The sequence below is a fragment of the Microbacterium sp. NPDC055910 genome, from assembly GCF_042271185.1.
Lineage (GTDB): Bacteria > Actinomycetota > Actinomycetes > Actinomycetales > Microbacteriaceae > Microbacterium.
On record NZ_JBHJZS010000014.1, the window covers coordinates 1 to 56,333 of the forward strand.

Genomic DNA, 56,333 nt, shown 5'->3' on the forward strand with positions numbered 1-56,333 from the left:
CGCCGAGACCGTGGGTGAACCCCGCTGTTTCGGCGCGCCGTTGCAGTCTCGCGGGAGAAGCGGGGGTCAGGGAAGCGGGGCGAAGAGCGCCGGCCAGAGCACGACGGCGAGGGGGTAGCCGACGAAGGCGACGACGTCGATGACGGTGTGGGCGATGACGAGGGGCATGACGCGACCCCATCGGCGGTAGCACCAGCCGAACACGACGCCCATGACGAAGTTTCCGATGATCGCACCGAAGCCCTGATAGGCGTGGTAGCCGGCCCGCAGCGCCGCGGTCGAGAGGATGATCGTCCACCACCCCCACCCCAGGCGCCGGAGCCGGTCGAACAGGTAGGCGACGAAGATGACCTCTTCGGTCAGCCCTGCCCGCAGCGCCGCGAGCACGAGCAGCGGCACCGCCCACCACGCCGCGTCGAGCGGCGATGCCTGCACCTGCACCGTGATGCCGAGCGCGCGTCCGGCCGCATAGAGCCCGAGGCCGGGCACGCCGATGACGGCGGCGAGCAGGATGCCGCGACCGAGGTCGCCGCCGAAGCGCCGGAAGTCGAGCCCGATGCGCCGCAGCGCATTCGTCCCGGGTTCCCACAGCAGGAAGACGACGAGCGCCACGAGGCACAGACCGAAGAACACCGACAGCAGCTGGTAGACGGCGTCCCAGATCGCGGCGTCATCGCGTGGCGGGTTCAGCTGCGTCTGCTGATCGCCGATCGGGGTGGGCCGCAGGAGGGCCCGAACGAGCGAGATCACCGAGTAGACGGCCGACTGCCCGACCGTGACGGCGAGGACGAGCCCGATCTCCCATTTCGTACGCGTCCGCTGCGATCCTGGGGCGAGGATCTCGGCGGGGCGATGGGAGCGCATCTTGTCAAGAATGTCACACCGCGGTCACGCCGAGTTAAGGATCTGTAACGGTTTGCACAGGTGTTTTGCGCCGTCATCGGCGCGTGCTTACGGTGTCCGTGTCGTGTCCGGGTAGCACATACCGGGCACTCAACCTTGCACAGGAGGAAATGTGACTATCCAGATCCGGCGCTCTCGCGCCGTGGTGGTCGGGGGCGTGGTCGCGGTTGCGGCTCTCGCGCTCGCCGGCTGCACCACCGACGGCGGTGGCAACGATGAAGAGACTCCCGAGACGCAGGGTGGCACGATCACGATCGCGACCACCAACGCCTTCACGTCGTTCAACGGCGACACCCCCGAGGCGAACCTCGACACGAACGGCATGGTCGGTTACCTGACGGGCGTCAGCGGAGGCCTCGGCCTCGGCGGCTTCGTCCGTCTGGACCAGGACTACACCCTGATCAAGAACGAGGACTTCGGCACCTACGAGCAGGTCTCGGAAGACCCGCTGACGGTGCAGTACACCCTCAACGAGGGCCTCAAGTGGTCGGACGGCGAGGACATCACCGCCGACGACATGCTCGTGAACTGGGCGATCAACTCGGGTTACTTCAACGACGCCATCATCGACCCCGCGACGGGCGATGTCACCAACGGCGGCACCCAGTACTTCTCGCTCGCCGGCAGCACGGCGGGCCTGGACACGACGTCGTTCCCCGAGATCAGCGACGACAACCTCTCGATGACGATCACCTACGACACCCCGTACGTGGACTGGGAGCTGGTCAACCCGATCGGCAAGCCCGCGCACGTGCTCGCCGAGAAGGCCGGAGTGTCGCTCGAGGAGTTCATCTCGACGATCGAAGAGATGCCCGAGGGCGACGTCGACGCTCCCGTCGAGGCGAACCCCGTCCTGAAGGCGGCCGCCGACTTCTGGAACACCGGCTACGACGTCACGGCGATGCCGACCGACGAGAGCCTCCTCGTCGGCAGCGGACCGTTCATCGTGACCGACTTCGTCCCGGAGTCGAGCATCACGCTCGAGAAGAACCCGGAGTACACCGGTGACCTGTCGCCCTCGTACGACCAGCTCATCATGCGCTTCATCGGCGACTCGAACGCCCAGGTCACGGCCCTGCAGAACGGTGAGGTCAACGCGATCTACCCGCAGGCGTCGGCTGACACGCTGACGGCGCTGGACAACGCCGGTGCCACGATCCACGCGGGCGACCAGCTGTCGTACGACCACCTCGACCTGAACTTCACGGGTGTGTTCGCCGAGGCGAACGTGCGCGAGGCGTTCATGAAGACGATCCCGCGCCAGCAGATCCTCGAGTCGATCATCACCCCCGTCAACCCCGACGCCGGTGTGCTCAACTCGCAGATCTTCCTGCCGACGGATGCCGCCTACCCCGACGCCGTCGCCGCGAGCGGTTACGACGCCTATGACGAGCCGGACATCGAGGGCGCTCGCGAGCTGCTCGCCGGTGCGACCCCGACCGTCCGCATCCTCTACAACACGAACAACCCGAACCGTGTCGACAGCTTCCGCGCCATCCAGCAGTCGGCGCAGGAGGCGGGCTTCGTGATCGAGGACGCCGGTTCGCCCGACTGGAGCTCGCTCCTGGGCAGCGGCAGCTACGACGCGTCGATCTTCGGCTGGATCTCGCCGGGTGCCGGCAACGCGGCGCTCCCGCAGATCTTCAAGAACGGCGGCGGCGGCAACTACAACAACTACAACAACGCCGAGGTCAACGCCCTGGCCGACGAGAGCCAGGTCACGCTCGACCCCGAGCGCCTGACCGAGATCAAGATCGAGATCGACGCGCACACCGCGGCCGACTTCTTCGGTCTGCCGCTCTTCCAGCTGCCGGGTCTGTTCGCCGACAACGGCTCGGTCACCGGTATCGAGCACTTCGGCGGTCAGACGGGTATCGTCTGGAATGCGCAGGAGTGGACGCTCGCGGGCTGATGCCCCGGGCATGACACCCGTGTGACGGGCAGTGAGGCGCCGGAGTCTTCTACGGCTCCGGCGCCTCCTGCCTGTCGTTCGGGAATCAGTCCGTCGAGGCGCTCGCCTCGACCCGATCGAAGGAGACCGGATACCCCATGGTGGGATTCGTCCTCAGACGCATCGCCGTCTCGATCCTGGTACTGCTCGCGGCATCCTTCCTGATGTACGTGCTCGCGGCGAACTCCGGCAACCCGCTGCAGGACCTCGAGGGAAGCAACGCGCCGAACCGGGATCAGCTCATCGCGGCGCGGATCAACGCGCTCGACCTGGATGTGCCTCCCGTGCTGCGCTACTTCCTGTGGCTCGGCGGAGCGGCCCAGTGCCTCGTCCCGTTCGTCGGCACGTGCGACCTCGGCCTCACGATCTCCAACGCCGCCGTCACCGACATCCTGCCGCCGGCGATGGCCTCGACGCTGCAGCTCGTGACCGCTGCGTTCCTCATCGCCATCGTGCTCGGCGTCGCGGTCGGTATCGTCACCGCGCTTCGCCAGTACAGCGGCTTCGACTTCAGCGTCACCCTGCTGAGCTTCTTCCTGTATTCGCTGCCCTCGTTCCTCATCGCGGTGCTGTTGAAGGAATTCCTCGCGATCGGGTTCAACGACTTCCTGCAATCGGCCACGACCATCCCCGCCTGGGTGATCGCGCTCGTCGCGGTCGTCAGCGCCATCGTCTGGCAGGCGATGATCGGCGGCCCCGTTCGCCGGCGCCTCGTCGTCGCCGTCGCCTCGGGCGGCGTGACGGCGGCTCTTCTCATCTACTTCGACATCGTCGACTGGTTCCGCCAGCCCGGACTCGGCCCCGTCGGCCTCTTCCTCCTCATCGGGGGGACCGTCGTGCTGACCACGGCGCTGTTGGCGGGGCTCGAGAACCGCCGCGCCCTCATGATCGCCGCCCTCAACGGCGCGATCGCCTACGTCTGCTACTTCGCCCTGCAGGGCCTGTTCAACGTGTCGACGCTCGGCACCCTCATCATCCTCGGGCTCGTGGCGATCGCCGTCGGCATCGGATCGGGGCTCCTGCTGGGCGGACCCGACCGCGGGATGGCGGCGCGCATCGGAGGCATCGTCGCCTTCGTGTCGAGCGGCTTCGTCGTGCTCGACCGCTACATGCAGTCCTGGCCCGAGTACATGGCCAACCCGCGGATCAACAACCGCCCCATCGCCACCGTGGGCGCCAGCACCCCCGGCTTCAACGGCGACGTGTGGCTCACGGGCATCGACAGCTTCACCCACCTGCTGCTGCCGACCGTCGCCCTGCTGCTGATCTCGTTCGCCGGCTACACCCGGTACGCCCGCGCGGGCCTGCTCGAGGTGATGAACCAGGACTACATCCGCACGGCGCGCGCCAAGGGCCTGCCCGAGCGCACGGTCGTCATGCGGCACGCCCTGCGCAACATGCTCATCCCCATCGTGACGCTCATCGCAACCGACGTCGGCGCCCTGCTGGGCGGCGCGGTCATCACCGAACGCGTCTTCGCGATCAGCGGCATGGGCTCGCTCTTCGTCCTGGGCATCACGCGCGTGGACGTCAACCCCGTCATGGGGTACTTCCTCGTCATCGCGATCACCGCGATCGTCTTCAACTTCCTCGCCGACCTCGCCTACGCGGCGCTCGATCCTCGAGTGCGGGTGGCCGCATGATCGCCGAGAACCGCTCGTCCCGGGAGGTCGTCCGATGAGCCAGCAGATCATGCCCGAGCCGCCGACCCCGGCCGCGGCGCCCGACGACGAGAACACGGTCGGAGTGAGCCAGGGGCGGCTCATCCTGCGTCGCTTCTTCGCCAATCGCGTGTCGGTGGTGTCCGGCATCCTGTTCCTGCTGATCGCGATCTTCTCGATCTCGGCGATCGGCATCGGGCCGATCCCCGGCTGGTGGCACCACAACTACACGACGCTCAACACGCAGCAGAACGGCGGGGCACCGACCATCTCGCTCATCCCGCAGTGGCTCGGCGGTGCGGGCATCGCGCTGGGGGAGCACCCGTTCGGGCAGGACCGCATCGGCATCGACTACTTCGCGATGACGATGCGCGGCATCCAGAACTCGATCGTCGTGATGTTCGTCATCTCGATCGTCGGCACGGTCGTCGGCACCGTCATCGGGGCGATCGCCGGGTACTACCGCGGCATCGTCGACTCGATCCTCATGCGGGTCACCGATGTCTTCATCGTCATCCCCGTGCTCGTCATCGGCGCCGTCGTCGGACGCGCGACCGGTGGCCTGGGCGTCTGGCCGCTCGCGTTCTTCCTCGCGATGGTCTCGTGGATGACGATCGCGCGTCTCGTGCGGGGCGAATTCCTGACGCTGCGCGAACGCGAGTTCGTCGAAGCGGCACGCGTCGCCGGCGCCAGCGACGCCCGCATCATCTTCAAGCACATCCTGCCCAACGCGATCGGCGTCGTGATCGTGGCGGCGACGCTGCTGGCGGCGGCGGCGATCCTGCTCGAGACGGCGCTGAGCTACCTCGGCCTCGGCGTGCGTCCGCCGGACGTCTCGCTCGGCTTCATCATCTCGGACAACCAGTCCGCGTTCCAGACGCGTCCGTGGCTGTTCTGGTGGCCGGCGACGTTCATCGTCCTGCTCGCCCTGCTGATCAACTTCGTCGGCGACGGCCTGCGCGACGCCTTCGACCCGCGCCAGAAGCGCTTCTCGCTGCGGCGGACGAAGGAGCCGGTCGAGAGTCGGCGGGAGCGCACATGAGCGCGTCAGATCAGCAGCGCCGCGCACACGAGTCCCGCGACCCCGGCGACGATCGCCGCGACCGACAGCGTGCGCGGGCTCACGGCGACGGGCGTCTCACCGGCGACACCCGACTCGACGCGACCGGTGCGCAGACCCTCCTGCCAGCGCCTGCGCACGAGATCGGCGGCGCGGCCCGAGTCGGTCGTCGGCAGGTCCGACGGGCGGATGCCGGGGGCCGAGGCCGCTTCGGATCGCCGATGCGCGCGCGCGGCGCGGACTCCCGCCATGGCACCCGGCGCCGGTGCAGCGGTCGCGCTGATGCGACGACCGGGCGTGTGCACGAGGAGCGAGTAGCGCGTCTCGACGTGGATGACCGCGGCCCACGGCACGCGGTACTCCACGACGACGTTCGCGATCGTCACCCGGTCGTCATCGACCGCGACGAACGGCGCCCACAGCAGCGCCCATACGAGCACACCCGCGGATGCCGCACCCACGAGCAGTCCGGGTGCCGCCTCGCCCGCGGCCGGTACGACGAGGGCGGTCACCGCGAGGGCGGCCAGCGCCACCCAGATCGTGACGCTCAGCACTCGATTGAACATCGGACGGAAGACGAGCCGCGGCATCCGGTCATTCTGTCATCCCCGCACCCGGGTCGCCTCGGTCGCGGGACAGGGAGGATCTCTTCATGAGCACGACCGAGCAGCCGAACGGCGCCGCCCTCGAGATGACCGACGTCAGCGTCGACTTCGCCGTCGACGACGTCTGGGTGCCCGCGGCCAAGAACCTCACCTATGCGATCGAACGCGGCCAGGTCGTCGCCGTCGTGGGGGAGTCGGGGTCGGGCAAGAGCGCGAGCTCGATGGCCGTCCTCGACCTGCTGCCGCGCAACAGCCGCGTCCGGGGCAGCATCAAGGTGAACGGCCGCGAGATCGTGGGAATGGGTCCGCGCCAGCTGCGCCAGCTGCGGGGGCCGCAGGTCGCCGCCATCTTCCAGGAGCCCATGACGGCGCTCAACCCCGTCCTCACGGTCGGCTTCCAGGTCGTCGAGGCGATCCGGGCGCACACGTCGAAGAGTCCGTCCGAGGCGAGGGAACGCGCGATCGAGCTGCTCGGTCTGGTGGGACTGCCCGATCCCGAGAAGGCGTTCGCCTCGTACCCGCACCAGCTCTCGGGCGGCCAGCGCCAGCGCGCCATGATCGCGCAGGCGATCAGCCTCGATCCCGCTCTTCTCATCGCCGACGAGCCCACGACCGCGCTCGACGTGACGGTCCAGGCCGAGATCCTCGATCTGCTGCGGGATCTGCGCGACCGCCTGGACTCCGCGATCCTGCTCATCACGCACGACATGGGCGTCGTCGCCGACCTCGCCGACTGGATCGTCGTGATGAAGGACGGCGAGATCGTCGAGCAGGGCGACGTGCGGCAGGTGCTCGAGCACCCCCGCCATGCGTACACCCGCGCGCTCCTGGCCGCCGTGCCGCGCCTCGGCGAGGGCGCGGGCGGAGACGTCGTCGATGTGGTCGAGAGCCTCGCGCACGTCGTCGACGTGGTCGAGGCCGGCGCCGCGGGGAGCGAGCGCGCGGCCGACGTCGCCGTCGTCTCGGAGCCCGTGCTGGAGCTTTCCGGGGTGTCGATCGAGTACGGCAAGCGCGGGCGCGTGGCGGCGTTCCGCGCCGTCGACGACGTCTCGCTCGCGATCGGCGAGGGCGAGATCGTCGGTCTCGTCGGGGAATCCGGCTCGGGGAAGTCGACCATCGGGCGCGCCTCGATCGGCCTCCAGCCGATCGCCGAGGGCACGCTCGTCGTCGACGGCATCGACATCAGCTCGGGCTCGCGGAAGACGATCGCGTCGCTGCGCCGCAAGGTCGGCATCGTCTTCCAGGACCCGTCGTCATCCCTCAACCCGCGGTTGCCGATCGGCGAGAGCATCGGCGAGCCGATCCTGCTCGCTCGCGAAGCGAAGGGCGCGGCGCTCGACAAGCGCGTGGAGACCCTGCTCGACGAAGTGCACCTTCCGCGCAGCTACCGCAACCGCTACCCGCACGAGCTGTCGGGCGGGCAGAAGCAGCGCGTCGGGATCGCCCGTGCCCTCGCCCTGCAGCCGCGACTGCTCGTGGCCGACGAGCCGACGAGCGCCCTCGACGTGTCGGTGCAGGCGCACGTGCTCGAACTGCTGCTCCAGCTGCAGTCCGAGCACAAGTTCGCGTGCCTGTTCATCAGTCACGACCTCGCCGTCGTCGACGCGATGGCCGACCGGATCATCGTGCTTCACCACGGCAGGATCGCCGAGCAGGGCACGCGCGACCAGATCCTGCGTGATCCGAAGGAGCCGTACACGCAGCGGCTCATCGCCGCGATCCCCGTGCCCGATCCCGACGTGCAGGCCGCGCGTCGAACACTGCGGCACCAGCTGCTGCGGGCCGAGGGCGACGCGGTCTGACACTCCGCGGCGCGTACGTACGGGAGCCGCCCAGGCGTCTGCGATAAACTGGAACGTCGGACCCTCGAGTTTCGGCCTCTCCGCTTCCCAGACCTCGCAAGGATCCCTCTCATGGCGCGTGCCCTTCGTCCGGACCTCCGCAACGTGGCGATCGTCGCCCACGTCGACCACGGCAAGACCACGCTCGTCGACGCGATGCTGCGTCAGACGGGCTCGTTCGGCTCACACGAGCACCTCGAAGAGCGCGCGATGGACTCGAACGACCTCGAGCGCGAAAAGGGCATCACGATCCTCGCCAAGAACACGGCGATCACCTACAACGGGGCGCACTCCGACGTGCCCGTCACGATCAATGTCATCGACACTCCCGGTCACGCCGACTTCGGCGGCGAAGTCGAGCGCGGGCTGTCGATGGTCGACGGCGTCGTGCTGCTCGTCGACTCGAGCGAGGGCCCGCTCCCGCAGACGCGGTTCGTGCTGCGCAAGGCACTCGAGTCGAAGCTGCCGGTCATCCTCCTGGTCAACAAGACCGACCGCCCCGACGCGCGCATCGCCGAGGTCGAGGAGGAAGCGCACGACCTGCTGCTCGGCCTCGCCTCGGACCTCGTCGACGATGTGCCCGACCTCGACGTCGACGCGCTCCTGGATGTGCCCGTCGTCTACGCGTCCGGTCGCGCCGGCGCCGCCTCTCGCAACCGCCCGGCGAACGGCGAACTTCCGGACAACGCCGACCTCGAACCGCTCTTCGGCGCGATCCTCGAGCACGTGCCGTCTCCGTCCTACGACGATGAGGCGCCGTTGCAGGCGTGGGTGACGAACCTCGACTCGAACCCGTTCCTCGGCCGTCTCGCGCTGCTGCGCGTCTTCAACGGCACGCTGAAGAAAGGGCAGACGGTCGCGTGGGTGCGCCACGACGGATCCCAGGCCAACGCCCGCATCACGGAGCTGCTGAAGACCCGCGCGCTGGAGCGCTACCCTGCCGAATCCGCCGGCCCGGGCGACATCGTCGCGATCGCCGGCATCGAGGACATCACGATCGGCGAGACGATCGCCGACCCCGAGGACGTACGGCCGCTGCCGGCGATCTCGGTCGACGATCCGGCGATCTCGATGACGATCGGCACGAACACGTCGCCCCTCGTCGGCAAGGTCAAGGGTCACAAGCTCACGGCGCGCATGGTGAAGGACCGCCTGGACCGCGAGCTCATCGGCAACGTCTCGCTCAAGGTCGTCGACATCGGCCGTCCCGACGCCTGGGAGGTGCAGGGCCGCGGTGAGCTGGCCCTCGCGATCCTCGTCGAGAACATGCGCCGCGAGGGCTTCGAGCTGACGGTGGGCAAGCCCCAGGTCGTCACGCGCCGCGGCGACGACGGCAAGGTGAAGGAGCCGTTCGAGCACCTCACGATCGATGCCCCCGAGGAGTACCTCGGTTCGATCACGCAGCTGCTCGCGGCGCGCAAGGGACGCATGGAGACCATGACGAACCACGGCACCGGGTGGGTGCGGATGGAGTTCGTCGTACCGTCGCGCGGTCTCATCGGCTTCCGCACGGAGTTCATGTCGACAACGCGCGGCACGGGCATCGCCAACGCGATCTCGCACGGCTACGACGACTGGGCCGGGCACATCCAGGCCCGCCAGAACGGGTCGATCGTCGCCGACCGCTCGGGTGTCGCGACGCCGTTCGCGATGATGGCACTGCAGGAGCGGATGAGCTTCTTCGTCCAGCCCACCGAAGAGGTCTACGAGGGGATGGTCGTCGGCGAGAACTCCCGCGCCGACGACATGGACGTCAACATCACCAAAGAGAAGAAGCTCACCAACATGCGCTCCTCGACGGCGGACACGTTCGAATCGATGACACCGCCGCGCCAGCTCTCGCTCGAGGAGAGCCTCGAGTTCGCGCGCGACGACGAATGCGTCGAGGTCACCCCCGAGAAGGTGCGCATCCGCAAGGTGATCCTGGGCCAGACCGAGCGCGGCCGCGCGACGTCGCGCCTGAAGCGTCAGGACGCCAACGCCTGACCGCCTGATGGCACGCCGGGGCGGCGGGGGTCGGTAGGCTCATCGGGTGACGCTGGATCCCACCTTCGACGACGCGCACGAGCCCGGTGAGGCGCGTCGTGCGGCCCGCGAGGGACTCGGCGTCGCCCTCGCGACGAGCGCGTACGGCATCTCGTTCGGCGCGCTCGCGGTCGCCTCCGGACTGGACGTCTGGCAGACGTGCGTCCTGAGCCTGCTCATGTTCACGGGCGGGTCGCAGTTCGCCTTCGTCGGCGTCATCGGCGCCGGGGGACTCGCCGCCGCGCCCGCCGCGATCGCGTCGGCGTCGCTCCTCGGCATCCGCAACGTCGCGTACGGCATCCGGATGTCGCACGTCATCGGCGGCGGCGTCTTCAAGCGCGCCGCAGCCGCACACTTCACGATCGACGAGTCGACGGCCGTCTCGCTCGCCCAGCGCACACGGCACGCGCGCTCGATCGGCTTCTGGGTCACCGGCATCGGCATCTACGTCGGCTGGAACCTGTCGACGCTCGCCGGCGCCCTGCTGGGCGACGTGCTGGGGGATCCGAAAGCCTACGGACTGGATGCCGCGGCCGCGGCCGCCTTCCTCGCGTTGCTGTGGCCGCGCCTGCGGCGCCGGCAGCCGATCGCCGTCGGGATCGCCGCGGCCGTCGTCGCCACGATCCTCACCCCCGCGCTCATGCCCGGGCTGCCCGTGCTCGTCGCCGCTGTCGTGGCGGTCGTCGTCGGATGGTTCAACTGGCTGGGCGAGCCTGACACGGGCTCTGAGACCGGTCCTGCTCCGGGCGCAGGGGCCGGCGGGGACGTGCCGGAGAGGGACGGACTGCCATGACGATGTGGACCGCCGTGCTGGTCGCGGCCATCGTGTGCGTCGCGCTCAAGACGCTCGGATACCTCGTTCCGCCGCGCTGGTTCGACGCGCCCCGCCCGGCGCGCACGGCCGACCTGCTCACCGTCGCCCTGCTCGCCGCGCTCGTCGCCGTGCAGACCTTCGGGGTCGGGCAGGACGTGACCGTCGACGCCCGCGTGCCCGCCGTGCTCGTCGCGGCGGGTCTGCTCCTGCTGCGCGCACCGTTCCTCGTCGTGGTCGTGGCCGCCGCGATCGTCGCGGCCCTCCTGCGGCTGTGGGGATGGGCGGCGTAGGCTGACCCGGTGGGTTTCTCGTGGACGCGTGTCAGCACGTGGATCGTCGCTCTGGCCGTGGGCGCCGTGTACGGCCTCGCGGGCACGATCGCGCACGCGTACGTCGTCATCGGGATCCCTCTCGGAGTGGTGCTCGGACTGCTGGGGTGCGGGGCGCTCGTCGTCGCCGTGCGGTTGCTGACGGGCGACCGCTGGGCGGCCCTCGCGACGGGTCTGGGCATGACGATCGCGACCCTCGTCTTCTCGGGGCGAGGCCCCGGCGGGTCGGTCATCGTGCCCGAATCCGCGTTGGGAACCGTGTGGACGCTCGCCCTGCCGATCATCGTCGTGCTCGTCGTCGCGTGGCCTTCACGGCTGCCGGTGGCGGCTCCGCCGATCGACCGAGGTGCTGCGCAGGCGAACTAGACTGGCAGGCGTGACGTACGTGATCGCCCTTCCCTGCGTGGATCTCAAAGACCGTGCCTGCATCGACGAATGCCCCGTCGACTGCATCTACGAGGGCGAGCGGATGCTCTACATCCACCCCGATGAATGCGTCGACTGCGGTGCCTGCGAACCGGTCTGCCCCGTCGAGGCGATCTACTACGAAGACGACGTTCCCGAGGAGTGGCAGGACTACTACAAGGCCAACGTCGAGTTCTTCGACGACATCGGTTCGCCCGGGGGTGCCGCTAAGACCGGGGTGATCCCCAAGGACCACCCCATCGTGGCCGCACTGCCGCCGCAGGAGCATTGAGCATGGGGGTCGCCGACCTCGCCGACTACCCGTGGGACGCCGTCGCTCCGTTCGCCGAGCGCGCCCGCGCCCACCCCGACGGGATCGTCGATCTGTCGATCGGGTCACCCGTCGACGAGACGCCCGCCGTCGTGGCTCAGGTACTCGCATCGGCGACGGACGCGCATGCCTATCCGCAGACGATGGGCACGCCGGCGCTGCGCGCCGCGATCGCGCAGTGGTACGAGCGCCGCCGCGACGTGGCGGGACTCACACCCGACAACGTGCTGCCGACGGTCGGCTCGAAAGAGCTCGTCGCGCTGCTTCCGCTGCTGCTCGACCTCGGCCCCGGCGACGTCGTCGTGCACCCCACGGCCGCGTACCCGACCTACGAAGTAGGTGCACGGCTCGTCGGGGCGACACCCTTCGCATCCGACGATCCCGCGGAGTGGCCCGACCAGACACGGCTCGTGTGGGTCAACTCGCCGGGAAACCCCGATGGGCGCGTGCTCGACGTCGCGGCGCTGCGGGCCGCCGTGCAGCGGGCGCGCCGGTTGGGCGCCGTCCTCGCCTCGGACGAATGCTATGCCGAGCTGGGCTGGGATGCACCGTGGGACCGCGCCCTCATCCCCTCCGCGCTGGATCCGCGGGTCACCGACGGCGACCTGCACGGCATCCTCGCGGCGTATTCGCTCAGCAAGCAGTCCAACCTCGCCGGCTATCGGGCCGCGTTCCTCGCGGGGGATCCCGCGCTCGTCGGCCGACTGCTCACGGGCCGCAAGCATCTGGGCCTCATGCTGCCGGCACCCGTGCAGCGTGCCATGACGGCCGCACTCGCCGACGATGAGCACGTCGCGGCACAGAAGGAGCGCTATCGCGCGCGGCGTGACGTGCTGCGCCCCGCGCTCGAGGCGGCGGGCCTGCGGATCGACGGCAGCGAAGCGGGCCTGTATCTGTGGGCGACGGAAGACCGCGACGCGTGGGAGAGCATGGATCGCCTGGCCGAGCTCGGGATCCTCGCCGGTCCGGGGCATTTCTACGGCGCGCACCATCCGCGGCACGTCCGTCTGTCGCTCACGGCGACCGACGAGCGCATCGCCGCCGCGGCCCAGCGACTGCGCGCGGAGGCCGAGGTCTGACGGTTCGCCGGCGGCAGGAGAAATCCTCCATCGGATTCCCCAGACCTTTGGCGGTGTCCGAAGCTGTGTGTCGAGCCGACTAGGCTGTAGGGGCGCAGCGGCGTGGCATCCCTCGCCTCTGCAGCAGTCCGACGACAGCGACCCTGACGGGCCGCCACCCGAACGGGCACCCCCACCGCAGACCCAGGACATCGCGAGGAGGCGGCGTGAGCGACGCGAGCACCCAGCAGGACAAGGCCATCCTCACGATCGGGGATCGCACGGCGGAGTTCCCGGTACTGCGTGGGACCGACGGTGCTCCGGTCGTGGACGTCTCGACGTTCACGCGGCAGACCGGCCACACCGCCCTGGACTACGGATTCGTCAACACGGCGGCGACGAAGTCGGCCATCACCTACATCGACGGCGACGAGGGCATTCTGCGTTATCGCGGGTACCCCATCGAACAGCTCGCGAAGAACAGCACCTACCTCGAGGTGGCGTGGCTGCTCATCTACGGTGAGCTGCCGACCGCCGACGAACTCGCCGACTTCGACAACCGAATCCGCCGGCACACGCTGCTGCACGAAGACCTCAAGCGCTTCTTCTCGGCCCTTCCCCACACGGCGCACCCCATGTCGGTGCTGTCATCCGCCGTCTCGGCGCTGTCGACCTACTACGAGCACGAGTCGGATCCGCACAATCCCGAGCACGTCGAGCTGAACACGGTGCGAATGCTCGCGAAGCTGCCGGTCATCGCCGCGTATGCCCACAAGAAGAGCGTCGGGCAGGCCTTCCTCTATCCCGACAACTCGCTGAGCTTCGTCGACAACTTCCTCAAGCTCAACTTCGGCGTCCTGAGCGAGGGCTACGAGGTCAACCCCGTCATGTCCCGTGCGCTGGAGCGACTGCTCATCCTGCACGAAGACCACGAGCAGAACGCCTCGACCTCGACCGTCCGCCTGGTCGGCTCGACCGGCGCCAACCAGTTCTCGTCGATCTCGGCCGGCATCAACGCCCTCTACGGCCCGCTGCACGGCGGTGCGAACGAAGCGGTGCTCGACATGCTCGCGCGCATCCGCGACTCGGGCGAGAGCGTGCAGCGCTTCGTCGAGCGGGTCAAGAACAAGGAAGACGGCGTCAAGCTCATGGGCTTCGGGCACCGCGTCTACAAGAACTACGATCCGCGGGCCAAGCTCGTCAAGGAGTCGGCCGACGAGGTGCTGCGCGAGCTCGGGGTGCACGACCCGCTGCTCGACCTGGCGAAGGAGCTCGAGGAGATCGCGCTCAACGACGACTACTTCCAGGAGCGCCGGCTCTACCCGAACGTCGACTTCTACACGGGCGTCATCTACAAGGCGATGGGGTTTCCCACGCGCATGTTCACGGTGCTGTTCGCGATCGGGCGCCTGCCGGGCTGGCTCGCGCAGTGGCGCGAGTCGATCAACGACCCGCAGACCAAGATCGGCCGCCCGCAGCAGCTGTACATCGGCGCCGCCGAACGCGACTACCCCGGCATCGCCTGACGCGCGCTCGCCCGTTCGTCAACCCCTTCGCGCCGCGCGAGCTTCATGACAGGCTCTTCTCACGCACGACGAGGAGGACTCCCATGAACCACGACCGTGAGCCCAGCGCGAGCGACGAGGCCCTCGACAACGCCTCCGAGCACGAAGACGATCAGGCCGAGCCCAAGGCCGACGGTCTCGGCAAAGACAGCACCATCCCGTCGGATCCCGACGGCGTCGCCGCCGGCTACACAGGAGTGAAGTCGACCTTCGAGCCCGAAGAGGACGAGCAGGCCTGACGGCGGTGGCGTAGTGCGCGAGCTGACCGCGCGCGTCAGCCGTGCGAGAGCGTCGAAGCGTAGTCGGGCACGAGGCTCTCCTCATCGCGAGGAGGACGCTCGTAGCCGCCCGACGCGGGACGCTCGGGGATCTCGATCGGCTCCCGGTCGACGACCTCGTAGGGGATCCTCGACAGCAGGTGATGGATCATGTTGATCCGCCCGCGCCGCTTGTCTTCGTTGTCCACCTCGAACCAGGGCGCCTCGGGGATGTCGGTGTGCACGAACATCGTGTCCTTCGCGCGGGAGTAGTCCTCCCACTTCGTGATCGACAGGACGTCGTTCGGGCTCAGCTTCCACCGGCGCATCGGGTCGTCGTTGCGAGAGCGGAAGCGCTTCTCCTGCTCGACGTCGGACACGCTGAACCAGTACTTCAGCAGCAGGATGCCCTCTTCGACCAGCATCCGCTCGAAGATGGGCGCCTGGTGCAGGAAGCGGTGGTACTGCGCGTTGGTGCAGTAGCCCATGACGTGCTCGACACCGGCGCGGTTGTACCAGGACCGGTCCATCAGCACGATCTCACCGGCGGCGGGCAGGTGCGGGATATAGCGCTGGAAGTACCACTGGGTCTTCTCGCGTTCCGTCGGCGACGGCAGCGCGACGATGCGCGTCACGCGGGGATTGAGGTACTCGGAGATGCGCTTGATCGTCGAGCCTTTGCCCGCGGCATCCCGCCCCTCGAAGATCACGACGACGCGGGCGCCGGTCGTCTGCACCCAGGCCTGCATGTCGACGAGCTGCGCCTGCAGCCGCCGCAGTTCGTCTTCGTACGTCTTCTTCGCCAGGCGCTGCGTCATGTCCGAAGCCTACGCGTGGAGCGCCTCGTTGAGGGTGACGCCGACGCCCGTCCGGCGGACGGCCTCGATCGCGCCGGTGAGCGAATTGCGACGGAAGAGGAGTCCGTCGTGACCGGACAGCTCGGAGCCCTTCACGACGGGCCGGGAGTTGTCGTGGCGGGGCGGTCCGTCGGCCAGGACGATCTTCGAGCCCGCCGTCACATACAGGCCCGCCTCGACGACGCAGTCGTCGCCGAGTGAGATGCCGATGCCGGCGTTCGCCCCGAGGAGCGTCCGCGCGCCGATCGACACCTTGTGCGAGCCGCCGCCCGAGAGGGTGCCCATGATCGAGGCGCCCCCGCCGACGTCGCTGCCGTCGCCGACGACGACGCCTTGCGAGATGCGACCTTCCACCATCGATGCGCCGAGCGTGCCCGCGTTGAAGTTCACGAAGCCTTCGTGCATGACGGTCGTGCCGGGGGAGAGGTATGCGCCGAGGCGCACGCGGCTCGCGTCGGCGATGCGCACGCCGGCCGGAGTGACGTAGTCGAGCAGGCGGGGGAACTTGTCGAGCGACTGCACCTGCACGCCGTCGCGAAGGAGGAGCGGACGCAGGCGCGTCAGGTCGTCGGGGTGCACGGGGCCCGCGTTCGTCCACGCGACATTGGGCAGGTGGCCGAAGACGCCGTCGAGGTTCACCTCGTTGGGGCGCACGAGGCGGTGAGACAGCGCGTGCAGGCGGAGGTAGGCATCGGAGGTCGAGGCGGGCGGTGCATCCAGGTCGATGTCGAGCGCGATCACTTCGGCGGTCACGGCGCGCCGCGGGTCGGGGACGGCCAGTCGCTCCAGGTCGTCGGGCGGCATCGCCGGGTCGTAGCCCAGGGGCAGACGCCCCGCCGCGGGGGACGGGAACCACGTGTCCAGGATCGTCCCGTTCTCAGCCCTCGTCGCCAGGCCCAGGCCCCATACCGATCGCTCGTCGCTCATGCTTCCACCGTATCGGGGCACAGCCCCTGCTCCGGCCGGGAGGAGCAGCATCCGTCGATAGGATCGGGGGATGCCGGCGCTCGACCTCACCGCGACCTCGATCGACCTCACCCGCACGATCTGCGACATCCCGAGCGTCTCGGACGATGAGACCGCGCTCGCCGACGCGATCCACGAGGCCGTGACCGCGCTGCCGCACCTCGAGGTGCACCGCGACGGCGACACGATCGTCGCCCGCACGAACCGCGGGCGCGCGCAGCGCGTCGCGATCGCGGGGCACATCGACACCGTGCCCATCAACGGCAACGTGCCGACCCGCGACATCGTCCTCGACGGCGAGCCCCACCTGTGGGGCCGGGGCACGGTCGACATGAAGGCCGGAGTCGCCGTCCAGCTCAAGCTCGCCCACGATCTCGCCGACCCCCGCGTCGACATCACCTGGATGTGGTACGACCACGAAGAGGTCGACGCCGACCTCAACGGACTGACGCGCCTCGCCGCGACGCGGCCCGACCTGTTCCAGGCCGACTTCGCGATCCTCGGCGAGCCGTCGAACGGGCAGGTCGAGGGCGGCTGCAACGGCAATCTCCGCGCGATCGTGCGCACCGACGGCGTGCGGGCCCACAGTGCGCGCGCGTGGATCGGCGAGAACGCGATCCACAAGGCCGCGCCGATCCTCACCAGGCTCGCCGAGTACCGTCCGCGCGACGTCGCCGTCGAAGGACTCGACTACCGCGAGGGCCTCAATGCCGTGCGCATCGGCGGAGGCATCGCGGGCAACGTGATCCCGGATGCGTGCGAGGTCGAGGTCAATTACCGTTTCGCCCCGAGCCGTGACGTCGTCGAGGCCGAGCAGCACGTGCGCGATGTCTTCGCCGGATTCGACCTGGAGGTCGTCGACCTCGCGGCGGGCGCCCGCCCGGGCCTGGACGCGCCGCTCGCTCGGGAGTTCCTCGCGGCCGTCGGCGCGCAGCCGCGGCCGAAGTACGGGTGGACCGATGTCGCCCGCTTCTCGGCGATGGGCGTGCCCGCCGTCAACTACGGGCCCGGCGACCCCCACCTCGCCCACCACGACGAGGAGCGTGTGCCGCTCGCGCAGATCATCGAGGTGGAACGCGGGCTGCGGACGTGGCTGCGCTGACACCCCGCACGACGCAACGCGTCCGGGAGACGTGGCGCACGGTGCCGGTGGCCGTGCGGATCGGCCTCGTCTACGTCGTCGCGCGGCTCATCACGACGGGCTTGTTCGTTCTCGCGGCATCCCTGTCGGGCCCCGGCTCCCGCTACGGCCAGAACCCGTCCCTCAGCACCTTCGTGCTGGGCTGGGATGCCCAGTGGTACTGGCTCGTCGCGGTCGAGGGCTATCCGAGCGACCTGCCCGTCACCGATGCGGGGGACGTGGGCGAGAACGCATGGGCGTTCATGCCGGTCTACGCCTACCTCGCGCGGATCGTGGGGCTTCCGCTCGGCTCGTGGGGTGCCGGCGCCGTCGTCGTCTCGCTCGTCGCGGGCTACCTCGCCTGCCTCGCGCTGCACGGGCTGCTGCGCCGCCGGCTGGGCGGGTCCGCCACGATGTGGGCCGTCGTCTTCTTCGCGTGCGGGCCGCTCGCGGCCCTGTTCCAGGTCGGCTACGCCGAATCGCTGTTCCTGCTCTGGCTCTTCCTGTCGCTGCGGTGCGTCCTCGAGCGCCGCTACGCGTGGCTCTACCTGCTGATCCCCCTGATGGGCTACACGCGTCCGGGGGTGCTCGCCTTCGCGCTGCTGCTGGGACTGCACGGCATCCATCGCTGGATCATCCGCCGTCGTGAGCCGTTGCCGGTATCGCACATCGTGCACATCGTCGCGACGGGTCTTCTGGCCGTCGTCGTGGGGTTCTCCTGGCAGGTGCTCGCCGCCATCGCAACGGGCGACCCCGGCGCCTACCTCGCGACAGAACTCGCGTGGCGTCGCAACTGGATCGCCGACGCCGACGCGCAGTTCGTGCCCTTCGACGGGTTCGTGCAGGCCGCGGGCTTCTGGTTCGAGGCCTGGGGCGCGGGAGCGGTCACCGGCTACATCGCGCTCGGCGTCGCGATCGCGGGGGTCACGGCACTGCTGCTGTTCGAACCGCACGTGCGGCGACTCGGTCCCGACCTGCGGCTGTGGTCCGCCAGCTACCTCGTCTATCTGCTGCTGGTGTTCTTTCCGCAGTCGAGCATCTTCCGCCTGCTCGTGCCGCTTTCGCCCCTGTGGGGTGCCGCCGCCCTGCCGCGATCGCCCTGGTGGCGCGGCGGCGTGCTCGTCGCCTGCCTCGCCGGGCAGTGGTGGTGGATCTACAACATGTACGCGATCGCGAACACGTATTGGCAGATTCCGTGACCCGCGAAGAGACCACGCGGGGCACGAGCCTTCTCTTCGGTAAACTTGACGGGCAGACCTGAGGAAAAGGAGCCGCTATGGCAGCCATGAAGCCGAGAACCGGAGACGGGCCGATGGAGGCCGTCAAGGAAGGCCGACTCATCATCGTGCGGGTTCCGCTCGAAGGGGGCGGACGCCTCGTCGTCTCCGTGAACGACGCTGAGGCCAAGGAGCTCTACGACGTGCTCAGCGGAGTCGTGAACGCCGCCTGAGCCGCAGAGACGAAACGAACGGCCGGTCTTCGGACCGGCCGTTCCGTCATTTCCCCCGGATGCCGCGCCCCGAGGTCTCTTCCGTGGCGACGGTCGTCAGCTGCAGAAGCCCCTCACCCGCGATCGCGAGCGCGCCGATCACCGCGGGCGAGGACTGCGTCTCCTGGATGAGGGAGCGGTAGGCGGCGGTGACGGGATCGCGACGAACCGGGTCGGCCACGGCGCCGCCGTGGAGGACGCGCGGAACGAGCACGAGGCCGCCCGTGCGCACGAGGCGGAGGCCGTGCTCGACGTACTCGATCACGCCCTCGGGGTCGGCATCGACCAGGACGATGTCGTAGGACGCTTCGTTCATGCGAGGGAGCACGTCTGCCGCGCGCCCCGTGATGAAGCGGGCACGGGCCGCGGGCACACGCGCGTCGGCGAATGCCTGACGGGCAGCGCCCAGGTGCTCGGGCTCGTTGTCGATCGTCGTCAGAGTCGCGCGCGGGGAGCCGTGCAACAGCCACAGACCGGAGACACCTGCGCCCGTGCCGATCTCGACGATGTTGAGCGCTTGCGACGCCGCGGAGAGCACGGCGCACTGCGCGCCGACGGCGGCGCTGATGGGCTCGGCCCCCAGCTCGAGGGCGTGCTGACGGGCCCGGGCGATGTGTTCGGGCTCGGTCGTCACTTCGGCGACGAATCGCTGATTCGCGTCGTATTCGCGCATTCTGGCTTCCTCCGCGCTCAGCCTACGTCGCGCTCGGGCGCCGGGACGCCAGGCGCGACGGTAACCTTCTGTCATGTTCTTCGGCCTCACGATCGAGAAGCTGCTGCTGATCGGTCTCATCGCCGCGTTCGTCATCGGACCCGAGCGGCTGCCCCGCTACGCCGAGGCGCTCGGCGGGCTCACGCGGCGTGCGCGCGAATGGGTGACGACGGCGCGGACCCGGGTGCAGGACGAGATGGGCGAGGATTTCGCCGACGTCGACTGGAAGACCCTCGATCCCCGCCAGTACGATCCGCGGCGGATCATCCGCGAAGCGCTGCTCGACGATGCTCCCGTCGCCTCGGCGGGCGGCATCTCGCGCCCCGCCGTCGCGACACCGCCCGTCGCGGCGCCGCGCGCATCGAGTCCCTTCCGCGCCGACGAGACACCGCCGTTCGACTCGGAGGCGACCTGAGGTCAGCTCGGGTTCACCGGCAGCGATCGGCCCGCGAGACCGCGCGGCCGCGCCGCGATCGCGTCAGCGAGGGCGTCGATCGCCTGTGCCGCGGGATCGGCGGGGTCGGCGACGACGACCGGCGTGCCGGCATCCCCATCGGCGCGCAGGGCTGTGCTCAGCGGAACCGATGCCAGCAGCGGCACAGGGGAGTCGGGCGCCGACAGGGCCGCCGCGACCTCGGCGCCGCCGCCCTCGCCGAACAGCGCAAGACTCGAGCCGTCGGGCAGGGTCATCGCCGCCATGTTCTCGACGACGCCGATGACGCGCTGACCCGTCTGGCGGGCGACGAGGCCGCTGCGGACGGCGACGTCGGAGGCAGCCGGCTGCGGCGTCGTGACGACGAGCACGTCGGCGTTCGGCAGCAGCTGGCCGACGGAGATGGCGACGTCGCCCGTACCGGGCGGCATGTCCAGCAGCAGCACGTCGAGGTCGCCGAAGTGCACGTCGGTGAGGAACTGCTGCACCGTGCGGTGCAGCATGGGCCCGCGCCAGGCGACGGCGCCGAGCGGCGCGTCATCGCCCGTGCGTCGCAGGAACATGCCGATCGAGATGACCTTCACGCCGTAGGCGACGGGCGGCAGCATGAGGTCGTCGATGCGGGTCGGCTGCGGGGCGCCGCCGTCAGCGTCGATGAGCCCGAGGAGACCGGGGATCGAGAAGCCGTGCACGTCGGCGTCGATGAGACCGACCGACAGGCCGCGCTCGGCGAGGGCGACGGCGAGGTTGGCGGTGACGGTCGACTTGCCGACGCCGCCCTTTCCGCTCGTGACGGCGATGACACGCGTCAGCGAGTCGGGTCCGAACGGCATTTCGCGCGGAGCGCGGCCGCCGCGCAGCTTCTCGGTGAGCGCCGCGCGCTCAGCGGGCGACATGACACCGACCTCGAGCTCGACCGACGAGATCCCGTCCACCGATCCAGCGGCGGCGCGCACCTCACGGGAGATGCGATCGGCGGCGGGGCATCCCACGATCGTCAGCGCGATCCCGACGTGCGCGACCGAGTCCGTGACGGAGATGTCGCGCAGCATGTCGAGCTCTGCGAGCGGGCGACGCAGCTCGGGATCGATGACGGCGCCGACGGCGCGGCGGACGGCGTCGGTGTGCTCGGTGGTCACGATGGGTCCTCTCGGCGTCGCCCGTCGCGCTCGTCGAGCTGATCGAGGAAGGCGCGCAGCTCGGTGCGCAGGGCGTCGCTCGTCACGGCGTCGGAGCGGTAGTGGGCGATCTCCATGCGCAGGGCCACGATCTCGCGAGCGAGGTACTCGGTGTCGGCCAGATTGCGCTCGGAGCGCTGACGGTCCTGCTCGATCTGCACGCGGTCGCGGTCGTCCTGCCGGTTCTGCGCGAGCAGGATGAGCGGGGCGGCGTACGACGCCTGCAGAGACAGCATGAGCGTCAGCGCCGTGAACCCGTTCGCGGCCGAATCGAAGCGCGCCTCAGCCGGGGCGAGGGTGTTCCATGCGAGCCACGCGGCGCAGAAGAGGGTCAGACCCAGCAGGAACGCCGGCGTGCCCATGTTGCGGGCGATCCACTCCGTGGCCCGGCCGAACCGGTCGCGCGAGGGCTGCGGCGCGCGCGGCGCGAGCATGCCGGAGCGGCCACGCGGAGCATCGAGCGCCGGCGTGCGGCGCGGCGCGCGGGCCATCACCGCGGCTCTCCCAGGACGGCGGAGGCGTCGTGGCTGTCGTGCGAGCGCCAGTCATCCGGCAGCAGGTAGTCGAGCACATCGTCGACGCTCACGGCGCCGACGAGACGTCGGGCCTCGTCGACGACGGGCACCGAGACGAGGTCGTAGCTCGCGAGCAGGCGCGCGACCTCGGGAGCGGATGCGGTCGCGGCGACCGGGTCGAGGGAGTCGTCCACGATCGCCCCGAGCCGCTCGTGCGGGGGATAGCGCAGCATCCGCTGGAAATGCACCGTGCCGAGCAACCGCCCCGTCGGAGTCTCGAACGGAGGCAACGTGACGAAGACCGCGGCGGCGAGGGCGGGGTGCAGCTCGTGGCGGCGGATGAGGGCGAGCGCCTCGGCGACCGTCGCGTCGGCCGACAGCACGATGGGGTCGCTCGTCATGAGACCGCCCGCCGTGTCGGGCCCGTACTGCAGCAGGGCGCGGACGTCTTCGGCCTCTTCGGGCTCCATGAGGTCGAGAAGCTCTTCCGAGCGCTCCTCGGAGAGCTGCCCGAGCAGGTCGGCGGCGTCGTCGGGCTCCATCGCATCGAGGATGTCGGCGGCGCGCTCGTCGCCGAGCGCCTCGAGGATGTGCACCTGATCGTCTTCGGGCATCTCTTCGAGCGCGTCGGCGAGGCGGTGATCCGACAGCTCTTCGGCGACCTTGAGGAGGCGCTCGTCGGGCAGGTCGAGCAGCGTGTTGGCGAGGTCGGCGGGTTTGAGATCGGAGTACGTCGCGACGAGGTGCTCGGCGGAGTGCGCCGCGCCCTGCGCACCGCGCTCGCGCACCTCGGACCAGGCGGCGAAGGTTGTCGGGCCCTTCGCGAAGGGCGACGCGCTCGTGCGCGGACGCCGCAGGAAGAGCTGGCCGACGTCCCATTCCCCCGCGCGGTTGCGTTCGACGGCGACGTCCTCGATGACGGCGTCGCCCGACCCGTCGACGAGGGTGACCCGCCGACCGAGGAGTTCGGCCATGACACGCACCTCGCCGCCGCGCTGCTGGAAGCGCCGCACGTTGATGAGCCCCGTCGTGATGACCTGGCCCAGCGCGATCGAGGTCACGCGCCCGATCGAGACGAAGACGTGGCGTCGACCGGGGATCTCGACGATGAGACCGATGACGCGCGGGGGGTCGTTCTTGCGATAGATGACGACGACATCGCGCACTTTGCCGAGGCGATCGCCGGCAGGGTCGAAGACGGCGCACCCGGCCAGGCGCGCCACGAAAACCCTCTGTGTGCTCACGCGATCAAGCGTAGCCCGGGGGTGCGTGGGAGGATGGGGCAATGACCATGTTGGGCGGACGCGTGCCGAAGGGGCTCGGCGAGGTCGGGCAGACCATCGCGAGCTATCCGACCTACGAACGCGCTCAGAAGGCGGTGTCCGAGCTCATCGCCGCCGACGTGCGGGCTCGGGACGTCGCCATCGTCGGTCAGGGTCTGCGCTCGATCGAGCGCGTCACGGGCCGGCTGGGATACGCCGCCGCTGCGCGGACGGGGGCCATCAACGGGCTCCTGCTCGGGCTGCTGTTCGCCGCGATCCTCGTGATCGGCTCGCCCTCCGTGCCGATCCAGGCCTTCGTCGGCGTGCTGTTCGTGGGCATCGCGATCGGGATGCTGCTGAGCCTGGTCACGTACTCGTTCGTGCGCCGTCGGCGGGACTTCGCGTCGGTCATGCAGGTCGTGGCCGACCGCTACGAGATCGCCGTCGCGCCGAGCAGCGCGCAGCGGGCGCGCGAAGTGCTGGGAGAGGCCGCCCACGCCGCCGCGCCGCCTGCCGCAGCGGCGCCCGTCGTGCAGGGCCCACCGCAGTACGGTGAGCGGCTCCCGGTCGACCCGCCGTCACCCGAGACGGCGGGCGAGCAGCCGACGACGGCGGGCGATGTCAGCGAGCGCTGACGAGGTCATCCCGGTCGCGCTGCGAACGGGAACCGTCGAACTCTCGTCCGACGTCGCGCTGCCCGAGGACGCCTGGGCCGCCGTCGCCGTCGCACACGGTGCGGGCGCCGGGTACCGGCATCCCTTCCTCGTCGGCTTCACCGACGCTCTCACCGCCGCGGGGATCGCGACGCTGCGCTTCAACCTGCCGTATGCGCAAGCGGGGCGGCGCATGCCCGGTCCCGCGGCGCACGCCGTCGCGGCATGGGGCGCCGTGCACGCGTGGCTGTCGGCGCACGTCGAGGTGCCCGTGTGGGCGTGCGGCAAGTCGTACGGCGGACGGATGGCATCGATGGCCGCAGCGGAGGGGGTCATCGAGCCTGCGGGGCTCGTCTACCTCGGCTATCCGCTGCATCCACCCGGCGACCGCTCGAAGGCGCGCACCGCGCACCTGCCCGAGATCGTGCCGCCGCAGCTCTTCCTCTCGGGCACGAACGACCCGTTCGTCGATCCGCACGATCAGCTGGTCGACGCCGTCGCCGCCTGCCGTGACGCCGAGCTGACGTGGATCGAGGGCGGCGGGCACTCGTTCGAGGTCGCAGGGCGCAAGCGCCCGGCAGACGAGATCGGGGCAGAGCTCGCGCCGATCGTCGCGGAGTTCCTGCGCCGTCGCGGGCCCGAACCGCGCGCTGTACAGGATCCGGCGTGACGGGTGACGACTCGAACGCTCCGATCCGGGCCTGACCGGGCCGGGCGTCCTGCGCATCGCACGGAACCCGGCACCGGCCGGTCGGGTCAGGGATTCAGACGGGCGATCCAGGCCTCGACCTCGTCGGCCGTGCGCGGGATACCGGCCGAGAGGTTCACGGGGCCGTCCTCGGTGAGGAGGATGTCGTCTTCGATGCGCACGCCGATGCCCCGGTACTCCTCGGGCACCGTGACGTCGTCGATCTGGAAATACAGACCCGGCTCGATCGTGAACACCATGCCGGGTTCGAGCAGGCCGTCGTAGTACATCTCGCGGCGCGCCTGGGCGCAGTCGTGCACGTCGATGCCGAGGTGGTGACTCGTGCCGTGCACCATGTAGCGACGGTGGTGGCCTCCGGCGTCGGCGTCGAGGGCCTCCTGCGCCGTCACGGGAAGCAGGCCCCATTCGGCGACGCGCGTCGCGAGGACCTGCATCGCGGCCTCGTGCAGGGCGCGGAACGGCACACCGGGACGGGCTGCGGCGAAGGCGGCGTCGGCCGCTTCGCGGACCGTCTCGTAGACGCGTCGCTGCACCTCGCTGAAGCGCCCGTCGACGGGCAGCGTGCGGGTGATGTCGGCGGTGTAGAGACTGTCGACCTCGGCGCCCGCGTCGATGAGGATGAGATCGCCGGGGAGCACCGCGCCGTCGTTGCGCGTCCAGTGCAGGTAGCACGCGTGCGGTCCGGATGCCGCGATCGTGTCGTAGCCGACCGCGTTGCCGTCGCTGCGCGCGCGCCGGTGGAAGACGCCCTCGACGACGCGTTCGCCGCGCGGGTGGTCGATGATCGCGGGCAGGTTCGACACGATGTCGTCGAAGCCCTTGGCGGTGACGTCAACGGCGAGCTGGAGCTGTGCGAGCTCGTACTCGTCCTTCACCAGGCGCAGCTCGGAGACGAAGCGGGTGAGCTGGGCGTCCTCTTCGACCACGAGATCGCCCTCGCGACGCTCGAGCCGCTCGATGCGCTCCGTCGCGAGACCGAGGTCTGCCGCGACGCCGCCGATCGCGGGACGCGGTCCGATCCAGAACTCGCCGATCGAGGCGTCGGAGTAGAACTCGCTCGTCGTGCGGTCGGCGCGTTCGCGGAAGTACAGCGTGACGTCGTGGCCGTCGGCGGTCGGCTCGAACACGAGCACGGCACCCGGCTCGGCGTCGGAGGCCCAGCCGGTCAGGTGCGAGAACGCCGAGTGCGCTCGGAAGGGATAGTCGGTGTCGTTGCTGCGCTGCTTGAGCTCACCCGCCGGGATGACCAGACGCGCGCCGGGGAAGGCCGCCGACACGGCGTCCCGCCGGGCCGCGGCATAGCGCGCCTGCTCGCGCTGTTCGGGGACGATGTCGGCGCGGTCGGCCCAGCCGCCGGAGATCGTGTCGAGGAATCCCCGGCCGAAGGGCTGACGCCGGTTCGTGCTCGAGTTGGTGGGGGGCTCGCTGGTCTCGGTCGTCGCGACGGACGCGACGGCGGGGATGTCGCCTGCAGTGCTCATGCCCTCAAGTCTGGCACGTCCTGCGGTGCCGAGAGGCTCTCACTTGACCGGCTCCAGCTGCACGACGAGGGGGCGGTGATCGCTTCCCGCGCCGTCGAGCGAGGTCACGACGAGGGACCCCGTCGCCCGCCAGTGCTCGGACACCATGACGTGGTCGATGGGTGCGCCCACGAGCGGCGGGATCTCGGTCGTCCAGGTGCCGACGGACCCGTTCCCGGTCTCGAGCGCGGCGTCGCGGCACCGTCCCAGCGTGCCGCCGTCCATGCCGAGGCTCGTCATGTGGTCGACCGTGGCGTTGAAGTCGCCCGCCATGATGACGTTCGATCCGGCGCACTGGTCGGCCAGCCAGCGCAGATCGTCACGCCACGCCTGCATGTACTCGCGTCGGGGCGCGACGGCGTGGGCCGCGACGATGATGGGGCCGTCGCCGGCCGTCGGCATCGCGACGGCGCTCGGCACGGTCGAGGTGTTGCTCGAACCGTCGCGCGAGGATTCGATGACGGAGTAGTCCCCGAGTTCGGGTGAGATGAGGATCGTCGTCGAGCCGGCATCCCACTCGGCCGAGGGGTCGGCGGCGTGATGCGCCCACATGGGGTGACCGAGCTCGCGCATCGCGATCGCGACCTGCTCGCCGGTCTCGATCGTCGTCTCGGGAAGAGTGACGACGTCGGCCTCCATCGCGACGGCCAGCTGCGCGATGGCGTCCGGCCCCGTCGCGGGGCCGGCGGTGTTCCAGGTCAGGACGCGCACGCTCGTGTCGGTCGTCGGGGGCAGTTCCGTCACACCCAGACCGCGCGAGACGACCGTGACGCCCCCCGCGACGGCGGCCAGGGCCGAGACGACCGCGAGCGAGAGGGCGAAGGCGCGCAGCGGGCGGGCGATCGCGAGGAGGAGCGCGACGACGGTCGCCACGACGAAGGCGAGCACGAGAACGCTCCGGAACGAGATCAGCTGCGCGACGGGGAAGAACCGATCGACGCGGAAGAAGCCCGGCCACGTCAGAACCGCAGCCGCGATCGCGCACAGGACGGTCACCAGGACACCCAGCAGCCGAAACACGAACGCGACTCTATGTCAGGCTGCTGGGAGATCCGCGCACCCGTGCCGAGAGTCGGCCCGACGGATGCCGCCACCCCGACTACGCTCGGACAGGTGCAGGCGACGCGACGGTTCGAGGGTCCGAGTGACCTGCACCTGCACTCGACGCACTCCGACGGCACCGAGGCGCCGGCGCTCGTCCTGCAGGCCGCGCACCGTCACGGCCTGCGCACGGCGGCGCTGACCGACCATGACACGACGGCGGGGTGGGCGGAGGCGGCCGAAGCGGCGACGTCGCTGGGCATGACGTTCCTCCCCGGCATGGAGCTGTCGGCTCGCCACGAGTGGCGCAGCGTCCATATCCTGGCCTACCTCATCGATCCGGATGCCGCGGGCCTGCGGGCCATGACGGATCGCATCCGCTCGTCGCGGCTCGATCGCGCGCGCCTCATGGCCGATCGCATCGGGCGCGACTACGACCTGCACTGGGACGATATCCTCGCCCAGACGATCGACGGCGCGACGGTGGGTCGCCCGCACATCGCCGATGCCCTCGTCGCGCGAGGTTTCGTGCGGGACCGCACCGAGGCGTTCTCGAGCATCCTCAGTCCGCGCGGCGCGTATTACGTCGACCTGTACGCGCCGGATCCGGTCACGGCGGTCGAACTCGTCGTCGCTGCCGGGGGAGTGCCGATCATCGCCCACCCCGCGGGGCGGGCGGGGGTTCTTCCGCGTGCGCTGCTGCGTCGCATGCTCGACGCCGGTCTCGCGGGCTTCGAGCTGGGACACCGCGAGAACGTCGAGCCCGGCATCCGGATGCTGCGCCGGATCGTCGCGGACCGCGACCTCGTCGTGACGGGCTCGAGCGACTACCACGGCCTAGGCAAGCCCAATGTGCCGGGCGAGAACATGACGTCGGACGACATGGTGCAGCGCCTCATCGAGCTCGGAACGGGAAGCGCCCCCGTCCACCCCTGAGGGGGACGAGGCCGCTGCGGCAGGGCGAGGTCAGGCCAGCGCCCGTGCCTTGAGGTGCTCGTACTCCTCGTGCGAGATCGTCCCGGCATCCAGGAGCGACCTGGCCTTCGCGATCTCGTCGGCGGGACTGGAGCCCGCCACGTGCTTGATGTAGTCGTCCTGCGCGCGCTGGATCTGTCGCGCTTGCGTCGCGCTGCGCTCGGCCATCCCGCCGCCGCGGGCGATGAGGTAGACGAGGGCCGTGACGAACGGGAAGAAGATCAGGAAGAAGACCCACACGGCCTTCCACCACCCGCTCAGCTTGTGGTCACGGAAGAGGTCGGAGATGATCGCGAACAGCGCGAACAGGTACGCCACGAAGATGAAGGCCCACAGGAACCACCAGATGAGGTCCCAGAAGGAACCCCAGAAGCCCTGGTATTCGACGGTTTCGAAGAATCGCACGATCGTGCCTTTCTGACGGGGACGACGGCGCCCCTGCGCCGTCAGCGCTCACGATAGCGCGCCCTCGCGGGCCTCGTGGGCCCCGTGGGTAACGATCCGAGATCAGGCGTTCGCTGCGGGCGCCTGACCCGAGCGGGGCCCGCGGCGCCGACGGCGTCGCCGCGGCGACGGGTTGCCGTCGTGGTGCTCCTTGCCGCCGCCGTCGTGCGTTCCGGCGCCGTCCGCATCCCGCTCGGTGCCGGAGGCCTCGGCGGTGCTCTGTGCCGCGCCCGTCTCGCCGCCTTCGGCGAACGTCGCCCCGACCTTCTCGGACGAGTCGCGGCGGCGTCGGCGTCGACGGCTCGTGCCGACATCGGCCGCCCCCGCCTCGGCGGCGGCGTCGGCGGCCCGGGCCGGGCGCTGCGTCTTGACGGACTGGGTCTTCGGCGCCGTCGCGATGCGGCCCTTCGTTCCCTCGGGGATGTCGAGGTCGCTGTACAGGTGCGGGCTCGACGAGTAGGTCTCGACGGGCTCGGGCTGGCCGAACTCGAGGGCACGGTTGATGAGCGCCCACTTGTGCAGGTCGTCCCAGTCGACGAAGGTCACGGCGATTCCGGTCTTGCCCGCGCGGCCCGTGCGGCCGGCGCGGTGCAGGTAGGTCTTCTCGTCGTCGGGGATCGTGTGGTTGATGACGTGCGTCACATCGTCGACGTCGATGCCGCGCGCGGCGACGTCGGTCGCGATGAGCACGTCCTTCTTGCCGGCCTTGAACCCGGCCATCGAGCGCTCGCGCGCCTCCTGGCTCATGTCGCCGTGCACGGCGCCCGCGTTGAAGCCGCGGTCGTTGAGTTCGTCGACGAGCTTCTGCGCCGCGCGCTTGGTGCGCGTGAACACGACGGTCTTGCCGCGGCCCTCCGACTGGAGGATGCGCGCGATGATCTCGTCCTTGTCGAGCGAGTGCGCGCGGTAGACGAGGTGCTTGATGTTGGCCTGCGTGAGGCCCTCGTCGGGGTCCGTCGCGCGGATGTGGATGGGGTTGGTCATGAAGCGACGAGCGAGCGCGACGATGGGGCCCGGCATCGTGGCCGAGAACAGCTGCGTGTGGCGCACCGCGGGGACCTTCGAGAAGATCTTCTCGATGTCGGGGAGGAATCCCAGGTCGAGCATCTTGTCGGCCTCGTCGAGCACGACCTCGGTCGCGTTCGAGAGGTCCAGGAGCCGCTGGTTGTTGAGGTCGATGAGCCGGCCCGGTGTGCCGACGACGATCTGCGCACCGGCCTTGAGCTGCTCGATCTGACCTTCGTACGCCTTGCCGCCATAGATCGCGACGACGTTCGTCGAACGACCCGACGTCAGCATGTCGATGTCTTCGTAGACCTGGACGCACAGTTCGCGGGTCGGCACGACGATGAGCGCCTTGACACCGTGCTCGGGGTCCTTGCCCAGCCGCTGGACGACGGGGATGCCGAATCCGAACGTCTTGCCGGTTCCCGTCTTCGCCTGGCCGATGATGTCCTGGCCGGGAAGCCCGAGCGGAATCGTCTGCTCCTGGATGGGGAAGGCATCGACGATGCCCTTGGCCGCGAGGACATCGACGATGTCCTGATCGACGCCGAGTTCGGCGAAAGTCGTCACGATATGAGCCTGTCTGGCGGTGAGAAGCCGCCGGGATGAGTGGTCCACGCCCTTCACTCAGCCACAGGCGCGGGGGTCCCGATCCGTCGCCGGGACCCCTCAAGGATACCGACCGTGAGCCGGCGGGGCCGGCAGCCGTAGTCTTGTGGCGTGGTGAAGTGGTTCTGGCAGCGCAAGACACCCGCGACGAAAGCCCTCTCGCTCCGGGCGCGGGGTGACTTCGGCGGGGCGACGCGCGTCGACTTCGAGGAGCTCGCTCCGGACATCGACACGTTCCTCGGGCAGGCCGCGTATCTGCAGCTCGGGTTCTTCGAGACGCTCAGCGAGCTGATCGCGCTGACCCCCGAGCTCGCCGAGAAGGAATCGCTTTCGCGTGCGGCGGGCGCGGCGCTGACGAAGCACCAGGAGCTCGTCGCCGTCATCCGCGAACGAGGCGACGACCCGACGGCGATCATGCTGCCCTTCCGCGAGCCGCTCGACGCCTTCCGTCGGGCCACGCACGGCGGAAGACCGCAGGAGACCATGCTGTCGGTGCACATCACGGCCGGGATGCTCGACGACTTCTACCTGGCGCTCGCGTCGAGCTATGCCGAGACCGGACGCATCGTCGCGCGCATCCTGCAGGCCGATGACGACCGCCAGGCGATCGTGGACATCATCGGCGCCACGATCGAGAGCGACCCCGAATGGAAGTCGCTCCTGGCGATGTGGGGGCGACGGCTCGTCGGCGACACGCTGCTCATCGCGCGTGCCGCGCTGCGTCCGGGCGGCCTGCGCATCGCGGACGAGGAGAAGGTCGAGCCCGTGTTCACCGAGCTCATGGCGGCCCATTCGCGCCGCATGGACGCGATGGGCCTCGCGGCGTAGCCGCGCGGGGGGTCAGCCGATCTTCAGCCGCGTGCGGGCGCGCTCATCGTGCGCGAGACGCGTGCGGGCGAGGACGACCAGCGCCGGCCACACGACGACGGCGGGCACCACGAGCGCCGACAGCCAGGGCCACGGGGAGTCGATGCCGATCCCCGACCAGGTCAGGATCGTCCAGGCGAGGCCGGCCGCGGCGGCGCCGAGCATCGGGGCGACGACGACACCGCGCGTGGGACGGTCGCTGACGAGGAAGTGCAGGCCGACGCCGATGACCGCGCCGACGATGAGTGCGAGCAGGATCTGCATGGCCGTCAGGCGACGAATCCGACGCGGCGGGACTCTTCGGTGCCCACCTCGATGTAGGCCAGGCCTGCCGTGGGCACGATGTACGCATTGCCCTTGACGTCGGTGAAGGTGACGTGGGTCGCGGCCGCGTCGAGCGCGGCGGAGACGGACTTCTTGACGTCGGCGGCGGGCTCGTTCGTCTCGAACGTGAGCTCGCGTCCCGTGTTGGCGATGCCGATGCGGATCTCCACGTGAATGACCTCCTGCGTGCCGGGGCCGGTCCCCGGGGGCATGGCAACTCTACGACACCGCGCCGACGCTCCTCCGCGTCGCGCCGACGCTCTCGGCGAACGGGCGATGTCCGTGCCGCGCGCTAGCGTCGTGGTCATGGTTCCAGGGCAGGATGCCGCGTCGCCCGACGCGTCGCAGCGCGCCGTCGTCGAACTCGCTCTCGACGCGTCCGGCACCGTGGCCGGCATGCCCGGCAGCGGAAAGACGGCGACGCTCGTCGCGCGCGTCGGCGCGCTCGTCGCGCGCGGCGTCGACCCCGATGCGATCGTCGTGCTCACGCCGTCGCGGCAGACGGCGACCGCGCTGCGCGACCGTCTCGCGCTCGCCGTGGGGCGCGCGACGTCCGGACCGCTCGCGCGATCGGTCGCCTCCTTCGCGTTCCAGATCGTGCGCGCGGCATCCGTCACGGCGGGCGGCGAGCCGCCGCAGCTGCTCACCGGCGGCGATGAGGACCAGATCATCCACGACCTGCTCGAGGGCGACGCCGAAGACGAAGCGACCGGTCGCGCACGCTGGCCGGCGTGGCTCGATGCCGCAATCCGGTCGACGCCGGGCTTCCGCACCGAGGTGCGCACGTTCTTCGCCGAGTGCACGACGCTCGGGATCGACGCGCCCCGGCTGCAGGCGCTCGCCGAACGCGACGGCATCGACGTGTGGAGCTCGCTCGCGTCGTTCTTCCGGGAGTACCTCGACGTGCGCGCCGACATGCGCGGCGCGCACCGCGACGCGGCGGGCCTCGTGCGCGAAGCGGTCGGCCTGCTGCGCGAAGGCGTGCCCGGCCTCGACGCGGTCGACGGCATCCGTGTCGTGCTCGTCGACGACGCGCAAGAGCTCACGCTCGGCGGGGTCGAGCTCGTCGAGGCCCTGCGCGACCGCGACGTCGCCGTCCTCGCCTTCGGAGACCCCGATGTCGGATCGGGCGCCTTCCGCGGGGCGACCCCCGAGAACTTCGCCCGGCTCGCGTCGAGCCTGGGCGATCTGCACGTGCTCGAGACATGTCATCGCGGATCGAGCTGGCAGGCCGAGACCGTGCGGCGGGTGACGCAGCGCATCGGTGCCGTCGGGATCGTCGCGCACCGGGGCGGTCCCGGCACCGCCGAACCCGACGACTCGGTGCGCGCTCTGACGGTGCGCTCCGCGGCAGAGGAGTACGACGCGATCGCGCGGCTGCTGCGAGAGCGCCACGTGCACGACGGCGTCGCGTGGAGCCGCTGCGCCGTGATCGCCCACGACACGCGGCAGGTGACGGCCCTCGAGGCCGAGCTCGCCGCCCGCGACGTTCCCGCGCGGTCGGCGGGACCCGGGCGCGCGCTCGGCCTGCACCGCGCCGTACGAGACCTGCTGCGCCTGACCGAGATCGCGATGGACGGCGCATGGACCTTCGACGACGTCGCGGCGGTGCTCACGGGCGCCTACGGCGGCCTCGATGCGATCCAGCTGCGCCGCCTCATCTCGACTCTGCGCCACAGCGAGCTCGCGGTCGGCGGTGACCGGCCGGGTCGCGACCTGCTGCTGTCGGCGATGGTCCAGCCGATCGAGTTCGACCTGATCGACACGCGCGAAGCGCGGCGCGGCGCCGTGCTCGCGCGCACGCTGGCCGAGCTGCGCGCCGAGTTCGAACGCGGAGCGACGGCGCACGAACTGCTCTGGACGGCGTGGGAGCGCAGCGGTCTCGAACGCGGCTGGGGCGAGCTCGCGCGGGGGAGCGGCCCGTTGGCCGAGCAGGCCGACCGCGACCTCGATGCGCTCGTCGCGCTCTTCCAGACGGCGAAGCGATTCGTCGAGCGATCCCTCGACGCCGATCCGCGGGTCTTCGTGCGCGGCATCCTCGACACGGACGTCGCCGAAGACCGACTCGACGCGCCGAGCATCGACGACAGTGTGCGCATCCTCACCCCCGCGGGCTCGCTCGGGCTCGAGTTCGACACCGTCGTCGTGGCGGGCGTGCAGGAGAACGTCTGGCCCAACACGCGGCTGCGCGGCAGCCTGCTCGAGACGTGGCGGCTGGCCGGCGCGGCTCAGCGCGCGCCGGACGAGCCGGCCGGCACGGTCGATCGGCGCCGCGCCGCGATGCACGATGAGCTGCGTCTGCTCGCCCGTGCGCTGTCGCGCGCGACCGCGCGGGTCATCGTGACGGCCGTCGACGACGACGACACCGGACCGAGCCCCTTCTTCGAGCTGCTGCCTCCCGCCCAGCAGCACACGGTCGAGCATCCGCTGTCGCTGCGCGGCCTCGTCGCACGGCACCGCCGCACCCTCACGACGGCGCCGGGCTCGGCGGCATCCGATCACGCGGCACATCAGCTGGCGCTCCTCGCCGACGCGGGTGTCGCCGGCGCACATCCGCGGGAGTGGTTCGGCGTGAGGCCCGTCACCTCGGACGGTCCGCTGCGCGACCTCGCACGCGAGGACATCCGCGTCTCGCCGTCGCGTCTGCACGCCCTCGAGGAGTGCGAACTCAACTGGGTCATCGCCGACCTGGGCGGCGACCCCGGCGGCACGACGGCGGGCGTCGGCACGATCATCCACGCGGCTCTCGAACACGCCGAGTCGAATGACGAGACCGCCCTGTGGCGGCAGGTCGAGACGAGGTGGGGCGAGCTGTCGTTCGAGGCGGAATGGCGCGCACGGGCCGAGAAGGAGCGCGCGCGCGACCTCGTGCACAGACTGCACCTCTACCTGCGCCGCTTCGAAGACGCCGGTGGCGCGCTGATCAGCGCCGAGCCGCACTTCGAGGTGCCCGTCGACGTCGACGACGCCACGGGCGAGCACCGCGTGATCCTGTCGGGATACATCGACCGAGTCGAGCGCACACCAGAGGGCGAGGTAGTCATCGTCGACCTCAAGACGGGCAAGAACGAGCCGCAGACCGACGCGAAGGTCGTCGACAACCCGCAGCTGGCGGCGTACCAGCTGGCGTTCGAGGGCGGAGCGATCCCCGCCGCCGCGGGGCTGCCCCCCGGCGGCGCCCAGCTGCTCGTGCTGAAGCCCACATCCACCAGGGTCGACTACGCCACCCCGCGGCAGCCGCCGTTCGACGATGAGCGACGTGAGGCCTTCCTCGAGCGCGTGCGAGCGGCCGTCACGACGATGCGCGGCACGATGTTCGCGGCTCCCTTCGAAGAGCACTGCCGCGACGAGCACGCGTACGGGCTGTGCCGGATCCACACGATCGGCGCGGTGAGCGCGTCATGACGGCCCCCGCCGCGCCCGTGCTCTCGGCACGGGTCATCGCCGCCGCGCTGGGACAGTTCCCGCCGACCGATGAGCAGGCCGCCGTCATCGAGGCGCCGCTCGCCCCCGCGCTCGTCGTCGCCGGGGCCGGCAGCGGAAAGACCGAGACGATGGCCGGTCGCGTCGTCTGGCTCGTCGCGAACGGACTCGTGCGCCGGGACGAGGTGCTCGGGCTCACCTTCACGCGCAAGGCCGCCGGTGAGCTTTCCGAGCGCATCCAGCGTCGTCTCGCGCGGCTCGGCGAGTTCGAACGCCGGGGCCTTCTCCCGCATCTGCCCGCCCTGCACGCCGAAGGCCGACTCGACGTCTTCGGCCGGCTCGAGCGCGAGACTCCCGACGGCTCGCGCCGGACGCTGCTGCGCCTCGCGTCGCTGGACACGCTCGCGGCGGCGACGTCGGCGATGCCGCAGACGACCGACGACGACGCGCTGCTGGACCGGCCCACGGTCGCGACCTACAACAGCTTCGCCGACCAGATCGTGCGCGAGAATGCGCTGCGGATCGGGCGCGATTCCGAAGCGGCTGTGCTGTCGGAATCCGCCGCGTGGCTGCTCATGCGGCGCGTCGTGTTCGCCTCCGACGACCCGCGACTCGAGATGCGCGCCGAGGCGGTGCGCTCGATCATCGACGGCGCCCTGCGCATTGCGCGCGACGGCGTCGACAACCTCGTCGACTTCGACGATCTCGCCGCGTTCCCCGAGCGGTTCCGCACGGTCCTGCAGCTGCCGTCGACCCGCAAGGGCACGGTCGTCTACGCCGACGTCGCGCAGGCCGTCGAGAAGGTCGACGCGCTCGCACTCCTGGCAGACCTCGCCCGCGACTACGCCGCCGAGAAGCGGCGTCTGGGGGTCATCGACTTCTCCGACCAGGTCGCGGGGGCGCTCGAAGCCGTGCGCGCGCACCCCGTCGTGGCGCAGGATCTGCGCGATCGGTTCCGCGTGGTCCTGCTCGATGAGTATCAGGACACGTCGGTCGTGCAGACGGATCTGCTGTCGGGCGTCTTCGCGCAGACCGCCGTCATGGCCGTCGGCGACCCGCACCAGGCGATCTACGGGTGGCGCGGGGCCAGCGCCGGCAATCTCGGTGGCTTCGCCGAGGCGTTCGCCCGCGGGGACTGCGCGCGCTTCTCGCTCGCGACGAGCTGGCGCAACAGCACGTCCGTGCTCACCGCGGCCAACGCCGTGCTCGCGCCGCTCGCGGCGACGGCGCCTGTTCCCGTCGATGAGCTGCGTGCCCGACCGGCGGCACCGGAAGGAGCTGTCGAGCTCGTCTTCGAGGCCGACCTCGACAGCGAAGCCGAGAGCGTCGCGGCCTGGTTCGACCGGGTGCGGGCCGAACGCGCCGCGCGGGGGGACACGACGACCGGCGCCATCCTGTTCCGCAGCAAGAAGCACATGGTGCGCTTCGGCGACGCGCTCGGGCGACGCGGCATCCCGCACCGGATCCTGGGGCTCGGCGGTCTGCTCTCGACCCCCGAGGTCGTCGACGTCGTGAGCGCGCTGCGGGTTCTCAGCGACCCCGGGGCCGGCTCGTCGCTCATCCGGCTGCTCGCCGGACCGCGGTGGGGGATCGGCCTGCCCGACCTGCGTGAGCTCGCCGGCCTCGCGCGACGGATCGCCCGTCACGACGCCGCCCTGCAGCCGCTCGCGCCCGACGTGATCGCGGCGATCCGCGGCAGCGCGGCCGACGACGACGGGTCGCTCGTCGACGCCCTCGACTTCGTGCTGCGTCACAAGCCCGATCACGGATGGCTCGCCGGCTTCACCGCCGAAGCGCGTGAGCGACTGCGCGAGGCGGCCGCCGTCTTCGCAGGCCTGCGGCAGGCGGCCGGCATGCCGATCCCCGAGCTCGTGCGCCTGGTCGAGCGCGAACTGCGCCTCGATGTCGAACTGGCCGCCAACGAGGCGCGCGGCCCCGCCCGCATCGCCGCCGCGCAGCTGCGTGCCTTCGTCGACGAAGTGCACGCCTTCCTCGCCGCAGACGAGACCGGCTCGCTGTCGAGCCTGCTGGCATGGCTCGACCACGCCGAGCAGCTCGACGAGTTCGCGCCCCGGACCGAGCCGCCCGAGGACGACGTCGTGCAGCTGCTCACGATCCACGGCTCGAAAGGGCTCGAGTGGGATGCCGTCGCCGTCGTGCGCCTGGTGGCCGACGAGCTGCCCGGCACGTCGCGAGATGCCAAGGCGTGGCTCCGCTTCGGCATCCTGCCGTACGCGTTCCGCGGAGACGCGCGGTGGCTGCCCGTGCTGCCCTGGAGCAGCTGCGACACGCAGCAGGAGCTGAAGCAGGCGTACGACGAGTTCGTCGCGGCCAACAAGGCACGGCACCTCGAAGAGGAGCGTCGCCTGGCTTATGTCGCCGTCACGAGAGCACGGGAGCACCTGCTGCTCACCGGCGCGAGCTGGTCGGGCACGAAGCGGCCCCGGGCGTGCAGCACGTTCTATCTCGAGATCGCCGACGCGCTCGGTGCCGCCCGTCCCGACGACGAGATCGGCGACAACCCGTACGCGGGCGAGCGGCGACTGCTGCGCTGGCCCATCGACCCGCTCGGGTCGCGCCGGGACGTCGTCGAGCGCGCGGCGGGCGTGGCCCGTGCCGCCCTCGATGCTCCGCCGGCACGCCCCGACGACGATGTCGCACTGCTCCTGGCCGAGCGCGAGGCGCGGCGCGGGGCACCGGCACCCGTCGCACCCGTGCGGATCGCGGCATCCCGCTACAAGGACTTCGTGGCCGACTACGACGGCACGCTCGCCCGGCTCGCGCGGCCCATGCCCGAGCGGCCCTTCCGCCAGACGCGCCTCGGGACGCTCTTCCACGCGTGGGTCGAGCAGCGCTCGGGTCATGTCGGGCTGAGCGGCTCGATCGACGATGCGCTGTGGGAGACCGACGACGAGCTCCCCGACACGCAGGCCTCCGCCGAAGACGCCGACGCGCTCGCGGCGCTGCGCGAACGGTTCCTGGCATCGGAGTGGGCGCCGCTGCAGCCGCTCGAGGTCGAGACCGAGATCGACTTCACCGAGTCCGACCTCGACGGGCGTCCGCACGTCATCATCTGCAAGCTCGACGCCGTGTACCGACGCGGCGATCGCATCGAGATCGTCGACTGGAAGACGGGCGTCTCGCCGCGCACGGAGGCCGAGCGACGTGAACGGATGCTGCAGCTCGAGCTGTACCGTCGCGCCTACCACGCCAAGCACGGGGTGCCGATGGAACGGATCGACGTCGTGCTGTACTACGTCTCGGACGGCGTCATCCTGCGCGGGTGAGTCCCGCGATCAGTCCGCGAGCCAGCGGCGCAGCGCGGCGTCGGATGCGCGCTCCGCGTCGGCGACCGCATCGCCGTCGTCCGCGCGGCGCGGCGTGACATCGACGGGTCCCGTCGAGACGTCGTCGGGGGTCCACTCCATCCCACCGGATGACGCCGGCTCGTCGGCATCCGCGTCGGAATCCGTCTCGGCGGCGTCCGTGTCTCGTGGCGCCTCGTCGTCTTCGTCGGCGATCCACTGCGACAGCTGCTCGGGATCGTAGGCGTCGGTCTGCATCGAGGTGTCGACGGGCACGGCGGATGCCGCGGGCATGCGATCGAGCAGGGCGATCGCATCGTCGACGTCGAGGTGCCCGTCGGCGACGAGGTCTTCGGCGCCGACACTCGCCGCGAGCGAATCGAGCAGTGCGGAGGCATCGTCCACGATGTCGGGGCGCTCGGATTCGTGGCCATGGATGAGCCACTTCGCGAACTCGAGCTCGGCGTACAGTCGTGCGCGTTCGCGCACACGGGCATCCGGGGCGCGTTCGCTGTGCGCCGTGTAGGCCGCGTAGACGTCGTCGGCTGCGGCGGGCGCCGTGGCGAGCCACTGCAGATCGATCGCGGGGTCACCCACCGCCAGACCGTGCCACTCGAGCAGACCCGTGACGCGAGGGGCGTCGTCGACATCTTCGAAGAGGAACGACGCCGACCCGATGCCGCCGAGCACGACGGCCGATTCGAAATGCCACAGCTCCTCTGCCGTCAGCGCGCGCCGCCAGCGGTCCGCGAGCGCAGGCGGGAGCACGTCCGTCGCGATGGCGCGGTCGACGAGGCGGGAGACGTCGTCGCGCACCTGGGCGGGAGTGCGTACGGGAAGCCCCTCGGTGCGCACGACCGACGTGGGCAGCGAATGCACGGCCGCGAGCGCTTCGCCGAGCGACGTGGCAGCACCTCGCCCCGCGGGAAGATGCCCCGGGTCGACGCGATACCCGGGGAGGAAGTCGACGACGGCGACCCGTTCACCGTCGAGCGCCGTCTCGCCCAGCAGCTCGGGGGCGCGAAACGGCAACAGGTTGCGCACTCCGGGCGTCAGCGCGCGGAGCGCGCGCGCCTCGGCGGCGAGCTCGGCACCGGCCGCGGGCTCGGTCGGAACACGGACGACGACGCGCCGACCGTCCTCGAGATCGGCGACGGCGGTGTCGTATCGACCGCCCGCGCCCTCGGTCAGCGTGCCCACTCCGACGACGCCGACCCGGGGAAGAGCCGACGTTATGGACGCGGCTAGAGTGAACGGAGAGCGTGCCATGTGCCCAGGTTAGGTGGGGCGCGCCGGGCCGTCCTCGCGCCACGCCCGCACACCACGACCCGGTGTCCGGTGGCCACGGTCTGCGAACAGATGTGAAGGGGCCTGCATGACGGTGCGCGATGTGCGTGACGGAGCCCTCGACCGGTCCGCCCACGAGCGCGCTGTCCCCGGTCTCATCGACGACGCGCGAGCCGACCCCGCGACGCGCGTGCTCGTCGTCGCGGGAGACGCGGCGCCGCTGGCCGGCCCCGATCGACTGCACTGGGTCGCCGCCGATGCCGCTCCGCACGGTGCGGAGTGGGGCTTCATCGGCCGTGCGTCCGACGGCGCCGCGCTGCTCGCCGCGGCCGTCGAACCCGCCGAGCTCGACCCGTTCGACGCGCCGCAGGGCTGGGCCGGCCTGCGCACCGCCGGCGGCGCTCTCGCGGGAGAAGACGCGGACGCGTTCGTCGCGGCGGTGAGCCTCGGCCGGTGGCTGCGCGAAGCGCCGCACTGTCCCGCCTGCGGCGCACGGTGCGATGTCGAGAACGCGGGCTGGTCGCGACGCTGTCCCGGGTGCGCACGTGAGCACTTCCCGCGCACCGACCCCGCCGTCATCGTCGCCGTCACGAGTGCGACCGACGCCGAGCGCGTGCTGCTCGGCTCGAACGCACTGTGGAGCGCCGACCGCTTCTCGTGCTTCGCCGGGTTCGCCGAGGCGGGGGAGTCGCTCGAAGCGGCCGTGCACCGCGAAGTGCGCGAGGAGTCCGGCGTCGACGTCGTCGACGTGCGCTACCGCGGTTCGCAGGCGTGGCCGTACCCGCGTTCGCTCATGCTCGGCTTCTTCGCGACGGCCGTCGACGACGACGCGGCGCTCGCCGACGGCGAGGAGATCGCGGCTGTGCGCTGGTTCACGCGTGACGAGGTCGGCGACGCGCTCGCCGGCCGCAGCGAGATCCTGCTGCCGGGGCCCGCCTCGATCGCCCATCGCCTCATCAGCGGCTGGCACGGGGGCCGGTCGTGACCGATCGCGCGCTGGAGGGACTCGACGACCGGCAGCGCGAAGCCGTCACGACGCTGCGGGGTCCCGTCGCGGTGCTCGCGGGTGCCGGCACGGGAAAGACCCGGGTCATCACGCATCGCATCGCTCACGGCGTCGACGTCGGGGCGTACTCGCCCGGGCGCGTCATGGCGGTGACCTTCACGGCCAAGGCAGCGGGCGAGATGCGCGGGCGGCTGCGAGCCCTCGGAGTCGAGGGCGTCGCGGCCCGCACGTTCCACGCGGCGGCGCTGGCGCAGTTGAACTTCTTCTGGCCGACTCTCGCCGGGGACACCATGCCGCGGATCGTCGACAACAAGGTGCGTCTGCTCGCACATGCCGCCGACGGCATCGGGCTCGATCTGGACACGCCCACGCTGCGGGACGTCGCCTCCGAGATCGAGTGGCGCAAGGTCACGATGCGCTCGACGCACCAGTACGCCGCCGCTCGCCCTCGTGGTGTCGGCCGGCTGCCGGTGGATCGGGTCATCGATCTGCAGCGCGCGTACGAGCGACTCAAAGACGAGCGGCGCCAGATCGACTTCGAAGACGTCCTGCTCTCGTGCGCGGGCATGCTCGAGGCCGAGCCGCAGGTCGCGCGGGCGGTGCACGAGCAGTATCGGCATTTCACCGTCGACGAGTTCCAGGACGTCTCGCCCCTGCAGCATCGGCTGCTCGAACTGTGGCTGGGCGAGCGCAAGGATCTGTGCGTCGTCGGCGACGCGAGCCAGACGATCTACTCGTTCACGGGTGCCGAGGCGAAGTACCTCCTCGAGTTCGAGAGCAGGCATGCCGATGCCACTGTCGTGCGGCTCGAGACGAACTACCGATCGGATGCCGCGATCCTCGCGGTCGCGAACGCGCTCATGCGCGGTCGTCCCGGCGCACTGCACCTGACCGCCGCCGAGCGTGCCGCCGCCGAGGGACCTGCACCGACCGTGACGGAGTACCCGGACGACCAGTCCGAGGCGCGCGGTGTCGCAGCCCGCGTCCGCGCGCAGCTTCAGGACGGCGTCGACCCGCGCGGGATCGCCGTGCTCTATCGCGCGCACGCCCAATCGGCGGAGATCAGCCGCGCCCTCGCCGACGCCGGTGTCGCGGTGACGGTGCTCGGCGGTCGTCGCTTCTTCGACCTGCCCGAAGTGCGCCAGGCGATCATGGAGCTGCGTGCGGCGACGGTCGCGCCGATCGCGACGGGTTTCGTCGACACCGTCCGCGACATCCTGCGCTCACGCGGGCTCACCGACGATCCGCCCGAAGCGGGGGGTGCTCTGCGCGATGCGTGGGAGGCGCGTGCCGCCGTGCTGCGACTGGCCGAGGAAGCACCCGCGACGACGACGCTGCGCGCCTTCACCGACGAGCTCATGGCGCGTGCGCGCACGCACGACGAACCCGCCCTGCGCACCGTGACCCTCGCGACGCTGCACGCCGCGAAGGGCCTCGAGTGGGACCACGTGCATCTCGTGGGGGTGGCCGAGGGTCAGCTTCCGATCAGCTACGCGACGACCTTCGAGCAGGTCGACGAGGAGCGACGGCTCGCCTACGTCGGCATCACGCGGGCCGCGCGTACGCTCGCTCTGTCGTGGGCGCGGGGGCACCGGAACCGGCAGCCCTCGCGGTTCCTGCGAGAGATCGGCAGCGGCACTCTGCGTGCGGTCGATGCATCCGGATCTCGCGGTGCGCGCGGTCGCGGTGCAGCACCAGCGAGGTCGTCGACGAGCGCTCCGGGTGCCGGGCATCCTCGCGGATGAGGTGCATGACCGCGATGCCCGCCTCGAGGGCGAGACTGCCCGCGATCGCGGGCGCCGCGCGGTGAGCGAGCTGGGCTGCGACGGCGGGCCAGGCGGCGTCCGCATCGCGCCGATGCGCCGCCAGGCATGACGTGCACGGTGTGCGCCCGGGAGTGACGAGCGGCCCGACGTCGGCCCCGTGTCCCGAGAAGACGATCGGCACGTGTCGCACGTCGGCGGACATGAACCCGCTCACGAGGCGGGGCTCGACGGCGTGATGCGCGATGACGACGGCGATGTCGGGCGGTTCGGCCGCGGGGTCGTCGACGATCTGCACTCCGGTCGACGCGAGACCCCTCGTGACAGCCGCGACGAGAGCGGAGTCGAACACCGGTGACGGTGCGAGGACGGCGCGCACGCGCAGGAGCGGCCCGTCGGCGATGAGCACGGGTCGCAGCACGTCGAGCAGCGCGCTCGCCCCGCCCTCCGGCGCCCCGAGCGCGAGGGCGACGGGATCGACCGCCGAATCGGGGATGCCGATCTCGAGTTCGCGCACGAGCCGTTCCTGCCACGGGACGGTGTCGGTGAGGATCGCGCGCGCATCGGCACCGAACTGCAGGGTCGAGGGGGTGCGCCACACAGGCGGATGCGCGGGATCGAGACGGAGCATGACGAGATCATGCCGCGCCACGCCGTCGCGCGGGCGGTAATCCACAGGCCGGCGCCCCTGGGGAGGAGCCGATCGACTCAGACCGGCTGATTGTCCTCGGGGGTGCCGTCTTCGGGAGCGTCGTCGCCGGGAGTGCCGTTCTCGGCCTCCTCGCCCGCGAGAAGTCGCTCGAGCGCGTCATCCATCTCGTCGCGGGCGGGTGCTTCTCCTCGCGCGCGGGCCTCGAGCCGCGCGACGAGACCGGCGGGGTCGTCGATGTCCTCGGCGGTGGGCATGAGGTCGGGATAGTCCCACAGGGCGTCGCGAGCGGCGACGCCGACGGCGTCCGTCACGGCGCGCCACATCGCGGCGGCTTCGCGCATGCGGCGCGGCCGCAGTTCGAGACCCACGAGTGAACCCAGTGCCCGTTCGGCCGGTCCGCCGACGGCACGCCGACGACGGACGACCTCGGAGATCCGGTCGGCGGAGGGCAGGCGTGCGAGCGCGTTCTCGGTCACGACATCGACCCAGCCCTCGATCGTCGCGAGCAGGTTCTCGAGCCGGGTGAGGGCGGCGGTCTGGGCCTCGGAGCGCTGGGGCAGCAGCGCGCCGCTCTCGATGGCCTGACGCAGTTCGTCGGGTTGGGCGGGGTCGAAACGCGCCGCGAGCTCTTCGAGCGCGTCGGTGTCGACGTGCACCCCCCGGGCGAACTCGGTCACCTGCGAGATGACGTGCAGGCGCAGCCAACGCGCGTGCCGGAAGAGCCGTGCGTGGGCGAGCTCACGCGTCGCGACGAAGAGTGCGAGCTGGTCGTGGGGGATCTCGAGATCGCGGCCGAAATCGGCGAAGTTCTGCGGCAGGATGGCGGCGTCGCCATCGGGCATGAGGGGAATGCCGACATCGCCGCCGGACACGACCTCTTTCGACAGGTTGCCGACGACCTGGCCGAGCTGCGCCGCGAAGAGCGACCCGCCCACGAGGCGCATGAGCTTGCCAGCGCCCTGGATCATGCTCTGCATGTCATCGGGCGCCTGCTCGCTGAGTGCCGAGGTCATCGCGTCGGCCATGCTCGTCGCGACGGGCGCGGCGAGCTCCTGCCAGACCGGGAGCGTGGCCTCGACCCATGCGCCCCGCGTGATCGCGCGCGCGGGAGCGGCGAGATCCGAGATCGTCGTCGCCTCGCTCAGCCACAGCGTCGCGAGCGCGAACGCCTGGTCGAGATCCGTGCGCTCTCCGGTCGTGACACCGAGGCCGTCCTGGTTGGCGATGTGCAGGGCCTGGCGCCGGGCGGCATCCCAGGAGATGCCGTCGTCCTCGCCGCCTTCGAAAGCGCCCTGCAGGTGGCGCATGACCATCTGCATCATGGCCGGATCGATCTGCATGCCGGTGAGCCGGGAGAGCTGTTCGGGGTCGAAGTCGACGCCCTGACCTCCGAACAGCTGACGCAGCAGCTCCTGCAGATCGTCTTCGGGGTTGCGGTCGTCGTCTGACACTTCAGGCGCCTTTCAGCCGGTTCATGACGTCAGGATCTACGCTAGTCGCAGCATCCCCTCGCACTCCCCGGCAGCACGCTGAACGCCTTACGCCGGTCGCGAACGACCAGGCACAGGAAGGTTCCGCCGTGGCGCTCTTCGACGAGAACGTCTCGATCCGTCCCCGCCGCCGTCGCATGACGCGCGGTGTCCTCGCGGGTCTGTGGGCGCTCGCCCTCGCGATGGTCGTGCTGCTCGTGCTGACCTTCCTGCCGACCTCGTACGTCGTGCAGCGCCCGGGGCCGGTATACAACACGCTCGGGACGGCGTCGACCGCCGACGGTGAAGAGGTGCCTCTCATCTCGGTCGACGGGGCCGAGACCCACGAGACCTCCGGTGCGCTGGATCTGCTCACCGTCCAGGTCGTCGGCAACCGCGAGAGAACGCCGTCGTGGTTCGAGCTCGCGGTGGCCTGGTTCGACCAGACACGGGCGGTTCTGCCGATCGATTCGGTCTTCCCAGCGGGGCAGACGAGTGAGGAGCGCACCGAGGAGAGCGCCGCGCTCATGGTCGACTCGCAGCAGGAGGCCACCGCGGCGGCCCTGATCGAGCTGGGCTACGACGTCGGGCGAACGCTGCTCGTGCACGCGATCGCTCCCGACTCGGCCGCCGAGGGCGTCCTCGAGGTCGGGGACGTCATCGTGAGCGCCGACGGCGAGCCGGTGGCCGATGCCGCGGCACTGCGCGCCCTCGTGGAGTCGGGCGACGGTGCGACGATGACGCTCGAGATCGAACGCGACGGGGCGCAGCGCACGGTGCGGCTCACTCCGCGTGAGACGGCGGGCGCCGAAGGCGCCGTGTGGCGCATCGGGGTCACCCTGACCAATGAGTACGAGTTCCCCTTCGACGTCACGATCCAGATCGACAACGTCGGCGGGCCCAGCGCGGGAATGATGTTCGCGCTCGGCATCATCGACGTCCTCACGCCGGGGGAGCTCACCGGCGGCGAGAGCTTCGCCGGCACGGGCACCATCTCGGCCGAGGGGACGGTCGGTCCGATCGGCGGCATCCGTCAGAAGATGTGGGGCGCGCTCGATGCCGGCGCCGACTGGTTCCTCGCGCCGCAGTCCAACTGCGGCGAGGTCATGGGCCACGTGCCGGATGGTCTGCGGGTCTTCTCGGTCGCGACGCTCGACGACGCCCTCGACGTGCTCGAGGCCGTCCGCGAGGACGGCGACCTCGACGCGCTGCCGACCTGCACGACCGGCTGAGCGGCCTCGCCGTGGCGGACTCGGCGAAACCCCAGAATCCTGCCGCGTAGGATGGGGAGGTGACCACGACCTCAGCGCCGAACCAGGCCACGCCCCCCCGCTCCCGCCGGATCATCGCGATCTCGCTCGCCATCATCGCCGCCTTGGTGGTGGCGTTCTTCGTCTTCGCGAACCTGTACTCCGAATGGCTGTGGTTCGAGCAGCTCGGATTCGACGGTGTCCTCCTCACGGAGTGGACCGCGCGCGTCATCATGTTCGTCGTCGGATTCCTCGGCATGGCGGTGCCGGTGTGGGGAGCGATCCAGCTCGCCTACCGGCTGCGGCCCGTCTACGCGCGCCTGAGCTCGCAGCTCGACCGCTATCAGGAAGTGGTCGAGCCGCTGCGTCGGCTCGCGATGTGGGGGATCCCGATCTTCTTCGGCTTCTTCGCCGGCTTCTCCGCGTCGGCGCAGTGGCAGACCACGTGGATGTGGATCAACGGCGTCGCGACGGCCGACAGCGACCCGCAGTTCGGGCTCGACTCGGGCTTCTACATGTTCGCGCTGCCCTTCTACGCCGCCGTCGTGGGCTTCGTCTCGGCGACCCTGCTCATCTGCCTGCTCGTCACCGCGCTCGTGTCGTACCTGTACGGCTCGGTGCGCATCGGGCAGAAGGAGCTGCGCATCTCGAAGTCCGCGCGCATCCAGCTCGCCGTCCTCGCGGGTCTCTACCTGCTCGTCCAGGGCGTCAGCCTGTGGATCGACCGCTATCTGACTCTCGTGCAGCCCGGCGCCGGCGGGCGGATCACGGGCCCCGGGTACACCGAGGTCAACGCCGTCATCCAGGGTCAGATGATCCTCGCGATCGTCGCCGTGATCGTCGCGATCCTGTTCTTCGTCACGGCCGTCATCGGCCGCTGGCGCTTCCCCCTCATCGGCACGGCGCTGCTCGTGGTCGTCGCCATCGTGCTGGGCGTCGGCTACCCGTGGGTCGTCACGACCTTCCAGGTGCAGCCCAACCAGGCCGCGTACGAGCGCGAGTACTATCAGCGCAACCTCGAGGGCACGAAGGCCGCGTACGGGATCGACGAACTCGAGAAGACCGAATTCTCCGCCGAGACGACCGCCGACGCGGGTCAGCTGCGCGCCGACGCCGCCACCACGACGCAGATCCGCATCATGGACCCCGCCATCATCGGCCCGACGGTGCGCCAGCTCGAGCAGTACCGTCCGTACTACCAGTTCCAGAACCCCCTCGACGTCGACCGCTACGAGATCGACGGTGAGATGCAGGACACGATCGTGTCGGTCCGCGAGCTGAACATCGATCAGCTCGGCGCCGGATCCTCGTGGGTCAACGAGACGCTCGTCTACACCCACGGCTACGGCATGATCGCGGCAGCCGGCAACGAGCGCACGGTCGACGGAAACCCCGTCTTCCTCGAGCGCGGCATCCCGGCGGCGGGCTTCCTCTCGGACAACCCGGACTTCCAGCCGCGCGTGTACTTCGGCGAGTCGTCGCCGCCCTACTCGATCGTCGGCGCGCCCGAGGGCACCGACCCGATCGAGCTCGACTACCCGTCGGGCAGCGACGGCAACGCGGGACCGCGCACGACGTTCGACGGCGACGGCGGACCCTCGGTCGGCAACGTCTTCAACCGCCTCATCTACGCGCTGAAGTTCCAGTCCGAGCAGATCCTCTTCGCCGACGGCGTGAACGCCGAGTCGCAGATCCTCTACGACCGCGACCCGCTCACGCGCGTGTCGAAGGTCGCCCCGTATCTCGAGCTCGACCGCGACCCGTACCCCACGGTCGTGGACGGACGCATCAAGTGGGTCGTGGACGGCTACACGCTGAGCTCGAACTACCCGTATTCGACGACCGTGTCGCTGTCGGACGCGATCGCCGACTCGAACAACACGCAGCCGCGCTTCGCGCTCGATGACATCAACTACATCCGCAACTCGGTCAAGGCGACCGTCGACGCCTACGACGGCTCGGTCACGCTGTACGCGTGGGAGCCGGAAGACCCCGTGCTGCAGACGTGGCAGAACGTCTACCCGACCGAGGTCAAGCCGATCGCGGACATGCCGGCCGATCTCATCTCGCACGTGCGGTACCCCACCGACCTGTTCAAGGTGCAGCGCGCGATGCTGCAGGTGTACCACGTCGACGACGCGCAGTCGTTCTACGAGCGTGACAACGCCTGGGCGACCCCGGCCGACCCGCAGAACGAGAACGCCCTGCAGCCGCCGTACTACCTGACGATGCAGATGCCGGGCCAGGACGACCCGTCGTTCTCGATGTTCACGACCTTCATCCCGTCGTCTTCGACGGGGGCCGAGAGTCGGAACGTCCTGATGGGGTACCTCGCGGCCGATTCCAACGCGGGCGGTGAAGCGGGCAAGAAGGGCGAGAACTACGGCAAGCTGCGGATGCTGGAGATCGCGGCCGAGACGACGGTGCCCGGCCCCGGCCAGGTGCAGAACCGGTTCGACTCGGATCCCACGGTGTCGCAGCAGATCAACGTGCTCACGATCGGCCAGTCCGAAGTGCTCAACGGAAACCTGCTGACCCTGCCCGTCGGCGGTGGACTGCTCTATGTGCAGCCCGTCTTCGTGCAGGCGGCCGAGGGCACCCAGCTGCCGCAGCTGCGCAAGGTGCTCGTCGCGTTCGGCGATGACATCGCCTTCGAGGACACGCTGAGCGAAGCACTCGACTCGCTGTTCGGTGGCGATTCGGGTGCGACGACGGGTGACGGCGAGGTCGTGCCCGACGAGGGCGAGACCCCCGCTCCGACACCCACCCCGACGCCGAGCCCGACCGAGCCCGGCACCGAGCAGCCCGCGCCGACGCCGCCGGCAGGCGACTACGCCACGGCACTCGAAGAGGCCCGTCAGGCCATGATCGACCGCAACACGGCGCTGCAGGCCGGCGACCTCGCCGCCTTCGCCGAGGCGGATGAGCGACTGACCGCCGCCGTCGAGAAGCTCATCGCCTTCGGCGAACGCTGATCGCACGAAGAACGCCCCCGCCTCACCGGCGGGGGCGTTCTTCGTCGTGTGGTTCGTCACGCTCGCCGGGCTGCGCCGACCCTGATGGTCGCGGGCGGCCTCTGCAGACTGCTCCAGCCGTCGCCGGGCGCGGAGAGTGCGTCCACGAAGGCCCGGCTCGCCGCCGGGAGTCGCGGCCGTTCAGGCGGTCGTGATCGCGTACCAGATGAGCAGCAGCGTCACGACGAAGCCGCCGAACTGGTTGAGCCAGAGGAACCGGTCCCACCCGCGGGTCGCGGTGTCCGCCGTCGCATCCGTCACGCGGCGATGCGGCCAGACGGTCGCGAGGTAGGGCAGGACGACGATCGCCGCGAGCGGACCGGGCCACGCCGTGGCGAGCATCGCGAGGCCTGCGGCGGCATAGGCGACGAGCGCGAACCAGACCGTCCAGCGAGCACCACGAACGGTCGCGATCGAGGCGATGCCGGCTTCCCGGTCGGCCAAGACGTCTTGCACGGCGCCGAAGGCGTGCGAGGCGATGCCCCACAGCGCGAACGCGACGATGATCGCCGCGAGCTGCCACGTCCACGCCGCACCCGCGAGCACGAGTGCATAGACGGCCGGTGAGAAGAAGTGGATGCTGCTGGTCACCGAGTCGGCGAAGGGGACTTCCTTCAGCCGCCGCGGCGGCGCGCTGTAGAAGACGACGAAGAAGAGGCTGATCGCGAGCACGAGCCACGACAGGGGCGAGCCCACGATGACGAGATACACCACGAACGGGAGTGACGACAGTGCAGCTGCCCACAGCGTGGCGCGGTGCAGGCGGCGGTCGAGGATCGCGCCGTGCGCGCCGCCCTTGCGCGGGTTGCGCAGATCCGATTCGTAGTCGAAGACGTCGTTGATCCCGTACATGGCGAGGTTGTAGGGGATCAGGAAGAACAGCGTGCCGATGATGAGCGTGGCATCGATCGACCGCGTCGTGAGCAGGTAGGCCGCCGCGAACGGATAGGCGGTGTTGATCCAGCTGACGGGCCGAGACGAGACGAACAGCTGCGCCAGGACGGTGCGGGAGCGCATCATGCCTCTCGGGGAGTGCGTCGGGCCAGCAGCGTGTGCACGGCGGGTACCAGGAAGGCGGCGCACACGGCATACGAGAAGTCCTCGATCGGGGCCAACCCGATGCGGATGCCGCTCAAGTGCTGTTCGGGGTAGGTGAACAGGTCAGCCGCGATCATCAGGTTGTCGAAGACCGCCGTCAGGACGACCAGCACGAGTGCGGCGATGCCCGACGCCGCCATACGCTGTCCGAAACGGGGACGGCGGACCGTGGCGAGCGTCACGATCGCCGTGACGGCGACGAAGGGCAGGACGAGCAACGGGTAGGTCATGACCTGCCCCCCGACTCGGCAGCGGCGCGCCGACGGGCGACGAAGCGATCGGCAGCGGCGTAGGCGACGAGGCCGAGATAGCAGAGGAAGGCCAGGAACACCGGCTCTTCGACCGGCAGGTGCGGGGCGAGGTCGATCCCCAGCAGCAGCGGGCTGTCGCCCTTGACGAAGACGCCGAGGGCGATCCCGGCGGCATCCCACGCGAGAAAGAACGCCGTGCCGATCGCCACGGCTGCCAGGGTGCGGCCGGGCGTGCGCCACGCCGCCAGGCGCCAGCGCGCGTCCAAAGCGGCGATGCCGGCTGCGCTGACGAGGATCGCGACGAGGTAGAGGCCGGGCACACTCACACTCTCGCACGTCGCGGCGTGGGCAACGGACCGGGGGTGCGGTCACCGCGCAGGCGCTTGACGATGAGTTCCGCCGAGATGAGGCACATCGGCAGTCCGATCCCCGGCAGCACCGAGGTGCCCGCGTACATGAGCCCGTCGACCTTCTTCGAGACGTTGCGGGGCCGGAAGACGGCGCTCTGACCCAGCGTGTGCGCGAGGCCGAGGGAATTGCCTCGCCACGCGTGCAGATCGGCCTCGAAGTCGGCCGGCGCGACCGTGCGGCGCACGACGACGCGCTCGGCCAGATCCGGGATGCCGCACCACTGCGCGATCTGCTCGATGACGACATCGGCGGCGCGCTCGATCCGGGCGTCGCCGGCGCCGTCGATCCCGCCATGGCCGAGGCTGGGGTCGGCGGGCACCGGGACGAGCACGAAGAGGTTCTCGTGATCCGGCGGGGCGACCGAGTCGTCGGTCGCGCTCGGGCGGCACACATACAGCGATGCGGGGTCGGGGATGCGGGTGTCCTTGCCGAAGATCGCCTCGAAGTTGGTCCGCCAGTCGCTCGTGAACAGCAGCGTGTGGTGGGCGAGCTGCGGCAGTTCTCCGCGTACGCCCAGCATCACCAGCAGCGCACCGGGGCTCGGTGTGCGCGAGCGCCACCACGGCTCCGGGTAGGAGCGCAGCTGCGGCGGCAGCAGCTTCGTCTCGGTGTGGTGCAGATCGGCCGTCGAGACGACGCGATCGGCGTCGAGCACGGTGCCGTCGGCCAGACGGATGCCGGTGGCGGTGGCATCCGTCGTCAGGATCTCGACCACTTCGCTGCCCGTGCGGATCTCGACGTCGCGGGCGCGGGCGCAGCGCTCGATGGCGGAGATGACCTCGGTGAAGCCTCCGCGCGGGTAGAGCACGCCGTCGCCGAGGTCGAGGTGGCTCATCAGGTGGTAGAGGCTCGGCACGCCATACGGCGAGCCGCCGAGGAAGACGGCGGGGTAGCCGAGGATCTGCCGCAGACGCGGATCGGTGAATCGGCGGTCGACGTGCGAGGCGAGGGTGCGGGTCAGCAGCGGCGCGAGGGTCGGCAGGCGCTTGATGATCTCGCGGTCGCGCAGGCCCGACGTCGTCTCGTACGTGTCGTAGAGGAAGCGCGTGACGGCGAGGTCGTACGCATCGGCGGCGGAGTCGAGGTAGGTCTCCAGACGCGCACCGGCGCCGGGCTCGATGCTCTCGAACAGGGCCGTGGCCTGCTCGCGCCCGGAGTGCACGTCGACCAGTTCGGCGCCCTCGCTGTAGACCCGGTACGCGGGGTCGAGACGGACGAGATCGAGCTCTTCTGCCGCGCTCGTGCCCAGCAGCCGGAAGAAGTGGTCGAACACTTCGGGCATGAGGTACCAGCTGGGGCCGGTGTCGAAGCGGAAGCCGTCGTGCTCCCACGAGCCGGCGCGCCCGCCGAGCTCGTCGCGCGCCTCGACGAGCGTCACGCGGTGGCCCTCGGCGGCGAGCAGTGCGGCGGTCGCGAGTCCCGCGATGCCGCCCCCGATGACGATGGTGGAGGTCGTACCGGTCATGTGCGCGTCCTTCGGGGTGCGGCGCCGAGCAGCGCACGCGCGGCGATGGTTGCCTTGACGGGGTCGGGCACGCGTACGCGCCCCGCGGTGGAGTCCGAGGCGCGGAGGCGCCTGGACAGCGCCGCGAACAGGTCGTGCGCGGCCGTCACCGCGGCGCGGCAGTCGCGGGGGAGTCGGGGGATGACCGAGGCGGCCGCCGCGAGGTCGCCGTCGATGCGGTCGAGCACGTCGGTGCGGGTCGTCTCGGCGCCGTCGATGCCGAGGTAGTCGCGCCCGAGCGCGCCCTCGTCGTGGTCGAGGTCGCGCAGGAAGTTGACGTCCTGGAACGCCGCGCCGAGGCGCCGCGCTCCGTCGACGAGGTCGGCCGGGGGATCCGCGGGACGCGGCGAGCCGGCGTTGACGAAGACCCGCAGGCACATGAGGCCCACGACCTCGGCCGAGCCGTAGACGTAGTCGTCGTGCGATGCGGCATCGTGCTGCGTCGTGGCGAGGTCGGTGCGCATCGATTCGAAGAAGGGACGCACGAGATCCTCGCGGATGCCGCACTCCCGCGCCGTCCGGGCGAAGGCGTGCACGATGAGATTCGCGCTGAAGCCCCGATCGATCGCCCGGAGGGTCTCCACCTCGAGCGCGTCGAGGACCTCGCGTACCTCGTCGGCCGTCAGGCCCGACGCTTCGCCGGGGCCGTCGACGACTTCGTCGGCGACGCGGACGAGCGCGTAGATGTTGCGCACGTGCGGGCGTGGCCGCGCGCCGAGCAGGCGCCCCGCGAGTCCGAACGAGGTCGAGTAGGCGGAGATGACGACAGCGGCCGCGTCACGCGCCGTGCGGTCGTAGAGGCGCAGTCCGGTCGGACCGCCCTGGCGGACGGTGCGGTCGGTCACGGCACCCGCTCTTCGACGCGGTCGGCGAGCTCTCTCAGCAACGTGCCCACGCGGGGCGGCAGCACGGCGTCCCCGGCCGAGAAGCGCACGCCGGCGAGGGTGTCGGCGATGAGCTCACGCAGGCTGTCGCGCGCTCCGCTGGCCTCGAGGGCGAGCTGCGCGTCACGCACGGCGATGGGCCCCGTGTGCGCGAGCGCGAGGGCGTCGCTCACGCGCGTCCACTGCGCCGTGTCGCGCGCGAGGGCGACGAGCGGGGTCTGCTTCGCCTCGCGCAGGTCGCCGCCGATCGCACGGCCGGCCTGCGTCTCATCGCCGAAGGCGCCGATGAGATCGTCGACGAGCTGGTACGCCAGGCCAAGCCGTCCGCCGATGCGCTGCAGCAGCTGACGGGCGTCGTCGGGGGCGCCGGCGAGGATGGCACCGACTCCGAGGGGTGCGCGAAACGAGTAGACGGCCGTCTTGTCGTGTGCCGTGTCGAGCAAGGTGGATGAGGGGACCTGCCCGCCCGTGACGCTGTTCTCGACGTCGGCGAGCTCGCCGGCCGCCGACACGTGGACGGCGTCGTCGAGAAGGTCGTAGATCCGGGCGAGCGTGGGCGGGGGCAGTCCCGCCAGTGCGACCAGGCGCGACGCCTCGTGCAGCAGGATGTCGCCCGCGAGGATGCCGGCCGTGTCTCCGAGGAGCGCCGCGCCCGTGGCATCCGCCCCGCTGTCGAGAGCCCGCGCGCGGAACTCGCCCGCCACGTTGGGCACGCCGCGCCGCTCGATGTCGTGGTCGATGACGTCGTCGTGCACGACGAAGGCCGCGTGCAGCAGCTCGAATGCGGCGGCGACGGGAGCCAGCGCGGGCGTCGACGCGGCATCGCCGCCGAAGGCCTCGAAGGATGCCGCGACCAGGCGCGGCCGCATCCGCTTTCCGCCGCGCGCGGCGCGCGAGACGGCAGCGGCGAGGGCGTCGAATCCCGGTCCGAGGGCACGGGTCCGCAGGCGGGCGAGTGCTTCGTCGATCGGGGCGTCGACGTCGATGTGGGAGGCGACGCCGATCATGACGCGCGGCGTTGCATCTCGACGCCGTTCAAGAGCTGCAGCTGCTGGGACTGCAGCACGAGCCACGGGCTGAAGGCCCACGGCGTCGTGCGCAGCGATGCGGCGAGGTCGGCGGGATCGACCCATCTCGCGTCCATGACCTCGAGCGGGTTGAGTACGGGCTCTGCGGATGTGCGGGCGGTGTAGACGGGGCACACTTCGTGCTCGACGATGCCGTTGGCGTCGGTCGCACGGTAGCGGAAGAGGGGGAGGGCCAGCTCGATGTCGGTGAGCGTGAGGCCGATCTCGTACTCGGCACGACGGTGCACGGCGGCGACGACGGGCTCGGCGGGGCGGGGGTGACCGCAGAAGGAGTTGCTCCAGACGCCCGGCCAGGTCTTCTTGTCGAGGGCGCGCCGCGTGACGAGAACCTGGCCCTCGTCGTTGAGCACGTGACACGAGAATGCCAAATGCAGCGCGGTTTCGGTACCGTGGACGCTGCTCTTGGGTGCGGTGCCGATCGCCTCGCCGTCGTCGTCGAGCAGCACAACGTACTCGGTTTCCAGCATCCCCATCCTCCAGTTTGCTAGTTTATCTAGCTATTACGTCGTGGCGATGTTACAACGGGAAGGGAGGAAGCGTCCACATGCCGCAGCCCTGGAGCCCGCAGAGCACCCATGACCATGCTGTCATGGAGGTGCTGCAAGCGATACGCGCGTTCAGCGACGCCATGGACCGCATGCACGGCGGGATGAAGGGCGACATGATCATGAACGCGACCGATCTCGCCGCTCTTCGCATGCTGATCATGCGGGAGCAGCGCGGTGACGCGGTCAGTCCGCACGATGTCGCCCGCCATCTGCGGATCACGACGGCGTCGACGACGAAGCTGCTGGACAGGCTGACGGCATCCGGTCATCTCGAGCGTCGCCCGCACCCGAGTGACCGACGGGCGCGCATCGTCGTGCTGACGCAGGAGTCCCGCGAAGCGTTCTATCACCATTTCGGGGAGCGGCTGCGCGCCATGCGCGGCGTCGCAGAGCAGTACAGCGAGGCCGATCTCGCGGTCATCTCGCGGTTCCTCGGCGACATCGGCGAAGCGGTCGACCCGGTCTAGACGGAAACGAAGAAGGCTAGGCGGAAACGAAGAAGGCGCCCCGTGCGGGACGCCTTCTTCTTCTGGTTGCGGGGGCAGGATTTGAACCTACGACCTCTGGGTTATGAGCCCAGCGAGCTACCGAACTGCTCCACCCCGCGGCACGTCGACTACTCTACCACGGCTTCTCCCGCCCCCGAACCGCCCCCTCCTGACCGCGAGACTGCAACGGCGCGCCGAGAGTACGGGTGAACCCCACTGTCTCGAGCTGCGGATGCAGTCTCGCGGTCAATGGCGGGTTGCCGGGGCGGGGCGGCGGGCGGGAGGATGAGGGCATGGCCACTGAGCGCGACCGCGATCCCCTCGACGACAGGGACGACGGGCGCGACGAGACGCCGGCCGAGCGCGCCGATCGCAACTGGATCGAGGTGCTGCAAGAGCTGCGCGTCATGCAGACCGGCGCGCAGATCCTCACCGGATTCCTGCTCGCTCTCGCGTTCCAGCCCGCCTTCGCGGACCTCGACGGCGGGCAGAGGGTGCTTTACCTCGTGCTCGTCGTTCTCGCGGCCCTGAGCGCCATCGTCGCGCTGGCCCCCGTGGCGCTGCACCGCACGCTGTTCCAGCAGCGGGCCAAGCGCGACGTCGTCGTCTACGGTCACACGGCGCTCATCACATGTCTCGCGACCGTCGCGACCCTGCTGCTCGGCGTCGTCGCGTTCGTCTTCGACGTCGTGCTCGGCACCGGTGCGGCCGTCATCACGACGATCGCGCTCGCCGTCGTGCTGGTCGTCCTGTGGATCGCGACCCCCGTGATCGTCCGCATCCGGCACGCCTCGAAGGAGAACGCATGAACCTGTCCGACGCGACCCCGATCGCCGTCGCCCAGTTCGCGCCGACGGCCGACGAGGCGGCGAATCTCGACCTCATCGCGCAGCTCGTCGAGGCGGCCGCCGCCCGGGGAGCGCGCCTCGTGCTCTTTCCCGAGTACGCCAGCTACTTCGTCGACCCGTTCGACGCCACTCTCGCCGAACACGCGCAGGATGTCGACGGCCCGTTCACGCGGGAGCTGACCCGACTCGCGGCCGCGCACGGGCTGCACATCGTCGCGGGCCTGCTCGAGCGAGCCGGCGATGCGCGTCGTGTGCGGAACACCGTCGTCGCGGTGGACGCGACGGGCGTCGTGGCGACGTATCGCAAGCTGCACCTGTACGACGCGTTCGGCCAGCGGGAGTCGGACTGGGTCGAGCCGGGCGAGCTCGGGGCGCCGCAGACGTTCGAGGCCGACGGCCTCACGTTCGGGCTCATGACGTGCTACGACCTGCGCTTTCCCGAGCTCGGACGGCTCCTCGCCGATGCGGGCGCCGACGTCGTGCTCGTTCCCGCCGAGTGGGTGCGCGGCCCGCTCAAAGAGCATCACTGGCGCACCCTGCTGCATGCGCGGGCGATCGAG

52 protein-coding genes and 1 tRNA gene (1 of these 53 running past the window's edge) are annotated in these 56,333 nt (G+C 70.5%); 29 read left to right on the forward strand and 24 right to left on the reverse strand.

Features of this window, described 5'->3' with window-relative positions:
- Positions 1–66: 66 nt before the first annotated feature.
- Positions 67–864: a CPBP family intramembrane glutamic endopeptidase gene (locus tag ACFC3F_RS08005; RefSeq protein ID WP_376128315.1), complete on the reverse strand. Its 798-nt coding sequence runs from the start codon at positions 862–864 to the stop codon at positions 67–69.
- Between the two features lie 151 nt (positions 865–1,015).
- Here ACFC3F_RS08005 and ACFC3F_RS08010 point away from each other — a divergent pair, with 151 nt between their 5' ends.
- The 3 genes from ACFC3F_RS08010 (at position 1,016) to ACFC3F_RS08020 (ending at position 5,557) form a co-directional block, all read left to right on the forward strand.
- Entirely contained in the window at positions 1,016–2,815 is a 1,800-nt protein-coding gene (locus tag ACFC3F_RS08010; RefSeq protein ID WP_376128316.1) for an ABC transporter family substrate-binding protein, read from the forward strand.
- A gap of 137 nt (positions 2,816–2,952) precedes the next feature.
- Entirely contained in the window at positions 2,953–4,497 is a 1,545-nt protein-coding gene (locus ACFC3F_RS08015) for an ABC transporter permease (RefSeq protein WP_376128318.1), read from the forward strand.
- A gap of 34 nt (positions 4,498–4,531) precedes the next feature.
- Positions 4,532–5,557 (forward strand): ABC transporter permease, encoded by a 1,026-nt coding sequence (locus ACFC3F_RS08020; RefSeq protein WP_376128320.1) that lies wholly within the window; start codon positions 4,532–4,534, stop codon positions 5,555–5,557.
- 5 nt (positions 5,558–5,562) lie between these two features.
- On the opposite strand, the gene ACFC3F_RS08025 is transcribed toward ACFC3F_RS08020, so the two are convergent.
- Positions 5,563–6,165 (reverse strand): PH domain-containing protein, encoded by a 603-nt coding sequence (locus ACFC3F_RS08025; RefSeq protein ID WP_376128322.1) that lies wholly within the window; start codon positions 6,163–6,165, stop codon positions 5,563–5,565.
- A gap of 62 nt (positions 6,166–6,227) precedes the next feature.
- Between ACFC3F_RS08025 and ACFC3F_RS08030 the strand changes: the two genes are divergently transcribed.
- From ACFC3F_RS08030 to ACFC3F_RS08070, 9 genes are all read left to right on the forward strand, one after another.
- A complete protein-coding gene (locus tag ACFC3F_RS08030) occupies positions 6,228–7,982 on the forward strand; it encodes a dipeptide ABC transporter ATP-binding protein (protein ID WP_376128324.1) in 1,755 nt (584 codons plus the stop codon).
- A gap of 111 nt (positions 7,983–8,093) precedes the next feature.
- The gene (gene typA / locus ACFC3F_RS08035; RefSeq protein ID WP_376128325.1) at positions 8,094–10,007 is read left to right on the forward strand and encodes a translational GTPase TypA; all 1,914 of its coding nucleotides are present in this window, start codon (positions 8,094–8,096) and stop codon (positions 10,005–10,007) included.
- A gap of 46 nt (positions 10,008–10,053) precedes the next feature.
- Positions 10,054–10,839: an AzlC family ABC transporter permease gene (locus tag ACFC3F_RS08040; protein WP_376128327.1), complete on the forward strand. Its 786-nt coding sequence runs from the start codon at positions 10,054–10,056 to the stop codon at positions 10,837–10,839.
- A complete protein-coding gene (locus ACFC3F_RS08045) occupies positions 10,836–11,150 on the forward strand; it encodes an AzlD domain-containing protein (protein ID WP_376128329.1) in 315 nt (104 codons plus the stop codon). The genes ACFC3F_RS08040 and ACFC3F_RS08045 overlap by 4 nt, the downstream gene beginning before the upstream one ends.
- A 9-nt stretch (positions 11,151–11,159) precedes the next feature.
- Positions 11,160–11,555, forward strand: coding sequence for a histidinol dehydrogenase (locus ACFC3F_RS08050; RefSeq protein ID WP_376128331.1), 396 nt, complete (start codon positions 11,160–11,162; stop codon positions 11,553–11,555).
- 10 nt (positions 11,556–11,565) lie between these two features.
- On the forward strand, positions 11,566–11,886 hold the full coding sequence (fdxA, locus tag ACFC3F_RS08055) for a ferredoxin (protein ID WP_376128333.1): 321 nt from the start codon (positions 11,566–11,568) through the stop codon (positions 11,884–11,886).
- Positions 11,887–11,888: 2 nt separating this feature from the next.
- The gene (dapC, locus tag ACFC3F_RS08060; protein WP_376128335.1) at positions 11,889–13,004 is read left to right on the forward strand and encodes a succinyldiaminopimelate transaminase; all 1,116 of its coding nucleotides are present in this window, start codon (positions 11,889–11,891) and stop codon (positions 13,002–13,004) included.
- 206 nt (positions 13,005–13,210) lie between these two features.
- A complete protein-coding gene (locus ACFC3F_RS08065; RefSeq protein ID WP_376128337.1) occupies positions 13,211–14,509 on the forward strand; it encodes a citrate synthase in 1,299 nt (432 codons plus the stop codon).
- A gap of 83 nt (positions 14,510–14,592) precedes the next feature.
- Positions 14,593–14,787, forward strand: coding sequence for a hypothetical protein (locus tag ACFC3F_RS08070; protein WP_376128339.1), 195 nt, complete (start codon positions 14,593–14,595; stop codon positions 14,785–14,787).
- Between the two features lie 35 nt (positions 14,788–14,822).
- Here the strand turns inward: ACFC3F_RS08070 and ppk2 are convergent, their stop codons facing one another.
- Both ppk2 and dapD read right to left on the reverse strand, forming a co-directional pair.
- Positions 14,823–15,623, reverse strand: a complete 801-nt coding sequence (gene ppk2, locus ACFC3F_RS08075; protein ID WP_376128340.1) for a polyphosphate kinase 2 — start codon at positions 15,621–15,623, stop codon at positions 14,823–14,825.
- A 9-nt stretch (positions 15,624–15,632) separates the two neighbouring features.
- Positions 15,633–16,589, reverse strand: coding sequence for a 2,3,4,5-tetrahydropyridine-2,6-dicarboxylate N-succinyltransferase (dapD, locus tag ACFC3F_RS08080; RefSeq protein ID WP_376128342.1), 957 nt, complete (start codon positions 16,587–16,589; stop codon positions 15,633–15,635).
- Positions 16,590–16,659: 70 nt separating this feature from the next.
- Between dapD and dapE the strand changes: the two genes are divergently transcribed.
- The 3 genes from dapE to ACFC3F_RS08095 all read left to right on the forward strand — a co-directional run bounded on the left by dapE (position 16,660) and on the right by ACFC3F_RS08095 (position 19,198).
- Positions 16,660–17,730, forward strand: a complete 1,071-nt coding sequence (gene dapE / locus ACFC3F_RS08085; protein ID WP_376128344.1) for a succinyl-diaminopimelate desuccinylase — start codon at positions 16,660–16,662, stop codon at positions 17,728–17,730.
- On the forward strand, positions 17,718–18,947 hold the full coding sequence (locus ACFC3F_RS08090) for a hypothetical protein (RefSeq protein ID WP_376128346.1): 1,230 nt from the start codon (positions 17,718–17,720) through the stop codon (positions 18,945–18,947). Before dapE ends, ACFC3F_RS08090 begins: the two co-directional genes overlap by 13 nt.
- A gap of 77 nt (positions 18,948–19,024) precedes the next feature.
- Positions 19,025–19,198 (forward strand): DUF3117 domain-containing protein, encoded by a 174-nt coding sequence (locus ACFC3F_RS08095; protein WP_163620836.1) that lies wholly within the window; start codon positions 19,025–19,027, stop codon positions 19,196–19,198.
- 46 nt (positions 19,199–19,244) lie between these two features.
- Here ACFC3F_RS08095 and ACFC3F_RS08100 read toward each other — a convergent pair whose 3' ends face one another.
- Positions 19,245–19,910, reverse strand: a complete 666-nt coding sequence (locus tag ACFC3F_RS08100; RefSeq protein ID WP_376128347.1) for an O-methyltransferase — start codon at positions 19,908–19,910, stop codon at positions 19,245–19,247.
- 73 nt (positions 19,911–19,983) lie between these two features.
- Here ACFC3F_RS08100 and ACFC3F_RS08105 point away from each other — a divergent pair, with 73 nt between their 5' ends.
- Positions 19,984–20,364, forward strand: a complete 381-nt coding sequence (locus ACFC3F_RS08105) for a Sec-independent protein translocase TatB (RefSeq protein ID WP_376128349.1) — start codon at positions 19,984–19,986, stop codon at positions 20,362–20,364.
- Between the two features lie 2 nt (positions 20,365–20,366).
- On the opposite strand, the gene ACFC3F_RS08110 is transcribed toward ACFC3F_RS08105, so the two are convergent.
- Genes ACFC3F_RS08110 through ACFC3F_RS08120 form a run of 3 tightly spaced genes read right to left on the reverse strand, consistent with a single transcriptional unit; the run spans position 20,367 to position 23,319 of the window.
- Positions 20,367–21,521, reverse strand: a complete 1,155-nt coding sequence (locus ACFC3F_RS08110; protein WP_376128351.1) for a P-loop NTPase — start codon at positions 21,519–21,521, stop codon at positions 20,367–20,369.
- Entirely contained in the window at positions 21,518–22,051 is a 534-nt protein-coding gene (locus tag ACFC3F_RS08115; RefSeq protein WP_376128353.1) for a DUF1003 domain-containing protein, read from the reverse strand. Before ACFC3F_RS08115 ends, ACFC3F_RS08110 begins: the two co-directional genes overlap by 4 nt.
- Positions 22,051–23,319, reverse strand: coding sequence for a magnesium transporter MgtE N-terminal domain-containing protein (locus ACFC3F_RS08120; protein ID WP_376128354.1), 1,269 nt, complete (start codon positions 23,317–23,319; stop codon positions 22,051–22,053). The genes ACFC3F_RS08115 and ACFC3F_RS08120 overlap by 1 nt, the downstream gene beginning before the upstream one ends.
- Positions 23,320–23,360: 41 nt before the next feature.
- On the opposite strand from ACFC3F_RS08120, the gene ACFC3F_RS08125 reads away from it, so the two are divergent.
- Positions 23,361–23,972, forward strand: a complete 612-nt coding sequence (locus tag ACFC3F_RS08125; protein ID WP_376128356.1) for a general stress protein — start codon at positions 23,361–23,363, stop codon at positions 23,970–23,972.
- Positions 23,956–24,660: an alpha/beta family hydrolase gene (locus ACFC3F_RS08130; protein WP_376128358.1), complete on the forward strand. Its 705-nt coding sequence runs from the start codon at positions 23,956–23,958 to the stop codon at positions 24,658–24,660. Before ACFC3F_RS08125 ends, ACFC3F_RS08130 begins: the two co-directional genes overlap by 17 nt.
- 86 nt (positions 24,661–24,746) lie before the next feature.
- Here the strand turns inward: ACFC3F_RS08130 and ACFC3F_RS08135 are convergent, their stop codons facing one another.
- Complete coding sequence (locus tag ACFC3F_RS08135) at positions 24,747–26,180, reverse strand: aminopeptidase P family protein (RefSeq protein WP_376128360.1); 1,434 nt, start codon at positions 26,178–26,180, stop codon at positions 24,747–24,749.
- Between the two features lie 39 nt (positions 26,181–26,219).
- The gene (locus ACFC3F_RS08140; protein WP_376128361.1) at positions 26,220–27,239 is read right to left on the reverse strand and encodes an endonuclease/exonuclease/phosphatase family protein; all 1,020 of its coding nucleotides are present in this window, start codon (positions 27,237–27,239) and stop codon (positions 26,220–26,222) included.
- 93 nt (positions 27,240–27,332) lie between these two features.
- On the opposite strand from ACFC3F_RS08140, the gene ACFC3F_RS08145 reads away from it, so the two are divergent.
- The gene (locus ACFC3F_RS08145) at positions 27,333–28,196 is read left to right on the forward strand and encodes a PHP domain-containing protein (protein WP_376128363.1); all 864 of its coding nucleotides are present in this window, start codon (positions 27,333–27,335) and stop codon (positions 28,194–28,196) included.
- 30 nt (positions 28,197–28,226) lie between these two features.
- On the opposite strand, the gene ACFC3F_RS08150 is transcribed toward ACFC3F_RS08145, so the two are convergent.
- Complete coding sequence (locus tag ACFC3F_RS08150; protein WP_376128364.1) at positions 28,227–28,640, reverse strand: SHOCT domain-containing protein; 414 nt, start codon at positions 28,638–28,640, stop codon at positions 28,227–28,229.
- Between the two features lie 102 nt (positions 28,641–28,742).
- Positions 28,743–30,254 (reverse strand): DEAD/DEAH box helicase, encoded by a 1,512-nt coding sequence (locus ACFC3F_RS08155; RefSeq protein ID WP_376128366.1) that lies wholly within the window; start codon positions 30,252–30,254, stop codon positions 28,743–28,745.
- Between the two features lie 150 nt (positions 30,255–30,404).
- Between ACFC3F_RS08155 and ACFC3F_RS08160 the strand changes: the two genes are divergently transcribed.
- Positions 30,405–31,121 (forward strand): ferritin-like fold-containing protein, encoded by a 717-nt coding sequence (locus ACFC3F_RS08160; protein WP_376128368.1) that lies wholly within the window; start codon positions 30,405–30,407, stop codon positions 31,119–31,121.
- A gap of 12 nt (positions 31,122–31,133) precedes the next feature.
- Here the strand turns inward: ACFC3F_RS08160 and ACFC3F_RS08165 are convergent, their stop codons facing one another.
- Together ACFC3F_RS08165 and ACFC3F_RS08170 are read right to left on the reverse strand one after the other, a co-directional pair.
- Positions 31,134–31,424: a hypothetical protein gene (locus ACFC3F_RS08165; protein WP_376128369.1), complete on the reverse strand. Its 291-nt coding sequence runs from the start codon at positions 31,422–31,424 to the stop codon at positions 31,134–31,136.
- Between the two features lie 5 nt (positions 31,425–31,429).
- The gene (locus ACFC3F_RS08170) at positions 31,430–31,654 is read right to left on the reverse strand and encodes a DUF3107 domain-containing protein (protein WP_376128411.1); all 225 of its coding nucleotides are present in this window, start codon (positions 31,652–31,654) and stop codon (positions 31,430–31,432) included.
- Positions 31,655–31,790: 136 nt separating this feature from the next.
- Between ACFC3F_RS08170 and ACFC3F_RS08175 the strand changes: the two genes are divergently transcribed.
- Complete coding sequence (locus ACFC3F_RS08175; RefSeq protein WP_376128371.1) at positions 31,791–34,889, forward strand: ATP-dependent helicase; 3,099 nt, start codon at positions 31,791–31,793, stop codon at positions 34,887–34,889.
- Positions 34,886–38,194 (forward strand): ATP-dependent DNA helicase, encoded by a 3,309-nt coding sequence (locus tag ACFC3F_RS08180; RefSeq protein ID WP_376128373.1) that lies wholly within the window; start codon positions 34,886–34,888, stop codon positions 38,192–38,194. The genes ACFC3F_RS08175 and ACFC3F_RS08180 overlap by 4 nt, the downstream gene beginning before the upstream one ends.
- Positions 38,195–38,203: 9 nt before the next feature.
- Here ACFC3F_RS08180 and ACFC3F_RS08185 read toward each other — a convergent pair whose 3' ends face one another.
- The gene (locus ACFC3F_RS08185) at positions 38,204–39,481 is read right to left on the reverse strand and encodes a phosphotransferase (RefSeq protein ID WP_376128375.1); all 1,278 of its coding nucleotides are present in this window, start codon (positions 39,479–39,481) and stop codon (positions 38,204–38,206) included.
- 106 nt (positions 39,482–39,587) lie between these two features.
- Here ACFC3F_RS08185 and nudC point away from each other — a divergent pair, with 106 nt between their 5' ends.
- On the forward strand, positions 39,588–40,484 hold the full coding sequence (gene nudC, locus ACFC3F_RS08190) for an NAD(+) diphosphatase (RefSeq protein ID WP_376128377.1): 897 nt from the start codon (positions 39,588–39,590) through the stop codon (positions 40,482–40,484).
- Positions 40,481–42,250 carry an ATP-dependent helicase gene (locus tag ACFC3F_RS08195; protein ID WP_376128379.1) on the forward strand — a complete coding sequence of 590 codons (1,770 nt, stop codon included), beginning with the start codon at positions 40,481–40,483 and terminating at the stop codon, positions 42,248–42,250. The genes nudC and ACFC3F_RS08195 overlap by 4 nt, the downstream gene beginning before the upstream one ends.
- A 726-nt stretch (positions 42,251–42,976) precedes the next feature.
- On the opposite strand, the gene ACFC3F_RS08200 is transcribed toward ACFC3F_RS08195, so the two are convergent.
- Entirely contained in the window at positions 42,977–44,371 is a 1,395-nt protein-coding gene (locus tag ACFC3F_RS08200) for a zinc-dependent metalloprotease (protein ID WP_376128381.1), read from the reverse strand.
- Positions 44,372–44,499: 128 nt separating this feature from the next.
- Between ACFC3F_RS08200 and ACFC3F_RS08205 the strand changes: the two genes are divergently transcribed.
- Both ACFC3F_RS08205 and ACFC3F_RS08210 read left to right on the forward strand, forming a co-directional pair.
- Positions 44,500–45,621, forward strand: a complete 1,122-nt coding sequence (locus ACFC3F_RS08205) for a PDZ domain-containing protein (protein WP_376128382.1) — start codon at positions 44,500–44,502, stop codon at positions 45,619–45,621.
- Between the two features lie 59 nt (positions 45,622–45,680).
- Positions 45,681–48,614: a UPF0182 family protein gene (locus tag ACFC3F_RS08210; RefSeq protein ID WP_376128384.1), complete on the forward strand. Its 2,934-nt coding sequence runs from the start codon at positions 45,681–45,683 to the stop codon at positions 48,612–48,614.
- Between the two features lie 180 nt (positions 48,615–48,794).
- On the opposite strand, the gene ACFC3F_RS08215 is transcribed toward ACFC3F_RS08210, so the two are convergent.
- The 7 genes from ACFC3F_RS08215 to idi are packed head-to-tail and all read right to left on the reverse strand — an operon-like array spanning position 48,795 to position 54,356.
- Positions 48,795–49,670 (reverse strand): prenyltransferase, encoded by an 876-nt coding sequence (locus ACFC3F_RS08215; protein WP_376128413.1) that lies wholly within the window; start codon positions 49,668–49,670, stop codon positions 48,795–48,797.
- Complete coding sequence (locus ACFC3F_RS08220) at positions 49,670–49,981, reverse strand: lycopene cyclase domain-containing protein (protein ID WP_376128385.1); 312 nt, start codon at positions 49,979–49,981, stop codon at positions 49,670–49,672. Before ACFC3F_RS08220 ends, ACFC3F_RS08215 begins: the two co-directional genes overlap by 1 nt.
- A complete protein-coding gene (locus ACFC3F_RS08225) occupies positions 49,978–50,322 on the reverse strand; it encodes a lycopene cyclase domain-containing protein (RefSeq protein ID WP_376128387.1) in 345 nt (114 codons plus the stop codon). The genes ACFC3F_RS08220 and ACFC3F_RS08225 overlap by 4 nt, the downstream gene beginning before the upstream one ends.
- Before the next feature lie 2 nt (positions 50,323–50,324).
- Positions 50,325–51,878, reverse strand: a complete 1,554-nt coding sequence (gene crtI / locus ACFC3F_RS08230) for a phytoene desaturase family protein (protein WP_376128389.1) — start codon at positions 51,876–51,878, stop codon at positions 50,325–50,327.
- Positions 51,875–52,762: a phytoene/squalene synthase family protein gene (locus ACFC3F_RS08235; RefSeq protein ID WP_376128391.1), complete on the reverse strand. Its 888-nt coding sequence runs from the start codon at positions 52,760–52,762 to the stop codon at positions 51,875–51,877. The genes crtI and ACFC3F_RS08235 overlap by 4 nt, the downstream gene beginning before the upstream one ends.
- A complete protein-coding gene (locus tag ACFC3F_RS08240) occupies positions 52,759–53,808 on the reverse strand; it encodes a polyprenyl synthetase family protein (RefSeq protein WP_376128393.1) in 1,050 nt (349 codons plus the stop codon). The genes ACFC3F_RS08235 and ACFC3F_RS08240 overlap by 4 nt, the downstream gene beginning before the upstream one ends.
- Positions 53,805–54,356: an isopentenyl-diphosphate Delta-isomerase gene (gene idi, locus ACFC3F_RS08245; RefSeq protein WP_376128395.1), complete on the reverse strand. Its 552-nt coding sequence runs from the start codon at positions 54,354–54,356 to the stop codon at positions 53,805–53,807. Before idi ends, ACFC3F_RS08240 begins: the two co-directional genes overlap by 4 nt.
- 122 nt (positions 54,357–54,478) lie before the next feature.
- On the opposite strand from idi, the gene ACFC3F_RS08250 reads away from it, so the two are divergent.
- Entirely contained in the window at positions 54,479–54,904 is a 426-nt protein-coding gene (locus ACFC3F_RS08250; protein WP_376128397.1) for a MarR family winged helix-turn-helix transcriptional regulator, read from the forward strand.
- Positions 54,905–54,967: 63 nt separating this feature from the next.
- Here the strand turns inward: ACFC3F_RS08250 and ACFC3F_RS08255 are convergent.
- Positions 54,968–55,044, reverse strand: a tRNA-Met gene (locus ACFC3F_RS08255).
- 174 nt (positions 55,045–55,218) lie between these two features.
- On the opposite strand from ACFC3F_RS08255, the gene ACFC3F_RS08260 reads away from it, so the two are divergent.
- Together ACFC3F_RS08260 and ACFC3F_RS08265 are read left to right on the forward strand one after the other, a co-directional pair.
- Positions 55,219–55,734: a DUF6328 family protein gene (locus ACFC3F_RS08260; protein ID WP_376128399.1), complete on the forward strand. Its 516-nt coding sequence runs from the start codon at positions 55,219–55,221 to the stop codon at positions 55,732–55,734.
- Positions 55,731–56,333 carry the 5' portion of a carbon-nitrogen hydrolase family protein gene (locus ACFC3F_RS08265; RefSeq protein ID WP_376128401.1) on the forward strand. It continues 210 nt past the right edge of the window, so the window shows 603 of its 813 coding nt (coding positions 1–603); it begins with the start codon at positions 55,731–55,733; its stop codon lies beyond the right edge, outside the window. The genes ACFC3F_RS08260 and ACFC3F_RS08265 overlap by 4 nt, the downstream gene beginning before the upstream one ends.

Bases quoted from the DNA above. Each gene is read 5' to 3' on its own strand.
- ACFC3F_RS08005 (WP_376128315.1), bottom strand. From the start codon at position 864: ATGCGCTCCCATCGCCCCGCCGAGATCCTCGCCCCAGGATCGCAGCGG.
- ACFC3F_RS08030 (WP_376128324.1), top strand. From the start codon at position 6,228: ATGAGCACGACCGAGCAGCCGAACGGCGCCGCCCTCGAGATGACCGAC.
- ACFC3F_RS08070 (WP_376128339.1), top strand. From the start codon at position 14,593: ATGAACCACGACCGTGAGCCCAGCGCGAGCGACGAGGCCCTCGACAAC.
- ACFC3F_RS08260 (WP_376128399.1), top strand. From the start codon at position 55,219: ATGGCCACTGAGCGCGACCGCGATCCCCTCGACGACAGGGACGACGGG.
- ACFC3F_RS08165 (WP_376128369.1), bottom strand. From the start codon at position 31,424: ATGCAGATCCTGCTCGCACTCATCGTCGGCGCGGTCATCGGCGTCGGC.
- dapE (WP_376128344.1), top strand. From the start codon at position 16,660: ATGCCGGCGCTCGACCTCACCGCGACCTCGATCGACCTCACCCGCACG.
- ACFC3F_RS08220 (WP_376128385.1), bottom strand. From the start codon at position 49,981: ATGACCTACCCGTTGCTCGTCCTGCCCTTCGTCGCCGTCACGGCGATC.
- nudC (WP_376128377.1), top strand. From the start codon at position 39,588: ATGACGGTGCGCGATGTGCGTGACGGAGCCCTCGACCGGTCCGCCCAC.
- ACFC3F_RS08215 (WP_376128413.1), bottom strand. From the start codon at position 49,670: ATGCGCTCCCGCACCGTCCTGGCGCAGCTGTTCGTCTCGTCTCGGCCC.
- ACFC3F_RS08020 (WP_376128320.1), top strand. From the start codon at position 4,532: ATGAGCCAGCAGATCATGCCCGAGCCGCCGACCCCGGCCGCGGCGCCC.
- typA (WP_376128325.1), top strand. From the start codon at position 8,094: ATGGCGCGTGCCCTTCGTCCGGACCTCCGCAACGTGGCGATCGTCGCC.
- idi (WP_376128395.1), bottom strand. From the start codon at position 54,356: ATGCTGGAAACCGAGTACGTTGTGCTGCTCGACGACGACGGCGAGGCG.
- dapC (WP_376128335.1), top strand. From the start codon at position 11,889: ATGGGGGTCGCCGACCTCGCCGACTACCCGTGGGACGCCGTCGCTCCG.
- ACFC3F_RS08100 (WP_376128347.1), bottom strand. From the start codon at position 19,910: ATGCGCGAATACGACGCGAATCAGCGATTCGTCGCCGAAGTGACGACC.
- dapD (WP_376128342.1), bottom strand. From the start codon at position 16,589: ATGAGCGACGAGCGATCGGTATGGGGCCTGGGCCTGGCGACGAGGGCT.
- ACFC3F_RS08240 (WP_376128393.1), bottom strand. From the start codon at position 53,808: ATGATCGGCGTCGCCTCCCACATCGACGTCGACGCCCCGATCGACGAA.
- ACFC3F_RS08175 (WP_376128371.1), top strand. From the start codon at position 31,791: ATGGTTCCAGGGCAGGATGCCGCGTCGCCCGACGCGTCGCAGCGCGCC.
- ACFC3F_RS08095 (WP_163620836.1), top strand. From the start codon at position 19,025: ATGGCAGCCATGAAGCCGAGAACCGGAGACGGGCCGATGGAGGCCGTC.
- ACFC3F_RS08250 (WP_376128397.1), top strand. From the start codon at position 54,479: ATGGAGGTGCTGCAAGCGATACGCGCGTTCAGCGACGCCATGGACCGC.
- ACFC3F_RS08045 (WP_376128329.1), top strand. From the start codon at position 10,836: ATGACGATGTGGACCGCCGTGCTGGTCGCGGCCATCGTGTGCGTCGCG.
- ACFC3F_RS08115 (WP_376128353.1), bottom strand. From the start codon at position 22,051: ATGGCCCGCGCGCCGCGCCGCACGCCGGCGCTCGATGCTCCGCGTGGC.
- crtI (WP_376128389.1), bottom strand. From the start codon at position 51,878: ATGACCGGTACGACCTCCACCATCGTCATCGGGGGCGGCATCGCGGGA.
- ACFC3F_RS08025 (WP_376128322.1), bottom strand. From the start codon at position 6,165: ATGCCGCGGCTCGTCTTCCGTCCGATGTTCAATCGAGTGCTGAGCGTC.
- ACFC3F_RS08130 (WP_376128358.1), top strand. From the start codon at position 23,956: ATGTCAGCGAGCGCTGACGAGGTCATCCCGGTCGCGCTGCGAACGGGA.
- ACFC3F_RS08015 (WP_376128318.1), top strand. From the start codon at position 2,953: ATGGTGGGATTCGTCCTCAGACGCATCGCCGTCTCGATCCTGGTACTG.
- ACFC3F_RS08135 (WP_376128360.1), bottom strand. From the start codon at position 26,180: ATGAGCACTGCAGGCGACATCCCCGCCGTCGCGTCCGTCGCGACGACC.
- ACFC3F_RS08180 (WP_376128373.1), top strand. From the start codon at position 34,886: ATGACGGCCCCCGCCGCGCCCGTGCTCTCGGCACGGGTCATCGCCGCC.
- ppk2 (WP_376128340.1), bottom strand. From the start codon at position 15,623: ATGACGCAGCGCCTGGCGAAGAAGACGTACGAAGACGAACTGCGGCGG.
- ACFC3F_RS08105 (WP_376128349.1), top strand. From the start codon at position 19,984: ATGTTCTTCGGCCTCACGATCGAGAAGCTGCTGCTGATCGGTCTCATC.
- ACFC3F_RS08125 (WP_376128356.1), top strand. From the start codon at position 23,361: ATGACCATGTTGGGCGGACGCGTGCCGAAGGGGCTCGGCGAGGTCGGG.
- ACFC3F_RS08185 (WP_376128375.1), bottom strand. From the start codon at position 39,481: ATGGCACGCTCTCCGTTCACTCTAGCCGCGTCCATAACGTCGGCTCTT.